The sequence below is a fragment of the Pseudomonas sp. Irchel 3A18 genome (assembly GCF_900187465.1).
Classification (GTDB): domain Bacteria; phylum Pseudomonadota; class Gammaproteobacteria; order Pseudomonadales; family Pseudomonadaceae; genus Aquipseudomonas; species Aquipseudomonas cichorii.
On sequence record NZ_FYDI01000015.1, the window covers coordinates 57,672 to 110,356 of the forward strand.

50 protein-coding genes (1 of these 50 only partly in view) are annotated in these 52,685 nt (G+C 59.2%); 25 read left to right on the forward strand and 25 right to left on the reverse strand.

All coding sequences use genetic code 11. From position 1 onward, the window contains the following. A protein-coding gene (locus CKW23_RS22005; protein WP_177434666.1) for a peptidylprolyl isomerase crosses the window boundary here: on the reverse strand, window positions 1-153 show its 5' portion. Its footprint begins 1,170 nt before the window's first position; the window shows 153 of its 1,323 coding nt (coding positions 1-153); the start codon lies at window positions 151-153; its stop codon lies off the left edge, out of view. Further along, complete coding sequence (locus CKW23_RS22010) at window positions 134-2,905, reverse strand: LPS-assembly protein LptD (RefSeq protein WP_095068339.1); 2,772 nt, start codon at window positions 2,903-2,905, stop codon at window positions 134-136. Before CKW23_RS22010 ends, CKW23_RS22005 begins: the two co-directional genes overlap by 20 nt. A 129-nt stretch (window positions 2,906-3,034) precedes the next feature. Between CKW23_RS22010 and CKW23_RS22015 the strand changes: the two genes are divergently transcribed. From CKW23_RS22015 to CKW23_RS22025, 3 genes are read left to right on the forward strand one after another with little or no spacing between them, the layout of a single operon-like run. After that, window positions 3,035-4,048 carry an aminoglycoside phosphotransferase family protein gene (locus CKW23_RS22015; RefSeq protein WP_025258346.1) on the forward strand — a complete coding sequence of 338 codons (1,014 nt, stop codon included), beginning with the start codon at window positions 3,035-3,037 and terminating at the stop codon, window positions 4,046-4,048. A gap of 46 nt (window positions 4,049-4,094) precedes the next feature. Continuing rightward, the gene (murU, locus tag CKW23_RS22020) at window positions 4,095-4,769 is read left to right on the forward strand and encodes an N-acetylmuramate alpha-1-phosphate uridylyltransferase MurU (protein ID WP_025258347.1); all 675 of its coding nucleotides are present in this window, start codon (window positions 4,095-4,097) and stop codon (window positions 4,767-4,769) included. Then, on the forward strand, window positions 4,770-5,537 hold the full coding sequence (locus CKW23_RS22025) for a TerB family tellurite resistance protein (RefSeq protein ID WP_025258348.1): 768 nt from the start codon (window positions 4,770-4,772) through the stop codon (window positions 5,535-5,537). It begins immediately after the preceding gene. 73 nt (window positions 5,538-5,610) lie between these two features. On the opposite strand, the gene CKW23_RS22030 is transcribed toward CKW23_RS22025, so the two are convergent. Beyond that, window positions 5,611-6,570, reverse strand: a complete 960-nt coding sequence (locus CKW23_RS22030; protein WP_177434667.1) for an alpha/beta hydrolase family protein — start codon at window positions 6,568-6,570, stop codon at window positions 5,611-5,613. Between the two features lie 106 nt (window positions 6,571-6,676). Here CKW23_RS22030 and CKW23_RS22035 point away from each other — a divergent pair, with 106 nt between their 5' ends. The 9 genes from CKW23_RS22035 (at window position 6,677) to trpE (ending at window position 17,173) form a co-directional block, all read left to right on the forward strand. Then, window positions 6,677-8,689, forward strand: a complete 2,013-nt coding sequence (locus CKW23_RS22035) for a transporter substrate-binding domain-containing protein (protein WP_095068341.1) — start codon at window positions 6,677-6,679, stop codon at window positions 8,687-8,689. Then, complete coding sequence (locus CKW23_RS22040) at window positions 8,686-9,315, forward strand: response regulator transcription factor (protein ID WP_025258351.1); 630 nt, start codon at window positions 8,686-8,688, stop codon at window positions 9,313-9,315. The genes CKW23_RS22035 and CKW23_RS22040 overlap by 4 nt, the downstream gene beginning before the upstream one ends. Window positions 9,316-9,587: 272 nt before the next feature. Next, window positions 9,588-10,712 (forward strand): ABC transporter ATP-binding protein, encoded by a 1,125-nt coding sequence (locus CKW23_RS22045; RefSeq protein ID WP_025258352.1) that lies wholly within the window; start codon window positions 9,588-9,590, stop codon window positions 10,710-10,712. 81 nt (window positions 10,713-10,793) lie between these two features. Further along, window positions 10,794-11,825 carry a polyamine ABC transporter substrate-binding protein gene (locus CKW23_RS22050; RefSeq protein WP_095068342.1) on the forward strand — a complete coding sequence of 344 codons (1,032 nt, stop codon included), beginning with the start codon at window positions 10,794-10,796 and terminating at the stop codon, window positions 11,823-11,825. Between the two features lie 79 nt (window positions 11,826-11,904). Continuing rightward, window positions 11,905-13,152, forward strand: a complete 1,248-nt coding sequence (locus tag CKW23_RS22055) for an ABC transporter permease (protein ID WP_095068343.1) — start codon at window positions 11,905-11,907, stop codon at window positions 13,150-13,152. Between the two features lie 11 nt (window positions 13,153-13,163). Further along, a complete protein-coding gene (locus CKW23_RS22060) occupies window positions 13,164-13,988 on the forward strand; it encodes an ABC transporter permease (protein ID WP_095068344.1) in 825 nt (274 codons plus the stop codon). Window positions 13,989-14,125: 137 nt separating this feature from the next. Continuing rightward, window positions 14,126-14,800, forward strand: coding sequence for a ribulose-phosphate 3-epimerase (rpe, locus tag CKW23_RS22065; RefSeq protein ID WP_095068345.1), 675 nt, complete (start codon window positions 14,126-14,128; stop codon window positions 14,798-14,800). Further along, a complete protein-coding gene (locus tag CKW23_RS22070; RefSeq protein WP_095068346.1) occupies window positions 14,797-15,615 on the forward strand; it encodes a phosphoglycolate phosphatase in 819 nt (272 codons plus the stop codon). The genes rpe and CKW23_RS22070 overlap by 4 nt, the downstream gene beginning before the upstream one ends. A 70-nt stretch (window positions 15,616-15,685) precedes the next feature. Then, window positions 15,686-17,173: an anthranilate synthase component I gene (gene trpE, locus CKW23_RS22075; protein ID WP_095068347.1), complete on the forward strand. Its 1,488-nt coding sequence runs from the start codon at window positions 15,686-15,688 to the stop codon at window positions 17,171-17,173. Window positions 17,174-17,261: 88 nt separating this feature from the next. On the opposite strand, the gene CKW23_RS22080 is transcribed toward trpE, so the two are convergent. Then, on the reverse strand, window positions 17,262-18,290 hold the full coding sequence (locus CKW23_RS22080; protein WP_025258359.1) for a bile acid:sodium symporter family protein: 1,029 nt from the start codon (window positions 18,288-18,290) through the stop codon (window positions 17,262-17,264). 85 nt (window positions 18,291-18,375) lie between these two features. Between CKW23_RS22080 and CKW23_RS22085 the strand changes: the two genes are divergently transcribed. Then, entirely contained in the window at window positions 18,376-19,179 is an 804-nt protein-coding gene (locus CKW23_RS22085; RefSeq protein WP_025258360.1) for a helix-turn-helix transcriptional regulator, read from the forward strand. Between the two features lie 234 nt (window positions 19,180-19,413). Continuing rightward, window positions 19,414-20,310, forward strand: a complete 897-nt coding sequence (locus tag CKW23_RS22090; RefSeq protein ID WP_025258361.1) for a PA4780 family RIO1-like protein kinase — start codon at window positions 19,414-19,416, stop codon at window positions 20,308-20,310. Between the two features lie 60 nt (window positions 20,311-20,370). On the opposite strand, the gene cueR is transcribed toward CKW23_RS22090, so the two are convergent. The 3 genes from cueR to CKW23_RS22105 all read right to left on the reverse strand — a co-directional run bounded on the left by cueR (window position 20,371) and on the right by CKW23_RS22105 (window position 23,417). Next, complete coding sequence (gene cueR, locus CKW23_RS22095) at window positions 20,371-20,772, reverse strand: Cu(I)-responsive transcriptional regulator (RefSeq protein WP_025258362.1); 402 nt, start codon at window positions 20,770-20,772, stop codon at window positions 20,371-20,373. Next, complete coding sequence (locus tag CKW23_RS22100) at window positions 20,769-22,967, reverse strand: cation-translocating P-type ATPase (RefSeq protein WP_095068348.1); 2,199 nt, start codon at window positions 22,965-22,967, stop codon at window positions 20,769-20,771. The genes cueR and CKW23_RS22100 overlap by 4 nt, the downstream gene beginning before the upstream one ends. A gap of 69 nt (window positions 22,968-23,036) precedes the next feature. Further along, window positions 23,037-23,417, reverse strand: a complete 381-nt coding sequence (locus CKW23_RS22105; RefSeq protein WP_025258364.1) for a hypothetical protein — start codon at window positions 23,415-23,417, stop codon at window positions 23,037-23,039. A gap of 146 nt (window positions 23,418-23,563) precedes the next feature. On the opposite strand from CKW23_RS22105, the gene CKW23_RS22110 reads away from it, so the two are divergent. Together CKW23_RS22110 and CKW23_RS22115 are read left to right on the forward strand one after the other, a co-directional pair. Next, window positions 23,564-23,764, forward strand: coding sequence for a heavy-metal-associated domain-containing protein (locus CKW23_RS22110; RefSeq protein WP_025258365.1), 201 nt, complete (start codon window positions 23,564-23,566; stop codon window positions 23,762-23,764). Window positions 23,765-23,855: 91 nt separating this feature from the next. Then, window positions 23,856-25,052, forward strand: a complete 1,197-nt coding sequence (locus tag CKW23_RS22115) for a multidrug effflux MFS transporter (protein WP_095068349.1) — start codon at window positions 23,856-23,858, stop codon at window positions 25,050-25,052. A 52-nt stretch (window positions 25,053-25,104) separates the two neighbouring features. On the opposite strand, the gene CKW23_RS22120 is transcribed toward CKW23_RS22115, so the two are convergent. Then, the gene (locus CKW23_RS22120) at window positions 25,105-26,118 is read right to left on the reverse strand and encodes a zinc-binding alcohol dehydrogenase family protein (protein WP_095068350.1); all 1,014 of its coding nucleotides are present in this window, start codon (window positions 26,116-26,118) and stop codon (window positions 25,105-25,107) included. Window positions 26,119-26,234: 116 nt separating this feature from the next. On the opposite strand from CKW23_RS22120, the gene CKW23_RS22125 reads away from it, so the two are divergent. Beyond that, window positions 26,235-27,146, forward strand: coding sequence for a LysR family transcriptional regulator (locus CKW23_RS22125; RefSeq protein WP_025258368.1), 912 nt, complete (start codon window positions 26,235-26,237; stop codon window positions 27,144-27,146). 447 nt (window positions 27,147-27,593) lie between these two features. Beyond that, window positions 27,594-28,286: a helix-turn-helix transcriptional regulator gene (locus tag CKW23_RS22130; protein ID WP_025258369.1), complete on the forward strand. Its 693-nt coding sequence runs from the start codon at window positions 27,594-27,596 to the stop codon at window positions 28,284-28,286. Between the two features lie 51 nt (window positions 28,287-28,337). On the opposite strand, the gene CKW23_RS22135 is transcribed toward CKW23_RS22130, so the two are convergent. The 7 genes from CKW23_RS22135 to CKW23_RS22165 form a co-directional block, all read right to left on the reverse strand. Then, window positions 28,338-29,291 carry an adenosine deaminase gene (locus CKW23_RS22135; RefSeq protein WP_025258370.1) on the reverse strand — a complete coding sequence of 318 codons (954 nt, stop codon included), beginning with the start codon at window positions 29,289-29,291 and terminating at the stop codon, window positions 28,338-28,340. Window positions 29,292-29,367: 76 nt separating this feature from the next. Then, complete coding sequence (locus CKW23_RS22140; RefSeq protein ID WP_095068351.1) at window positions 29,368-30,336, reverse strand: 2-oxoglutarate and iron-dependent oxygenase domain-containing protein; 969 nt, start codon at window positions 30,334-30,336, stop codon at window positions 29,368-29,370. Between the two features lie 77 nt (window positions 30,337-30,413). Then, complete coding sequence (locus CKW23_RS22145) at window positions 30,414-31,508, reverse strand: BMP family ABC transporter substrate-binding protein (RefSeq protein ID WP_095068352.1); 1,095 nt, start codon at window positions 31,506-31,508, stop codon at window positions 30,414-30,416. A 167-nt stretch (window positions 31,509-31,675) separates the two neighbouring features. After that, complete coding sequence (gene fecE, locus CKW23_RS22150; protein WP_095068353.1) at window positions 31,676-32,467, reverse strand: Fe(3+) dicitrate ABC transporter ATP-binding protein FecE; 792 nt, start codon at window positions 32,465-32,467, stop codon at window positions 31,676-31,678. Between the two features lie 4 nt (window positions 32,468-32,471). Next, the gene (locus tag CKW23_RS22155) at window positions 32,472-33,440 is read right to left on the reverse strand and encodes an iron chelate uptake ABC transporter family permease subunit (protein WP_095068354.1); all 969 of its coding nucleotides are present in this window, start codon (window positions 33,438-33,440) and stop codon (window positions 32,472-32,474) included. Beyond that, window positions 33,437-34,426, reverse strand: coding sequence for an iron-dicitrate ABC transporter permease FecC (gene fecC, locus CKW23_RS22160; protein WP_025258375.1), 990 nt, complete (start codon window positions 34,424-34,426; stop codon window positions 33,437-33,439). The genes CKW23_RS22155 and fecC overlap by 4 nt, the downstream gene beginning before the upstream one ends. Continuing rightward, on the reverse strand, window positions 34,427-35,347 hold the full coding sequence (locus tag CKW23_RS22165; protein ID WP_025258376.1) for a Fe(3+) dicitrate ABC transporter substrate-binding protein FecB: 921 nt from the start codon (window positions 35,345-35,347) through the stop codon (window positions 34,427-34,429). Window positions 35,348-35,575: 228 nt separating this feature from the next. On the opposite strand from CKW23_RS22165, the gene CKW23_RS22175 reads away from it, so the two are divergent. Beyond that, the gene (locus tag CKW23_RS22175; RefSeq protein ID WP_025258378.1) at window positions 35,576-36,667 is read left to right on the forward strand and encodes a calcium:proton antiporter; all 1,092 of its coding nucleotides are present in this window, start codon (window positions 35,576-35,578) and stop codon (window positions 36,665-36,667) included. Window positions 36,668-36,750: 83 nt separating this feature from the next. On the opposite strand, the gene CKW23_RS22180 is transcribed toward CKW23_RS22175, so the two are convergent. The 3 genes from CKW23_RS22180 to CKW23_RS22190 all read right to left on the reverse strand — a co-directional run bounded on the left by CKW23_RS22180 (window position 36,751) and on the right by CKW23_RS22190 (window position 39,349). Continuing rightward, window positions 36,751-38,109 (reverse strand): 8-oxoguanine deaminase, encoded by a 1,359-nt coding sequence (locus CKW23_RS22180; protein WP_025258379.1) that lies wholly within the window; start codon window positions 38,107-38,109, stop codon window positions 36,751-36,753. 169 nt (window positions 38,110-38,278) lie between these two features. Next, window positions 38,279-38,965, reverse strand: coding sequence for an SDR family oxidoreductase (locus CKW23_RS22185; RefSeq protein ID WP_025258380.1), 687 nt, complete (start codon window positions 38,963-38,965; stop codon window positions 38,279-38,281). 33 nt (window positions 38,966-38,998) lie between these two features. After that, the gene (locus CKW23_RS22190) at window positions 38,999-39,349 is read right to left on the reverse strand and encodes a MerR family transcriptional regulator (protein WP_025258381.1); all 351 of its coding nucleotides are present in this window, start codon (window positions 39,347-39,349) and stop codon (window positions 38,999-39,001) included. 82 nt (window positions 39,350-39,431) lie between these two features. Between CKW23_RS22190 and CKW23_RS22195 the strand changes: the two genes are divergently transcribed. Genes CKW23_RS22195 through CKW23_RS22210 form a run of 4 tightly spaced genes read left to right on the forward strand, consistent with a single transcriptional unit; the run spans window position 39,432 to window position 41,418 of the window. Then, window positions 39,432-39,845: a hypothetical protein gene (locus tag CKW23_RS22195; protein ID WP_025258382.1), complete on the forward strand. Its 414-nt coding sequence runs from the start codon at window positions 39,432-39,434 to the stop codon at window positions 39,843-39,845. Between the two features lie 55 nt (window positions 39,846-39,900). Beyond that, window positions 39,901-40,386 carry a hypothetical protein gene (locus CKW23_RS22200; protein WP_025258383.1) on the forward strand — a complete coding sequence of 162 codons (486 nt, stop codon included), beginning with the start codon at window positions 39,901-39,903 and terminating at the stop codon, window positions 40,384-40,386. Further along, window positions 40,383-40,829 carry a hypothetical protein gene (locus CKW23_RS22205; protein WP_025258384.1) on the forward strand — a complete coding sequence of 149 codons (447 nt, stop codon included), beginning with the start codon at window positions 40,383-40,385 and terminating at the stop codon, window positions 40,827-40,829. Before CKW23_RS22200 ends, CKW23_RS22205 begins: the two co-directional genes overlap by 4 nt. Further along, window positions 40,786-41,418, forward strand: a complete 633-nt coding sequence (locus CKW23_RS22210; RefSeq protein ID WP_025258385.1) for a BRCT domain-containing protein — start codon at window positions 40,786-40,788, stop codon at window positions 41,416-41,418. Before CKW23_RS22205 ends, CKW23_RS22210 begins: the two co-directional genes overlap by 44 nt. A gap of 76 nt (window positions 41,419-41,494) precedes the next feature. Here CKW23_RS22210 and CKW23_RS22215 read toward each other — a convergent pair whose 3' ends face one another. The 7 genes from CKW23_RS22215 to CKW23_RS22245 form a co-directional block, all read right to left on the reverse strand. After that, complete coding sequence (locus tag CKW23_RS22215; RefSeq protein ID WP_025258386.1) at window positions 41,495-42,421, reverse strand: ABC transporter permease; 927 nt, start codon at window positions 42,419-42,421, stop codon at window positions 41,495-41,497. Continuing rightward, window positions 42,421-43,521 carry an ABC transporter permease gene (locus tag CKW23_RS22220; protein ID WP_025258387.1) on the reverse strand — a complete coding sequence of 367 codons (1,101 nt, stop codon included), beginning with the start codon at window positions 43,519-43,521 and terminating at the stop codon, window positions 42,421-42,423. The genes CKW23_RS22215 and CKW23_RS22220 overlap by 1 nt, the downstream gene beginning before the upstream one ends. An 11-nt stretch (window positions 43,522-43,532) precedes the next feature. Then, complete coding sequence (locus tag CKW23_RS22225; protein WP_025258388.1) at window positions 43,533-45,086, reverse strand: ABC transporter ATP-binding protein; 1,554 nt, start codon at window positions 45,084-45,086, stop codon at window positions 43,533-43,535. Between the two features lie 524 nt (window positions 45,087-45,610). Continuing rightward, window positions 45,611-46,204 (reverse strand): YigZ family protein, encoded by a 594-nt coding sequence (locus CKW23_RS22230; protein ID WP_025258389.1) that lies wholly within the window; start codon window positions 46,202-46,204, stop codon window positions 45,611-45,613. 32 nt (window positions 46,205-46,236) lie between these two features. Further along, a complete protein-coding gene (locus tag CKW23_RS22235) occupies window positions 46,237-46,899 on the reverse strand; it encodes a TetR/AcrR family transcriptional regulator (protein WP_025258390.1) in 663 nt (220 codons plus the stop codon). 85 nt (window positions 46,900-46,984) lie between these two features. Further along, window positions 46,985-48,382: a uracil-xanthine permease family protein gene (locus CKW23_RS22240; protein WP_095068355.1), complete on the reverse strand. Its 1,398-nt coding sequence runs from the start codon at window positions 48,380-48,382 to the stop codon at window positions 46,985-46,987. Window positions 48,383-48,558: 176 nt separating this feature from the next. Beyond that, entirely contained in the window at window positions 48,559-49,479 is a 921-nt protein-coding gene (locus CKW23_RS22245) for a LysR family transcriptional regulator (protein ID WP_095068356.1), read from the reverse strand. Window positions 49,480-49,590: 111 nt separating this feature from the next. Here CKW23_RS22245 and CKW23_RS22250 point away from each other — a divergent pair, with 111 nt between their 5' ends. Next, on the forward strand, window positions 49,591-50,937 hold the full coding sequence (locus CKW23_RS22250) for an aspartate aminotransferase family protein (protein ID WP_025258393.1): 1,347 nt from the start codon (window positions 49,591-49,593) through the stop codon (window positions 50,935-50,937). 51 nt (window positions 50,938-50,988) lie between these two features. Then, complete coding sequence (locus CKW23_RS22255; protein ID WP_025258394.1) at window positions 50,989-52,482, forward strand: CoA-acylating methylmalonate-semialdehyde dehydrogenase; 1,494 nt, start codon at window positions 50,989-50,991, stop codon at window positions 52,480-52,482. The last annotated feature ends 203 nt before the right edge of the window (window positions 52,483-52,685 follow it).

A 52,685-nucleotide genomic window follows, 5' to 3' on the forward strand; every position in this document is an offset into this window, starting at 1 on the left:
AACACGCTGGTCCATCTGGCTTTTCATGATCACGTCGTTGTCGACGATGGCCACTACGCTGTCCAGAGGTTGAACCGCTGCATGAACAGCGCCGCTCAGGAGTAATGCGCCCAGCATCAGCGGGCGCAGACAATCAGAAAGCTTGGTCTTCACGTTCACGATAACCTTGAATGCCTTTGTCGAGGAAGCTCTCTACTTTGGCGCCGGTAACGCCGCCCAGTCCCTTCAACACAATTTGTAGGAATACGCCGCGGTCGCCTTTCTCGTTCTGAGGAGCAGCCTGGCTGTATTCGTCGTAGTCGACCCAGTAGCGATTGATCAGACGCAGTTTCCAACAGCAGTTGTCGTACTCGAAACCACCAAAGGCTTCAAGGGTACGGTCGCGGTTGTAGTCATACTGCCAGCGGCTGATAAGGCTCCATTGCGGCACGATTGGCCAGATGACCGAGAAATCGTGTTGCTGGATCTTGTAGTAGTCCTTCACGTAGCCCGGTTGACCTGGAGTGCCATAGTTACCACCGCCCACTGTCCAGCGACCGGTGTTCTCGTCGTAGCGGACCTGGTCGTTGCGATAGCGATAACCGGCGTTGATGATCTTGCCCGGGTTATCTTCAGGCTGGTAATGCAGCATGGTGCTGCCCGAACGCGTGCTGCGGCTGTCCGGATCCCAGTTGAAGTCGGAGTTGATACGGAAGTCGCGGTTGAAGCGATATTCGTGCTCCAGCGCATAAGGCGAAACATTGGCCTTGGCATCGTCGCGGTCGGCGAAGGTGATACCTGGCAGTTGAACCTTGCGATCGCTGAAGTACACCGCCTGACCGATGCTGAAGCGCTGACGCTCGAAACCGTTCTCTTCGATCCAGCGGTTGGTGACACCGAAGGAAAGCTTGTTCTCGTCACCGATACGGTCGTAACCGGTAAAGCGGTTGTCGCGGAACAGGGACGAGTAGTTGAACGTGCTTTCACTCGTGTCGAAAACCGGAATGTCTTCCTGGTTCTCTTCCGGCACGTAGAGATAGAACATGCGCGGTTCCAGCGTCTGGCGATAGTCCTTGCCGAACCACTGGGTATTGCGGTCGAAATACAGGCCGCTGTCGACACTCACGATAGGCAGACTGCGGGTCTGTTTGCTTTCGAAGTCGGTTACGGCGGCTCTGCCGCGGCTGTCCAGATCCAGGTCGTACTGGGTGTAGACATACTTCAGCTTGGGCGTCAGGAAACCATAGGTCCAGTTCATCGGCAGGCTGACCGACGGAGCCAGGTTCAGACGATCACCGTTGGCGCGAGCCAGACCGCCTACGTTGGTGTCCAGGCGAGCTTCCGGGTTGCCGTCCTTGTCGAAGTAGGTGCCGCTCTGCAGGTCGCGCTCGAAACGCACGGCTTCGGTTTCATAATCGAAACGCAGGCCGGCAGGGTTGTATGGCAGCGTGCCGTTGAGCGTGAGTTGTGGCACACGGTCATACGGTGTGATGTTGGCGATCGATGCCAGTTTGTAGGCATGGACGTTGAGCATTGCCCTGTAGCTGTCACCGCGATAGGTCAAGGACCCTTGCTGGTTGAGGAACTCAGGTGTGTTCACGCCGATCTGGTCGGTATCCAGATCCTGGAAGTAGTACGGGTCGCTGATGTCGGTGTAATCGACCTTGGTCAGCCAGCGGGAGTCAAGACCACCGGTATGCTGCCAGTTGAGCATCCAGCGTTTTTTCTCGTACTCGGACTGCAGTCTGCGCTCGTCATCTTCGTCGTTGAGGTAAGCGCCGCCGAACTGGCCTTCGCTGCTCTTGGTGAGATAGCGGAACTCACCTTCCATCAACATGCCGCGGTCGGCCATGTAGCGTGGATACAACGTGGCGTCGTAGTTGGGCGCCAGGTTGAAGTAGTAAGGCGTGACCAGGGTGAAGCCGTTGTCGCCACCTGCAGCAATGGTCGGCGGCAGGAAGCCGGACTGGCGACGGTCGTCGATCGGGAAGTAGATATACGGCGTGTAGAGTACCGGTATGTCCTTGACCCGCAGCGTGACGTTGGTCGCGGTGCCGAAACCGGTGGCCGGGTTCAGCGTGATGTTGTTGCCCTTGAGCGTCCAGGCGTTGCTGCCCGGTTCGCAGGAGGTATAGGTACCGTCCTTGAGGCGGATGATCGCGTTCTCTGCACGCTTTGCGTAGCGCGCGTTACCGCGAATGTTCGACTTGTGCAGGACGTATTCCGCGTTGTCGACCTGGGCTTCGCCGGTGTCGAGTTGCAGTTCGGCACGGTCGCCGACGATCAGGGCACCGTTGTCGCGCAAGCGGACATCGCCGTTGAGTTCGCCACGGTTCTCGGCCTGGTACAGAGCGGCTTCCTGAGCCTGGGCCTGCATGCTGCCCTGACGCAGGACGACATCGCCAGCCAGAGTCGCAATCTGCTTCTCCTGCTCGTAGCGCGATGCCTTGGCACCGACGAACAGGGGAGCGTCGCTCTTGGGGGTCTTGTCATCCATGCCTGGACGCATCGGCTCGACATAGGCTCCCGAGCAATAAGGACCGGTTTCGGCCAATTGCGCAGCCGTGAGCTTTTCACGGGGAACCCAGTCAAGGTGGCTGTAGTCAGCACTACGCGACGCCAGACCTTTACCCTTGGCTTCGCTGACCAGTTTGGTCGTGTCGACAGTCGTGCCGGCCGTGGTGCCTTGCGAAATCACTGTGCCGTTGGAGCTGACCTCGGTCGCGCTGTGCACGGGACGTGGAGGCAGCGCTACAGCAGCCGTATTCGATTTCGGCGCACAGTTCCAGGCACCCGAAGCAGAGACTGAGCAGTCATACTGTTCCGCGGCAACCACGAACTGAGTGGCCAGGGGTTGCATCGCCAGCAGACTGCCGGTTACGAGCAACGGAAATTTTTTACGAAACGCGGGGGATTTCAATGCCATCTTATTAGTCCGGGCTTCCTGCGCGCCATCTGCCCGCGGGGGGGCCGCACGCCTCTCGATGGGCTGAAAAAGATCCCGGATAATAAAGCATGACCCGCTTGACGGCTAGCGCCGTCGGAGACCCTTGTAATGTCAGACCAAGATATACGCCTTCAATCCCTGAAAGTTTGGCTCGATGAGCAGTTGCCAGCGCTCTTTGCCAGACAGAAATGGGGCGCCGTACCCCCGGCCACGTTGACTGCGGCCAGTAGCGACGCAAGTTTCCGTCGCTATTTCCGCTGGGAAGGCGGCGATAAAACTTTTATTGTCATGGATGCGCCTCCACCGCAGGAAAACTGCAAACCTTTCGTGGACATTGCTCATTTATTGGCCAGCTCGGGCATTAATGTTCCGAAAATTCATGCCGAAGACCTGACGCAGGGCTTTTTGCTGCTCAGCGATCTGGGGCGTCAGACGTATCTGGACGTCATCGATGCGGACAACGCCGATGCATTGTTTGCCGATGCCATCGAAGCGCTGCTGACTTATCAGCAACTGCCGATGGATGCACCGTTGCCCAGCTATGACGTGGCCTTGTTGCGTCGTGAACTGGAGCTTTTCCCCGAGTGGTATGTAAAGCGTCACCTGGGGATCGAAATGGACTCCGCGCAACTGGCCAGTTGGCAACATGTCAGCGACCTGTTGATCGAAAGTGCTCTGGCACAGCCCAAAGTGCTGGTTCATCGTGACTATATGCCGCGTAACCTGATGATCAGTGAACCGAATCCGGGCGTGCTGGATTTCCAGGATGCGGTATACGGGCCGGTCACTTATGACATTACCTGCCTGTTCAAGGATGCGTTCCTGAGCTGGCCTGAAGAGCGCGTTGCCGGTTGGCTGAACACTTACTGGAACAAGGCGCGAGCCCTGGGTATTGAGGTTCATGAAGACTTCGCCACGTTTTCGCGGGCCAGTGATCTGATGGGGGTGCAGCGTCACTTGAAGGTCATCGGGATTTTTGCCCGCATCTGCCATCGTGATGGCAAACCGCGCTATCTGGGTGATGTTCCGCGCTTCTTCTCATATATAGAGGCCGTTGTGTCGCGACGTCCGGAGCTGGCAGAACTGGGACAACTGCTCACCAGCCTGCGGCCATCGGCGTGAGGTGTGATTTTTTTGAAGAAGGATCGATTGTGTTGAAGAGGCTTGCATGAAAGCGATGATTCTCGCCGCCGGTAAAGGCGAGCGGATGCGACCGTTGACCTTGCACACACCAAAACCTCTGGTGCGTGCCGGTGGTGTTCCCTTGATCGAATACCATCTCAAGGCATTGAAGGAGGCCGGGTTTCACGACCTGGTCATCAACCATGCCTGGCTGGGGCAACAGATCGAAGACTATCTTGGGGATGGCCAGCGTTGGGGCGTGAACATTCGCTACTCCCCCGAAGGCGAGCCACTGGAAACCGGTGGCGGTATCTTTCGCGCACTGCCACTGCTGGGGGATGAGCCCTTTGTTGTGGTCAACGGCGATATCTGGACCGATTACACCTTTGCCGGGCTGCGCACGCCCCTGACCGGGCTTGCCCATCTGGTGATGATTGATAACCCCGCGCACCATCCGACTGGCGATTTCGCTCTTGTCGACGGCCTGCTGCAGGAGTCTTCTGCAGAAGACGTACCGCGCCTGACCTACAGCGGTATTGCTATCCTGCATCCGCGCCTGTTCGCTGGCTGCGAAGCCGGTGCCTTCAAGCTGGCTCCGTTGTTGCGTCAGGCGATGGCTCAGGGGCAGGTGACAGGTGAGCATTTCCGAGGGATCTGGATTGACGTCGGTACTCATGAGCGTCTTGGCGAAGTCGAGCGATTGCTGTCGGGGACCCGCTAGATGCTGTGGCCTGGCACGCTGCTCGGCGCCGGAGCCGGATATGCCATTGCCGATATTCCGGGCGCGATGTTAGGTGCGTTGCTGGGACAGGCTCTGGATCGTCGGCTGCAACTGCACACCTGGGCGCATCTGCGTGAGCGCCTGGGTGGCCGTTCGGCGGTACGTGACGAAGATCTGCTGTTCGTGCTGCTGGGGCGTCTGGCCAAAAGTGGCGGCCGTGTCATGGCCAGCCATATCCATCAGGCTCAGGCGGAAATGCGTCGCTTGAACATGGATGAGGCTGCACAGCGTCTTGCCATTGCCGCTTTCAATCGCGGTAAGGACGGCGCTGACGGATTGCGCGGTTATTTGCGTCGTCTGCGTGGCCAGCCAGGCATGGCTGAAGGCCTGTTGCGGGCTTGCTGGCGCATGGCCTGGGCCGACGGCAAGGTCACCCGTATCGAGCGTGAGCTGATCGGAGCCTGGGGAATGTGGCTGGGCTGGTCAGAGCTGAAAATCGAGGCGCTGGCTGCCGAGCACGACCCGATGAAAAGGCCGTCCGTCAGCAGTTCGGACGAATACAGCGGGGCGCTGTCACTGCTGGGAGTGCAGGCCGATACCGACCCGGCGAGCATCAAGCGCGCCTATCGTCGTCTGCTCAGTCGACATCATCCGGACAAGATCGCGGGAGGCGGTGCCAACACATTGCAAGTGCGTGTTGCCACCGAAAAGACCAGCGAATTGCACAGTGCCTATAGAGTGATCAAGGCGCGTCGCGGGTTTCGTTGAGTGTGAGTGGTTGTTCGCGAATGAATTCGCCCCCACGGTGATCGCGTAGGAGCGAATTCATTTGCGAAAGCCGTTATTCCGCTTCTACCCAACCCCGGATACGGCGAAAGATCTGTTCCTGCTCGGCCTCTTCATTCCCCACAATGTTGATCAGTGCAACCTGAGTAAAGCCCGCCCCCTTGGCGCGTTTGCTGACTTGCAGGCGAGAACTGGCCGCCTGTGGTGACTGGTTCTTGTAGATGAAATCTGCGGTTTTCATTTTCAGCGTCGGTACCAGCTCCAGCAGCGAAGGCTTGGTATTGACCGGCTCACGGGCCGCCACCATCGCGAACTTCTGCACCAGCGGAGATTGCCGCTCGTTCAGGAAGCGTGCTGCCCAATAGGCACCGCTGCTATGGCCGATCAGCACAATGCTGCGTGCCTTGTTCTGCTGGGCAAAATTGATCGCGCTTTCGATGCGGGCAAAGATGTGTTCGGCTTCAGCCTTGGCGCGTTCCTCGGCCTCTGCGGCTTTTGCAACCTCGTCACCTGCCTGCGCCGTGGTGTCGGCTGCCTTGGCGGTATCATCCTTTGACGCGTCCTTGGGCTTTTCTTCAGCGGCAGGCGCATCCGGTTCGCGTGGCATCAGGGCTTCGTCCTGCACATCCGGCAGGGTGATGCTCAGTGTGGCCCAGCCGGTGTCCGGAAACTTGCGACGCAACGGGCCGACGACATCCGGCCAGTCCGCCGACTCGCCCGCACCGGGCAGAAGAATGACCGCGCCTTTCGGGTCGGCACTGTTGGCGGGTTTCCAGAGTGCCAGGAAGCTTTCGTCACCGGCTTGCAGTTGCTGCAGGTCCTGAGGCGGCAGTTGACGCTCGAGGGCGATTGCATCTTCCTGAGCCCGGGTCAGCAGCGGGGCGCGTTCCACAGGGGCTTCGGCGGAGGCGGCATCCTTGGCCGGTGCAGGATCGGCAGCCACCACCGGCAGCGCACAAGGTAATATCAGCGACAGGAGCAATGCAGGAAGCGTTGTGCGAAAGGTATGGGACATCGAATATTCCAGGCCAGAAACTATTCTGGCAGCCTAATGCGTTGATCGGTATTTGTCAGGTCCCGGGACGGTGCATGGCCGCCAAACGAAAACACAAGAGAACGACATGAGTGCTCTTCTGCGCATTGGTTTTATCGGCTGCCTGGCCCTGCTCTTGATGGCTCGGGTGCCGGATGCATGGGCTGATGAATCAGAGCCTGTTGCGCAGGCATTGCTCAGCCAGGAGCAGCGCACCTGGCTGGACCAGCATGGTCCGTTGCGGGTCGGTCTGGTGATGCACGCGCCTTATGCACAGTTTGATCAGCGTCTGCAGCAGCTTTCCGGTGCCAACGTCGACTTGATGAATGCGCTGGCGGCGGCTCTGCGAGTTGAGTTGCTGTGGCGCAACTTTCCCGATCAGGCCGCACTGGAAAAGGCTGCGGCGGCGGGGCAGGTAGACCTTGCTCCCGGCCTGATGCAAACCCCTTCCGGGCTGCGCACCTGGATGTTTTCCGATCCTTACCTGCGGGTTTCGCAACTGGTGATCGGGGAGCGCGATGGCAGCTCGGCAGTGGATCTGGAAAAAGTCGATGAGCGTTCGCGAGTGGTCGTGCGCATGCCGAGTCCGACCGCCGATTACCTGCGCAGCAATTACCCCCATCTGAATCTGCAAGGTGTGCCTCTGGAGCGCCAGGCCCTGCAATTGTTGTTGAGTCAGCAGGCGCGCTATGCCGTGGTGGACGAGGCGCAACTCAGTCGCCTGTTCCGCGAGCCGGAGTTTGCCGGGCTGGCTGTGGTGGGCGATATCGGGTTGCCGCAACTGCTGCGGGTGGCGACACGCCGGGACACGCCGCAACTGGCCGCCATCGTCAGTGAAGCCTTGCATGCGATTCCAGCGAAAGAGCTGGATCAACTGCATACACGCTGGATGCCGCTCAAGTCGTCGCGTTTCAGCGAGTCGCCCGGACTGTGGCAGAACCTCTGCCTCTTGTTGCTGGTGATGTTGCTGGCCTGCTTCGCGATTGTGGTCTGGCAGCGCCGTCAGCAGCAGGCACTGGAGCAGGAGCTGGTCGAGGCGCGGGAAGACATTGCCCGACGTGTGGAAGGTGAGGAAGGGCTTCACCTCGCGCAGTTCTCCATCGATCAGAGCACGGTGGGTATTCTCTGGGTCAACTGGGACAGCCGGGTGCGCTATGCCAATCATGCGGCAGAATCCATGCTCGGTTATGCGTCGGGCGCAGTGGTGGACCGGCCGCTGATCGATTTCGAGCCCGGCCTGCACATGGATCGCTGGCTGAGCCTGTGGAAGAACGCCCGCTCCATGGAAGACAGTCCGCAAGTGTTCGAGACTAATTGCATTCGCGCCGATGGCAGTGTGTTGCCTGCGGGCGTGTCCCTGAGTTTTCTACGCTTTCGCGAGGCAGAATATCTGGTGGTGTTCCTCAGTGACGTCAGTGAGCGACGTCGCGCCCACGACCAGTTGCGCGAATTGTCGGCACATCTGGAAAGCGTGCGTGAAGAGGAAAAGGCCCGCATTGCTCGTGAAGTGCACGACGAACTGGGCCAGATGCTGACGGTGCTGAAGCTGGAAACCTCCATGTGCGAACTGGCCTATGCCGACCTTGACCCGGGTCTGAGCGAGCGGCTGAACAGCATGAAGCGTCTCATCGCTCAACTCTTTCAGTTGGTACGCGATGTCGCCACGGCGTTGCGCCCACCGATCCTCGATGCCGGCATTGCTTCGGCTATCGAATGGCAGGCCCGACGCTTCGAGGCTCGCACACAGATTCCGTGTCTGGTGCAGGTGCCGGACAACCTGCCGCCGCTCAGCGATGCCAGGGCCACCGGCATGTTTCGCATTCTTCAGGAGGCGCTGACCAATGTCATGCGCCACGCCCAGGCGCATACCGTGGAAGTCAGCCTGACGCTGGACGACGAGGTGATGTGCATGACCATTGCTGATGATGGCCAGGGCTTTGTGATGCAGTCTGACCGGCCTGTCTCGTTCGGTCTGGTGGGGATGCGCGAGCGTGTCCTGATGCTGGGTGGCAGACTGGAGCTGGACAGCGAGGTCGGTGAAGGCACAACCTTGCGTGCTTATATCCCGTTGGACCCCGTTGGGCAGGAGCGAGAACATTGATTCGTGTATTGGTCGCTGAAGACCACACCATCGTGCGTGAGGGCATCAAGCAGCTTATCGGCCTGGCGAAGGATCTGCTCGTCGTGGGCGAGGCCAGTAATGGCGAGCAGTTGCTGGAAACCCTGCGGCATGTGCCCTGCGAAGTGGTGCTGCTGGATATCTCCATGCCGGGCGTCAACGGGCTTGAGGCGATTCCCAGGATCCGGGCGTTGAATAACCCGCCGGTGATTCTGGTGCTGTCGATGCATGACGAAGCGCAGATGGCTGCCCGTGCATTGAAAGTCGGCGCGGCGGGATATGCGACCAAGGACAGCGATCCGGCCTTGTTGCTGACGGCCATTCGTCGGGTGGCGGCCGGAGGGCGTTATATCGATCCGGACCTGGCGGACCGCATGGTATTCGAGGTCGGCCTGACCGACAGTCGCCCGCTGCATTCGCTGTTGTCGGAGCGAGAGTTTTCGGTGTTCGAGCGTCTGGCTCAGGGCGCCAACGTCAATGACATTGCTCAGCAACTGGCCTTGAGCAGCAAGACGATCAGCACCCACAAGGCGCGCCTGATGCAGAAGATGAACCTGCACTCCCTGGCGGACCTTGTGAAATATGCTATGGAACACAAGCTGCTCTGATCCTGAAAGCGACACCGTGGGGGCGAACTCATTCGCGAAAGAAGGCTGCACTGTAGTGTCAGGTAGGGCGCTTTCCCGAATGAATTCGGTCCCAAGGCTGCAAGTCTTCAAAAAGTGCCGAATGTTCACTTATCCAATACCGTCATCCTTGTAGGGCAATCCCTACAGCGGAGCTTCCAGCCTGCCTAGGCTAATCTCTCCTTGCTCCCGATTTGCGCGTCATCCGGGCTGTTCTAGTCTTGAAACACGCAGACAAAACAAAGGTGTGGGTAATGAGCGACGTCGATTCAAGCGCTGGGGCAAATGATGTTCTGGTCAGCTTTCGTGGTGTGCAGAAGAGCTACGACGGCGAAGCACTCATCGTCAAAGACCTGAACCTGGATATTCGCAAAGGCGAATTCCTCACCCTGCTCGGGCCATCGGGCTCCGGCAAGACCACCAGTCTGATGATGCTGGCCGGTTTCGAGACGCCGACCGCGGGCGAAATCCTGCTGGGTGGCCGCGCCATTAACAACGTGCCGCCCCACAAGCGCGACATTGGCATGGTGTTCCAGAACTACGCACTGTTCCCGCACATGACGGTCGCCGAGAACCTGGCGTTCCCGCTGTCGGTGCGCGGCATGAGCAAGAGCGAGATCGGCGACAAGGTCAAGCGCGCACTGGGCATGGTTCAACTGGATGCCTTCGCGCATCGCTACCCGGCGCAGTTGTCCGGTGGTCAGCAGCAGCGTGTGGCCCTGGCCCGCGCGCTGGTTTTCGAGCCGCAACTGGTGCTGATGGACGAACCCCTCGGCGCACTCGACAAGCAACTGCGCGAACACATGCAGATGGAGATCAAACATCTGCACCAGCGTCTGGGCGTGACCGTGGTCTACGTGACCCACGACCAGGGCGAAGCCCTGACCATGTCCGATCGCGTTGCCGTGTTCCATCAGGGCGAGATCCAGCAGATCGCCCCGCCGCGTACCCTTTATGAAGAACCCAAGAACACCTTCGTCGCCAACTTCATTGGCGAGAACAACCGTCTCAACGGGCGCTTGGTCAGCCAGACCGGTGACCGCTGCGTCGTCGAGCTGGAACGGGGAGAGAAGGTCGAGGCACTGGCAATCAATGTCGGCCAGGCCGGCGAGCCGGTCACCCTCTCGATCCGTCCGGAACGCATCAGCCTCAATGGCCGTAGCGAAAGTTGTGTAAACCGTTTCTCGGGCCGTGTTGCCGAGTTCATCTATCTGGGCGACCACGTTCGTGTGCGTCTGGAGGTGGCAGGCAAGACCGACTTTTTCGTCAAGCAGCCTATCGCCGAACTGGATGCGGCCTTGAGCGTTGGCGATGTCGTGCCCCTTGGATGGCAAGTCGAGCACGCTCGCGCGCTCGATCCCTTGCAGCAAGTGCATTGATCTATCGATAAAAGCAACAACAGAGGCGAACGATCGCCCGTCCCAATCGCTTACCAACACTGCTCGTGGAGAAAAGAATAAATGCTGAAATCATTGAAGTTCACCGCTATCACGTTGGGCATGATGTGCGCGTCCCAAGCCATGGCCGCTGATCTGACCGTTATCTCTTTCGGCGGCGCCAACAAGGCTGCTCAGGAAAAGGCTTTCTATGCCCCTTGGGAGAAAGCAGGCAACGGCAAGATCATCGCTGGCGAGTACAACGGTGAAATGGCCAAGATCAAGACCATGGTCGACACCAAGAGCGTTTCCTGGGATCTGGTAGAAGTCGAATCGCCTGAGCTGTCCCGCGGTTGTGACGAAGACATGTTTGAAGAGCTGGACCCTGCGCTGTTCGGCAAGGCCGAAAACTTCGTACCGGGCGCGCTGACCACCTGCGGTGCAGGCTTCTTCGTATGGTCCACCGTGTTGGCTTACAACGCCGACAAGGTCAGCACTGCTCCGACCAGTTGGGTCGACTTCTGGGACACCAAGAAATTCCCGGGCAAGCGTGGCCTGCGCAAAGGCGCCAAGTACACCCTGGAATTCGCTCTGATGGCTGATGGCGTTGCGCCGAAGGACGTCTACAAGGTACTGGCCAGCAAGGACGGTCAGGACCGCGCCTTCAAGAAGCTCGATGAGCTCAAGCCAAACATTCAATGGTGGGAAGCAGGCGCTCAGCCTCCTCAGTACCTTGCTTCCGGCGACGTGGTCATGAGTTCGGCCTACAACGGTCGTATCGCTGCCGTGCAGAAGGAAAGCAACCTGAAAGTGGTCTGGACCGGCGGCGTTTATGACTTCGACGCATGGGCCATTCCAAAGGGCTCGAAAAACGTTGAAGCGGCGAAGAAGTTCATCGCTTACATCCTGAGCCCGGAGCAGCAGAAGACCTATTCGCAGAACATTGCCTACGGCCCGGCCAACACCCAGGCGGTTGCTCTGCTGGACAAGGAAACCCTGCAGAACATGCCGACCACTCCTGAAAACATCAAGGATCAGGTGCAGATGGACGTGACGTTCTGGACTGACAACGGCGAGTCGCTGGAACAGCGCTTCACCGCTTGGGCAGCCAAGTAATCGCGTCAACCTGAGTTAGATCCAGGAGCGTTTCCGGTTCAGGAAACGCTCCCCTCGTTCAAAGATTTCGGAGTTCGCTATGGCCACCGCCGTGCCCCTGACTGAAGGCGCCAGCCCCAACTTGAAGCAACGCCTGGCTCGTGCCGAGCGGGTCAACCGCTGGAAAGCCCAGGCGCTGATTGCTCCGTTGGTCATCTTTCTGCTGCTGGTCTTTCTGGTGCCCATTGCTGCGTTGCTTTACAAGAGCGTCAGCAACCCGGAAGTCGTTGCCGCACTGCCGAGCACCGTGATTGAAGTCGAGAAGTGGGACGGTAAAGGGCTTCCGCCCGAGTCGACCTACAAGGCATTGAGCCTGGATCTGGCTGAAACCCGCAAGAATTCGACCCTGGGCGAGTTGTCCAAGCGCCTGAACATGGAACTGGCCGGTTATCGCAGCCTGCTGAGCAAGACCGCTCGCGCGCTGCCCTTCAAGACCGAGCCTGCCTCTTATAAAGATGCACTGGAAGCGCTGGACGAGCGTTGGGGCGACCCTGCCTATTGGCAGGCGATTCGTCGCAACACCAGCAGCCTTACCCCTTATTACCTGCTGGCCGCTGTCGACCACCGCATCGACGATGTCGGTGAAGTGGCCGCTGCGACCCCGGACCAGGCCATTTACCTGGATATCTTCACCCGCACATTCTGGATGGGCCTGGTAATCACCACCATCTGTCTGGTGCTGGCGTATCCACTTGCCTATCTGTTGGCCAGCCTGCCTGCACGGCAGAGCAACCTCTTGATGATTCTGGTCCTGCTACCGTTCTGGACCTCGATTCTGGTCCGGGTAGCAGCCTGGATCGTGTTGCTGCAATCGAGTGGTCTGATCAATGGTGCGCTGATCGCCATGGGCATCATCGACAAGCCTATCGAACTGGTCTTCAACCGGGTCGGCGTCTACATCTCGATGGTGCATATCATGCTGCCGTTCATGATCCTGCCGATCTACAGCGTGATGAAAAACATCTCGCCAACTTACATGCGTGCTGCCATTTCCCTGGGCTGCCATCCGTTCACCAGCTTCTGGCGCGTGTACTTCCCGCAGACCTATGCCGGGATCGGGGCTGGCTGCCTGTTGGTCTTCATCCTGTCGATCGGCTACTACATCACCCCGGCATTGCTGGGTAGCCCGAACGACCAGATGGTCAGCTATTTCGTGGCCTTCTACACCAACACCAGCATCAACTGGGGCATGGCGACGGCACTGGGCGGCCTGCTGCTGTTGGCAACCGTCGTGCTGTATCTGATCTATAGCTGGCTGGTCGGCGCGAGCCGCCTGCGTTTGAGCTGAGGGGAATCATCATGCTGAATTCGTATTCGTCGCCCATCGAGCGCATCTGGTATTACGCACTGCGCATCATCTGCGCACTGGTGCTGCTGTTTCTGGTGTTGCCGGTGCTGGTCATCGTCCCGTTGTCGTTCAACTCGGGCAGTTTTCTGGTTTACCCGCTGCAAGGCTTTTCATTGCAGTGGTATCAGGACTTCTTCGGTTCCGCCGAGTGGATGCGCTCGCTGAAGAACAGCATGATCGTTGCACCGGCTTCCACGCTGCTGGCAATGATTTTCGGCACACTGGCCGCTATCGGCCTGACCCGTGGCGACTTCCCCGGCAAGCCGCTGGTCATGGCGCTGGTGATCTCGCCGATGGTGGTGCCGATGGTGATTGTCGGTGTCGCCAGCTACCTGTTCTTCGCACCGCTGGGGCTGGGCAACAGCTACACCTCGCTAATCCTGGTGCATGCGGTATTGGGCGTGCCGTTCGTGATCATCACCGTGTCGGCCACCTTGCAGGGCTTCAACCACAACCTGGTACGCGCCGCCGCTAACCTCGGCGCTTCGCCGCTGACGGCGTTCCGTCGGGTGACCCTGCCGTTGATCGCACCCGGTGTCATCTCCGGTGCGCTGTTCGCCTTTGCGACCTCGTTCGATGAAGTGGTGGTCACCCTGTTCCTCGCCGGCCCCGAACAAGCGACCCTGCCGCGCCAGATGTTCAGCGGCATCCGCGAAAACCTCAGCCCGACCATCGCCGCCGCCGCGACCTTGCTGATCGCCTTCTCGGTGGCGTTGCTGCTGGTGCTGGAGTGGCTGCGTGGACGCAGCGAAAAGCTGCGTACGCAGGTGGAGTAGCCTCTTCGCGAATGAATTCGCTCCTACGGTGGGAGCGAATTCATTCGCGAAAAACCAGATGTTTCATCCCTCAAGCCATATCCCGATCTCTTGGAGTACAATGCGCGCCACCGTGATTCTGCTCAAACAGGTGCGCCATGCAGCCCTTCGTTATTGCCCCATCGATCCTTTCCGCTGACTTCGCCCGTCTGGGTGAGGACGTCGACTCTGTACTGGCCGCGGGTGCCGACTTCGTTCACTTCGATGTCATGGACAATCACTATGTCCCTAACCTGACCATCGGTCCGATGGTGTGCAGCGCGCTGCGCAAATATGGCGTCACTGCGCCCATCGATGTGCACCTGATGGTCAGCCCGGTGGATCGCATTATCGGTGATTTCATCGAGGCCGGTGCCACCTACATCACCTTTCACCCCGAAGCGACCCAACATATCGATCGTTCTCTGCAACTGATCCGCGAGGGTGGCTGCAAGGCGGGTCTGGTATTCAACCCGGCGACGCCCCTGAACCTGCTGGAATACGTCATGGACAAGGTCGACATGATCCTGCTCATGAGCGTCAACCCGGGCTTCGGCGGTCAGAAGTTCATTCCCGGTACGCTGAACAAGCTGCGCGAAGCGCGGGCCTTGATCGATGCTTCGGGACGAGACATCCGTCTGGAAATCGATGGTGGCGTCAACGTCGCGAACATTCGTGAAATCGCGGCTGCGGGTGCTGACACCTTTGTCGCTGGCTCGGCTATTTTCAATGCTCCCGATTACAAGGAAGTGATCGAGAAAATGCGCAACGAACTGGCGGCAGCCCGCGCATGAGCGGCTTCGAGCATTTGTTTGCGGGCAAGTTGCCCAGGCTGATCATGTTCGATCTGGACGGGACCCTCGTGGATTCCGGGCCTGATCTGGCCGTGGCCGTCGACAAGATGCTGCTCGAACTCGGTCGCCCGCCGGCTGGCCTTGAGTCGGTTCGGCAATGGATCGGCAATGGCGCACCGGTACTGGTGCGTCGGGCGCTGGCCAATGATATTGATCACAGCCGTGTCGATGACGCCCTGGCCGCACAGGCGCTGGAAATCTTCATGCAGGCTTATGCCGAAAAACACGAATTCACCGTGGTCTACCCCGGCGTTCGTGAAACCCTGAAATGGTTGCAGAAGATGGGCGTCGAAATGGCCCTCATCACCAACAAGCCGGAGCGCTTTGTCGCTCCGCTGCTGGATGAAATGAAACTGGGACGTTTCTTTCGCTGGATCATCGGCGGCGACACCATGCCACAGAAGAAACCGGACCCTGCGGCTTTGTTCTTCGTCATGAAAATGACCGGCATTCCGGCTTCCCAGTCACTGTTCGTCGGCGACTCACGTTCCGATGTGCAGGCGGCCAAGGCGGCTGGCGTGGCCTGTGTCGGGCTGACCTATGGCTACAACCATGGCCGGCCCATCGCTGAAGAATCCCCGTCGCTGGTGATTGATGATCTGCGCAAGCTGATTCCCGGTTGCCTGGATCAGGACGCTGAGATACTGTTGCCCGATATTCAACGTCCCTCCCTTAGAGATTCCATCGTGGTGGTCACCCGCAAACTCTGGATGAAAGTCATCAAGGCCCTGGCCCGTTGGCGTTGGCGCGCCTGACTTGATCCCGGCCGCCTGCGCGGCACGTTTGCCTACCTGACCGTTTTACCCTCAAACCACGAGGCTGCTCATGAACCGTGAAGAATTCCTGCGTTTGGCTGCTGCTGGCTATAACCGCATCCCGCTTGCCCACGAAACCCTGGCTGACTTCGACACCCCACTGTCGATCTACCTGAAACTGGCCGACCAGCCGAATTCCTACCTGCTGGAGTCGGTACAGGGCGGCGAGAAGTGGGGGCGTTACTCCATCATCGGCCTGCCATGCAGCACCGTGATGCGCGTCCATGGTCATCATGTGAGCGTGACCCACGAAGATGTGGAAGTCGAAAGCCATGACGTCGAAGATCCGCTGGCCTTCGTCGAAGAGTTCAAGGCGCGTTACAACGTCCCGACCATTGCCGGTCTGCCACGCTTCAACGGTGGTCTGGTGGGTTACTTCGGCTATGACTGTGTGCGTTATGTCGAAAAGCGTCTGGCCAACTGCCCGAATCCGGACCCGCTGGGTGTGCCGGATATCCTGCTGATGGTTTCCGATGCGGTCGTGGTATTCGATAACCTGGCGGGCAAGATGCACGCCATCGTATTGATCGATCCGGCCCAACAGGACGCATATGAAAGCGGACGTGCGCGCCTTGATGAACTGATGGAAAAGCTCCGTCAGCCCATCACGCCACGCCGTGGCCTGGAACTGGACAGACCGCCTGCTGCAGAGCCTGTGTTCCGTTCCAGCTTCACCCAGAACGATTACGAAAAGGCGGTCGACACCATCAAGCAATACATCCTCGCCGGGGATGTGATGCAGGTCGTGCCGTCGCAGCGCATGTCCATCGACTTCAAGGCTGCGCCTATCGACCTGTATCGGGCGTTGCGCTGCTTCAACCCGACGCCCTACATGTACTTCTTCAACTTCGGCGACTTCCATGTGGTCGGCAGCTCGCCGGAAGTACTGGTGCGGGTCGAGGACAATCTGGTCACCGTTCGCCCGATTGCCGGTACACGTCCGCGTGGTGCCACCGAAGAGGCCGACCGTGCCCTGGAAGAAGACCTGCTGTCCGACGACAAGGAAATCGCCGAGCACCTGATGCTCATCGATCTCGGTCGTAACGACACGGGCCGTGTTTCGGAAATCGGTTCGGTCAAGCTGACCGAGAAGATGGTCATCGAGCGTTACTCCAACGTGATGCACATCGTTTCCAACGTCACCGGCCAGCTGAAAAGCGGGCTGACGGCCATGGACGCCCTGCGCGCCATTCTGCCGGCAGGCACCTTGTCCGGTGCGCCGAAGATCCGCGCCATGGAAATCATCGACGAGCTGGAGCCCGTGAAGCGTGGCGTCTATGGCGGTGCGGTGGGTTACATGGCCTGGAACGGCAATATGGACACTGCGATTGCCATCCGTACCGCCGTCATCAAAGGCGGCGAACTGCATGTGCAGGCGGGCGGCGGTATCGTTGCCGACTCGGTGCCGGCCCTTGAGTGGGAGGAGACCATCAACAAGCGACGTGCGATGTTCCGGGCTGTGGCGTTGGCTGAGCAGACGACGGGCGAGAAGGCGTGAGCTTCAAGCGGTAAGCGGCAAGCTTTAAGGAGTGAGCTTCATGTGAAACGCGGTGTCGGCTTTGGCCGACGCCGCGTTTTTGTTTGGGTCAGGCTGCCCGTGCTTCTTCCAGGGCTTCGGCGGACAGTTGCTGGTTGTGGCGGTTGGCGTAGTTCTCGGCCATGACCGAGCAGACGATCAACTGCATGGGGTGGTAGATCATGATCGGCAGCAGGATCAGGCCCAGGCCCGGGTTGGCGCCGAAGATCAGTGCTGCCATGGGCGCTCCGGCGGCCAGGGATTTCTTGGTGGCGCAGAACACGGCTGCGACGCGGTCGCCATGATCGAACTTAAGGGCGCGTGCGGTGCGGGTCGTCATGAACAGGATCACGGCCAACAGCACGGCGGTGCCGATAAAGGCGGTCAGAATCACGCTGCTGCCCTGGGCTTGCCACATGCCTGAAATCATCGAATTGCAGAACGCGGCGTAAACCAGTAACAGAATCACGATCTTGTCGATCAGGTTGGTGTACTTCTTGTGCCGGGCAAAGAACTTGCCTGCCAGCGGGCGAATCAATTGGCCGAGAACCAGCGGCAGCAACAACATGCCGCACAGGTCCAGCAAGGTCGAACCCAGGTCGATCCCGCCCGCACCTGTGCCCACCACCAGGCTGACCAGCCATGGGGTGATGAAAATCCCCAGTACGCTGGACAGGCTGGCGTTGAGAATCGCCGCAGGCACGTTGCCTTTTGCGCTGCCGGTCAGGGCAACCGACGAAGAAATGGTGGAGGGCAGTGCGCAAAGGTAGAAGAAACCCAGCATCAGCAGGGCAGGGACATAGGCGCTCAACAGCGTGTTGCTGATCAGCCAGAGAGCCGGGAACACCACAAAGGTGAAGGCCTGGATCATGGTGTGCAGGCGCCAGTTCTTGAGGCCGTTCCTGATCTGCTCGCTGGACAGATTGACGCCATGCAGGAAGAACACCACGAACACGCCGATATTGATGACGTATTCGGCATGCATGCCGCCGCCTGTGGCGCCGAAGTGCGGGAAGAAATAGGCCAGAACCGTCGCCAGGACCATTCCACAGAGGAACCAGTCGGTCACGACGCGCTTGAGGTGTTTGAGTGCTTGCATAAGAGGCTCGTGCATTCTTTGTAAAAGTGAATGTCCGCAGGCTACTCTGTTGTCCTGTAGCCGTCTTGCGACATAAGGCCATTAGATGCCGAGTAACGGACAAAACACGTCACATCCTCCTACGGGCGAGCGGCACATACCGGTCTTGCAGGATTTGCCGCGCCCGCTTTATGCCCGTGCCGAAAGCCTGAGCGCCGGGTCCTGGACGCCGCCTCATCGCCATGACTGGGTGCAGTTTTCCTACGCCATCAGTGGCGTCCTGGGTGTACACACTGCAGAAGGCAGTTTCTTCGCGCCGCCGCAGTGGGGTGTGTGGGTTCCTGCGGGGCTGGAGCATCAGGTGGTGACGTCCATGCAGGCCGAGATGCGCAGCCTGTATGTGCGAACCCAGGATTCCGGTTGGGCACCGGAGCGTTGCCGGGTGCTGGAAGTGACCCCGCTGGCCCGAGAGCTGATAAAGACTTTCTGCCTGCTGCCCGTGGCTTACCCGGAAGATGACAGCCCTGAGGCGCGTCTGGTGCAGGTGCTGCTGGATCAGCTGTCGCAACTGCCGGAGGTGGGGTTTTCCCTGCCGTTGCCCCGGCACCCTAGGTTACTGGGCTTGTGCAATGAACTGATTGAGAACCCTGCCCGGTTGATCACGCTGCATGACTGGGCTGCACGCCTCGGGATGTCGGAGAAAACCCTGATGCGCCTGTTTCAGCGGGAAACCGGCCTGAGCTTTCGAGGTTGGCGTCAGCGGGCGAGGTTACTGTCATCGCTCAGCGCGCTGGAGGAGGGTGACAGCGTGACCAGCGCTGCCCTGGCATGTGGTTATGACTCCACTTCAGCCTTCATTGCGGCTTTCAAGGGGCTGTTCGGTTACACGCCTGGGGAACTGTTCAAGTAGATTTCGGCGTGAAAGTGCGGCTGATTGCTGCTTTTTCCTACAGCAAGAGTTTTTGAATTCGTAATATCTTTCACCGCTCATTCGGCACGAAAGGTGCTTGAATCAAGGAGTTGAGGCCGTTTTCCACGAAAACTATTCAATCCCGACGGCCATTACCCCTACTCGCTGGCGGAGGATTGCCGTATAACGGCAACAATCGCGTATCTGGCAACAAAGGACCCACAATAAAAGCTGATGAAAACTCCTAAACGCATTGAACCCCTGATCGAAGACGGTCTGGTCGACGAGGTGCTGCGCCCTCTCATGAGTGGGAAAGAGGCAGCTGTTTATGTGGTGCGCTGTGGCAAGGAGCTGCGGTGTGCCAAGGTTTACAAGGAGGCAAACAAACGCAGTTTCCGTCAGGCGGCCGAGTATCAGGAAGGCCGCAAGGTACGCAACAGCCGACAGGCCCGGGCCATGGCCAAGGGGTCCAAGTTCGGTCGCAAGGAAACCGAAGACGCATGGCAGAACGCCGAAGTGGCAGCCTTGTTCCGTCTGGCCAGTGCCGGCGTCAGGGTTCCCAAGCCTTTCGACTTTCTGGAAGGCGTGCTGCTCATGGAGCTGGTTGCCGACGAGTACGGCGATGCAGCGCCACGTCTGAACGATGTGGTGCTGGAGCCGGATCAGGCGCGGGAATACCACGCTTTCCTGATCGAGCAGATCGTGCTGATGCTGTGTGCCGGTCTGGTGCACGGTGACCTGTCCGAGTTCAACGTGCTGCTGGGGCCAAGCGGGCCGGTTATCATCGACTTGCCTCAGGCGGTGGATGCGGCTGGCAACAACCACGCCTTCAGCATGCTGGAGCGGGATGTGGGCAACATGGCTTCCTACTTTGGCCGCTTTGCGCCTGAGCTCAAGGCGACTCGTTACGCCAAGGAAATGTGGTCGTATTACGAAGCCGGTACGCTGTCACCGTCTACGGTGCTCACAGGCCAGTTCGAGGATGAGGAGGAGGCGGCTGACGTCAGGGGTGTGCTGCGCGAGATCGAAGCGGCGCGTCTGGATGAAGCCCGTCGTCAGGCCGCCCGTGCCGCTGACGATGCGCCACCGGGCAAACCCAACGAAGAACCGCCTCCGCCCTGGATGCAGTAGTTTGATTTCGCTCCTGCGGCGCCGTGCAGGAGCGAATTCATTCGCGAAGGGTTGTATCGTTCAGGTGCAGCAACCCCCCGAAGCCAGGTCCCTGAGGATCGGGCAATCGGGGCGGTCGTCGCCGTGGCAGTGTTCCACCAGCTCCTGCAGAGTATCGCGCAGGCTCGCCAGTTCTTCGATCTTCTGATTCAGGTCGGCGATGTGTTTATGAGCCAGCGCCTTCACATCGCTACTTGCACGCTGACGGTCCTGCCAGAGCGTCAGCAACTTGCCGACCTCTTCCAGTGAAAAGCCCAGATCCCGCGAGCGCTTGATGAACGCCAGTGTGTGCAAGTCTTCGGAGCGATACAGCCGGTAGCCGCTGTCGCTGCGACTGGCAGCCTGCAGCAGCCCGATGGACTCGTAGTAGCGAATCATCTTTGCGCTCAAGCCGCTTTTGCTGGCCGCCTGACCGATGTTCATTGCGCGTCTCCCACGTCATCCGGTTTCCAGGTCTTCAACAGCAGCGCGTTGCTCACCACGCTGACACTGGACAAGGCCATGGCGGCTCCTGCCAGCACCGGGTTGAGATAACCCAGGGCCGCGAGCGGAATACCGATCAGGTTGTAGACAAAGGCCCAGAACAGGTTCTGGCGGATCTTGGCGTAGGTCTTGCGGCTGATCTCCAGTGCTGCGGGCACCAGGCGCGGATCGCCGCGCATCAGGGTGATCCCGGCGGCATGCATCGCCACATCAGTGCCGCCGCCCATGGCGATACCAATATCGGCAGCCGCCAGGGCAGGTGCATCGTTGATGCCGTCACCGACCATGGCCACTACATGGTCCCTTTTCAGGACTTCAACGATCGAGGCTTTTTCGTCGGGCAGCACTTCAGCGTGTACATTGCGGATACCCAGCGCCTCTGCAACCGCTCTGGCGCTGCCGGGATTGTCGCCGGTCAACAAGTGGCAACTGATGCCTCGTGCGCTCAGTTGCTGCATGGCCTGTTCCGCGTCGGGCTTGAGGGTGTCGCCAAACGCGAACATGCCCAGCACTACCGGTTGAGGTCCCAGTTCGATCAGCCAGGACAGGGTTCTGCCTTCGGCCTCCCAGGTTCTGGCGGACTCGGCCAGTTCGCCCATCTGCAAGTTGTTTTCTTCCAGCAGACGCCGGTTGCCCAGGGCCAGTTGATGCCCTTCGACGTCTCCGGCGATGCCGCGCCCGGTGAGGGCCTGGCTGTGTTCGGTGCTGTCCAGCTTCAGTTGCCACTCACGACACACATCCAGCACCGCCTTGGCCAGCGGATGCTCACTGCCGCGTTGCAGGGCGCCTGCCCTTTCCAGCAACTGTTCTTCGTTGCCTTTCACGGCAATCATGTTGGTGATACGGGGTGTGCCGCAGGTCAGTGTGCCGGTCTTGTCGAACACCACGACGTCCACTTCATGGGCGCGCTCCAGTGCTTCGGCGTCCTTGATCAGAATGCCGTAGCGCGCCGCCACGCCCGTTCCGGCCATGATCGCGGCGGGTGTTGCCAGGCCAAGGGCGCAAGGGCAGGCGATGACCAGCACCGCCACTGCATTGATCAAGGCGACTTCCAGCGAGGCACCGGTCAGCATCCAGCCTGTCAGGGTAAAAAGCGCGATGACCAGCACGGCAGGCACGAACACCTGGCTGACTTTATCCACCAGCCTCTGGATCGGCGCCTTGCCTGCCTGAGCGTCCTCGACCAGCTTGATGATGCGCGCCAGTACCGTCTGGGTGCCCAGGGCTGTGGTCCTGATCAGTAACCTGCCTTCGCCGTTGATGGCGCCGCCGGTGACGTTGTCGCCGGGCTGTTTGGCCACCGGCAGGCTCTCACCACTGATCAGGGCTTCATCGGCATGACTGCGACCTTCCACGACCTGCCCGTCCACCGGGAAGCGCTCACCGGGTTTGACCAGCACCAGATCATCGAGGCGCAAGGCGCTGATGGCGACATCGTGCTCCTGCCCGTCGATCACTTGCAGTGCGCGCTCCGGACGCAATGCTTCCAGGGCGCGGATAGCGCTGGCGGTCTGGCGCTTGGCGCGGCTTTCCAGGTATTTGCCCAGCAGCACCAGCGCGATGACCACGGCCGAGGCCTCGAAATACAGATGCGGCATCTTGCCGGGCGTGGCGGTGATCCATTGATAGAGGCTCAGGCCGTATCCTGCACTGGTGCCGATGGCAACCAGCAGGTCCATGTTTCCGGCGCCTGCCCGCACCGCTTTCCAGGCTGCGACGTAAAAGCGTGCGCCGAGGATGAATTGCACCGGCGTGGCCAGCGCGACTTGCACCCAGGCGGGCAACATCCACTGCACGCCAAAAGGGCCCAGCAACATGGGCATGACCAGCGGCAAGGCCAGGGCCAGCGCCAGTACCAAGGCCCAGCGTTCGCGGTTCAGTTGGCGGATCCTGCTGGCGGCATCGGCCTGCTCGTTCTGCAGCAGTGTCGCGCCATAGCCTGCCTGGCTCACGGCGTCGATCAACGTCTGCGGGTCGGTTCCGTTCCCGGTTTGTACATGGGCGCGTTCACTGGCCAGGTTGACCGTGACACTGGTAACCCCGGGCACTTTGGCCAGGGCACGCTCGACCCGACCTGCGCAGCTTGCGCAAGTCATGCCGGTGATCGGCAGGTCGAAGGTGGTGGGTTCTTGCATCTTTTCACTCCCTGAAGGCTTGATGCCTGCAAGGGTCAACCTTGCCACATGGGCAAGGTCAAGCGCGAATCAATAGTTCAGGTCGGCTTTCTTCAGGTACATGCCGTTCAGGTCGGTGGCGATGCGGTACTTGAGAATATCCCCGGCGCGCAGCCTGATCTTGGTGCTGCTCTGGGCCTCCATTCCGGCTGCGCAGCCGACCACGTTGCCTGGCAGCCTGCGCAGGCGCACCGAAACCTCGCCCGGTGGCAGGTTGAAGGACACGGAGTCTTCCTGGAACAGACGGCCGGCCAGTTGGTCCTGAATATAGATGCCGATTTCGCAGGAAGTCGCGACTTCCAGGCGCTCTCGGGAAATAATCAGGATGCCGTAGTCCTGAGCGGCTTGAACGCCGGGGGAAGCGGCCAAGAGACCGAGAATGCCGAAGAGGCTCAATACTGACCAGCGCATGGCTGATACTCCTGCTGTAGACGTCGATGACGAAGCTTGGCCCAGCCCTGCAACTAATACCAGCCCGGCAGGAAAAACAGAAACTTGACCTTGCCACGATGACAAGGTTGAAGATGCCTCGCATCCATCACTCAAGGAGCATCGGCATGCAGTTATTGAAGGTACAAGGCATGACGTGCGGGCATTGTGTCCGTGCAGTGACTCTGGTCATCAAGAACGATGATCCGTCCGCCGAGGTACAGGTCGACCTGGCCAGTTCGCAAGTGCGTGTGCAAAGTGCGTTATCCACAGAGCGGCTCATCGAACTGATCGGCGAAGAGGGGTATCAGGCACAGCCTGATGGTTGAAAAGTCCTGAATTAATTTTTCCCTGTCCGGCGTTATGGGCAAGGCAAGCCGGTTAGACTAACCAGCTGCCTTGCACACGTCTGGACCCCCAATGAATTTCAAGACCATTCTCATTCTTGGTGCCTTGAGCGCCTTTGGCCCGTTGGCCATCGACTTCTATCTTCCCGGTTTCCCCGCCATGGCGGCGTATTTCGGAACCGACGAAAAGCACGTGCAGTTGACCCTGGCAGCCTATTTCCTGGGCCTGTCTATCGGGCAACTGGCCTATGGACCTGTGGCAGACCGTTTTGGTCGGCGGATTCCGTTGCTGGTCGGTGTCACGCTCTTCACGCTGGCTTCGCTGGCCTGCACCTTCGCGCCGAACCTGGACTGGCTGATCGGAGCGCGTTTCGTTCAGGCCCTCGGTGGTTGTGCCGGTATGGTGCTGGCGCGGGCCATTGTCAGTGACAAATGCAATGCCGTGGAGTCGGCCAAGGTCTTCTCGCAGTTGATGCTGGTCATGGGGCTTGCGCCGATTCTGGCGCCGATGCTGGGGGGCGTGCTGGTCAATGTCGCTGGCTGGCAATCGATCTTCCTGTGCCTGACGATCTTCAGTGCGCTGTGCCTTGCGGCCGTGGCCATGGGTTTGCCGGAAAGCATGCCAGCCAGTGTTCCGCGTCAGCCGCTGCGTGGCGCGTTGAAGCAGTACGGCAACTTGCTCAAGGACCGGGTCTTCATCGGCCATGCCCTGACCGGCGGTATTGTCATGGCCGGGATGTTCTCCTACATCGCCGGTTCGCCTTTCGTGTTCATCAAGTTGTATGGCGTCCCAGCCGAGCATTACGGCTGGCTGTTCGGCATGAATGCGGCGGCGTTCATTCTGGTGGCTCAGGTCAATGCACGTCTGTTGCGCAAGCGCAGCCCGGCTTTCCTGTTGCTGCGTACCATCTGGGTCTATCTGGCGGCAGCCCTGACACTGCTGGGCATTGCCAGCCTGCGCACCGAACAGCTCTGGCCGTTGCTGGTCCCGCTGTTCATCTGCATTGCCAGCCTGGGCTGCATCATCCCCAATGCTTCGGCTTGCGCCATGAATGGTCAGTGGGCGCGGGCCGGTAGTGCGTCGGCGCTGATGGGATGCTTGCAATTCAGTGTCGCAGCGGGCGCGGCGAGTCTGGTGGGTGTACTGCATGACGGCACGGCAACGCCTATGGCGGTCGTGATCAGCTTGTGTGGTGTGCTTGCAACGGTGGTTGCGCTGTATACCCGACGCGTGCAGGCGCGCCGTGATTCGCAGGCCCTGTCTGGCTAATTCTGCATCCAGGCAGGAGCGAATTCATTCGCGAATGAATTCGCTCCTGTTATCAGAACCCTTCAAGCACGATCTTGCCCTTGGCCTTGCCGCTTTCCAGCAGCTCATGGGCGCGACGCAGGTTTTCGGCGTTGATGGTGCCGAAGTGTTCCCCGAACGTGGTTTTCAGGGTTCCGGCGTCGATCAGTTCGGCGACCCGGTTGAGCAGGTTGTGCTGTTCGATCATGTCCGGTGTCTCGAACATCGAGCGGGTGTACATGAACTCCCAGTGCAGCGACAGGCTCTTGCGCTTGAGCTTGGAAATATCCAGCGCCTTGGGATCATCGATCAAGCCCAGTTTGCCTTGCGGCTGGAGCGACTCCACCAACTGGTCCAGATGCAGATCGGTCTGGGTCAGGCTGGCGACGTGAGTCACCTGATTCTGGCCGATGCGCTTGAGTTCTTCGCTTAGCGGCTTGCTGTGATCGATAACTTCATGAGCGCCCAGGTCGCGCACCCATGCGTTGGTTTCCGGGCGCGAAGCGGTGCCGATGACTTTCAGTGAAGTCAGTTGGCGAGCCAGTTGCGTCAGGATCGAGCCGACACCGCCCGCTGCGCCGACGATCAACAGGCTCTGCTCTTTATCAGCCTGGCCCTCTGCGATCTGCAAACGTTCAAACAGCAATTCCCAGGCAGTAATCGCCGTCAGGGGCAGAGCCGCCGCGTGGGCAAAGCTCAGGGACTTGGGCATGTGTCCGACGATTCGCTCATCCACCACATGCAATTCGCTGTTGGCGCCGGGCCGTGTCAGCGAGCCGGCGTAGAACACCTTGTCGCCTGGCTGGAACAGCGTCACTTCGCTGCCGACCGCTTTCACCACGCCCGCCACATCCCAACCCAGAACCTTGGCAGCGCCGGCTTCGGGCTGGACGTTCTGCCGAACCTTGGTATCCACGGGGTTCACGGAAATCGCTTTGACCTCCACCAATACATCGCGAGCACCCGCAACCGGCTCTGGCAGCTCGATGTCCTGTAACGCATTGAGGTCGCTGATGGGCAGTGACTGGTAATAGGCGATGGCTTTCATGCAAGGCTCCTTGAGACGGGAAAGTTGATGAGCAGATGATTCGCCATTTCCATTAAAGATAAAAGCCGCTAAAACGGTACTCTCTTTCAATATTATTTTGATAATCCGGGGCTGGAATGCTGCGTTTCGATGATTTGCAGTTGTTTGTGCGGGCGGCTGATCTGGGCAGTCTGTCTGCGGCGGCACGGAGCATGGACATGTCGGCGGCAGTGGCCAGTGCGGCACTCAAGCGCATCGAGCAGCAGCTTGGCGTGCGCCTGTTGGCACGTTCCACGCGCAGTTTGCGCCTGACCGCCGACGGTGAAGGCTTTCTGGAATATGCCCGTGCAGCCCTTGGCAGCCTGGAAGACGGTCGACGCCTGCTGGCCAGCAATCAGGAAAGCTGCAATGGCGTCCTGCAACTCTCGGCACCTTCGGATTTCGGTCGCAATGTCCTGCTGCCCTGGCTCGATGAGTTTCAGCAGCAACACCCGCAATTGTCCGTACGCCTGCTGGTGGGCGACCGGGTCGACGATCTGTTTCGCCAACCTGTGGATGTGGCCCTGCGTTATGGCGAACCTGGGGATTCGAGTCTGGTGGCTCGGCCTGTGGCGCCTGACAATCGTCGGGTGTTGTGTGCGTCTCCCGATTACCTGGCTCGCCATGGCGAACCGCAGCATGTGGGCGAGCTAGCGCAGCATAATTGCCTGTTGCTCATGCTCGGTGACCGGATTCACGATCACTGGACCTTTCACGATGGCAGGCGAGAAGTGAGCCTGACCGTGGGCGGCAACCGCTTCAGCCCCGATGGTGACGTTGTGCGTCGCTGGGCCTTGGCGGGGGCGGGAGTGGCTTACCGCTCATGGCTGGATATCGCCGCCGATGTCCATGCCGGACGCCTTAAAGTATTGATGCCGCATTTGCGCGGCGAAGCCGTGCCGCTGAATCTGTTATGTGCTCATCGAGTACAACTGAACAAGCCGGTAAATCTGTTGCTCGAAATGCTTCGTACTCGATGTACGCGACATTCTGCACTCGCAAGTCGTTAGTTGTTTGAAAGACTAAAGAATTTTAGGAAAAGACTGACGGATACTTCGGAAAATATAAGAGGTAAATACAGTTTTCAATTTCAAAGTGCCAACATAAGGACAGGCATTGCAAACGACTGCGATGGAGTGTTTCCGTTGCCTTGGTACCAAGGGCTTGCGGTTTTTTGCGATGTGCTCTGGAGGCCGGAGAACGGAAGGCTTTGAATTGCGACGTCTCCACGGAAATATTAGGGTTTTCATCTTCGGGAAGGTCCTGCAAACTTCGGGCGTTGCGTTACAAATATGTCTGGTGTTGATCGGGTTAATGTAACTTTTACCTGATCGGGTTGCAGGTCATAGAGTTTATACTTGTCATTTCAGGTTGGATCCACGTTTCAACTTTACGGGAGCGGGATTGTTATCAATATGCCATCGCTATAGACGAATGTTTCAACAGGGAGTGAATACATGGAATATGCACCTTGCATCAGTCAGATTGCGACACTGCTGGCCGACCCCAAGCGTAGCGCAATGATTTGGGCATTGATGGATGGTACCGCTCGTCCTGCCAACGAGTTGGCATTAATGGCGGGGCTCTCGACGTCTTCGGCAGGTGCGCATCTGGCGCGACTGGCCAGTGGCGGACTGTTGAAACAGGAGGCACGTGGGCGCACACGTTTCTTCCGGTTGGCAGCGCCTGAAATCGGGGCCGCCGTGGAGGCGCTGGCCAATGCCTCGATGGTCAGTGCCGACCAGATCAGCCGCAATGTGGCGCAACCCATGCCGCCGTTGCCCATACGTCGCGCACGTATCTGTTCCGATCACCTGGGAGGGGAAATGGCCGCCGAGCTTTACCAGCGTTTGCTGGGGGCCGGCTGGATCGAGCAGATGGAGCAGCGGGTCGAGGTGACCAGCAAGGGAATGGCCAAGTTCGCCGAGCGAGGCATCTATGTTCCGGCGCTGGCATTGCGACAACGGGAGACGGTCTGTGTCTGCCCGGACTGGAGCGAGCGCAGCCCGCATCTTGGCGGCGCGCTGGGTGCAGGGCTTTTGCAGTTGTTCATTCAGATGGGATGGTTGCGCCCCACCGAGGAGTCCAGCACGTTGCAGGTTTCGTCCAACGGGCAGCGTGAAATCGGCAAGATAGCCTCGGCGGCCTGATGCTGCGCAATGGCGGGCAGCGCCTTGCGCGCCTGCCCGCGATGCCGTTGATTACGGTTTGACCAGACGCGCATCCAGACTGTTTTGCGCCAGACGTTTTGCTTGATCCTGAGTCATGCCCAGATGGGTGTGCAGCGCGTGGAAGTTTTCGGTGACATAACCGCCGAAGTAGGCCGGGTCATCGGAGTTCACGGTGACCTTCACGCCACGCTCCAGCATGTCGAGAATGTTGTGTTGGGACATATGGTCGAACACGCACAGCTTGGTGTTGGACAACGGGCAGACGGTCAGCGGAATCTGTTCGTCGATGATCCGCTGCATCAGGCGCTCGTCTTCGATGGCGCGTACACCATGATCGATTCGCTGGATCTTCAGCAGATCCAGTGCTTCCCAGATGTACTCGGGCGGACCTTCTTCACCGGCATGGGCCACGGTCAGGAAGCCTTCGTTGCGGGCGCGGTCGAAAACACGCTTGAATTTGCTGGGCGGGTGGCCCATTTCCGAGCTGTCCAGGCCCACGGCCACGAATGCATCACGGAACGGCAGTGCCTGATCCAGGGTTTTCTCGGCTTCTTCTTCGCTCAGGTGACGCAGGAAGCTCAGGATCAGGCCGCTGCTGACGCCCAGTTGCGACTGGCCATCCTTGAGGGCTCCGGTGATGCCTGCCAGTACCACTTCAAACGGGATGCCCCGGTCGGTGTGGGTCTGTGGATCGAAGAAGGGTTCGGTATGGATGACGTTCTGCGCCTTGCAGCGTTGCAGGTAAGCCCAGGTCAGGTCGTAGAAATCCTGCTCGGTGCGCAGCACGTCCGCGCCCTGATAGTAGAGGTCCAGAAACTCTTGCAGATTGTTGAAGGCATAAGCCCCGCGCAAGGCCTCGACGTCGTTCCAGGGCAGTGCGATTTTGTTGCGCTCGGCCAGAGCGAACAGCAACTCAGGCTCCAGGGAGCCTTCCAGATGCAGGTGCAATTCTGCCTTGGGCAGGGCGTTCAACCAGTCGTACATGTTCTTTTCTCATCAGGTGCAGATGGCGGCATTCTACAGATGCAGCGCACCGGCAGGGTAAAACCTGACCGCTAGTTCAGGTAATGGCCTCCTGCTCGCGCCGATACGCATAGGTGTCGGCAAAGCGTGACAGCAGAAACTCCGCGCAGGTGGTGACAGGGTAGCGTGCGGGGCTGGCTTCGCTCTGGCAACCTGGCAGGCATTCGATACGGGTGTCCGGATGCGGTTCCGCGAAGAAGGGCATGGAGTAGCGGTCGACACCCAGCGGGCTGATGACCCGGTGTGGGGTGGACACATAACGGTCGTTGCTCCAGCGCGCCATCATGTCGCCGATGTTGACCACAAACGTGCCTTCAAGGGGCGGTGCGTCGATCCATTGGCCGCGCACGTCACGGACCTGCAGCCCACCGGCGGCATCCTGATACAACAGCGTGATGCAGCCGTAATCGGTATGGGCTCCGGCACCCTGCTGTTCGGTGGAGGTTGCGGTATGGCGTGGCGGGTAATGGATCATGCGAAAGACACTGACCGGATCCTTGAAGCGCTGATCGAAAAAGTCAGGTTCGATACCCAGGGCCAGGGTCATGGCCCGCAGCAGCGTCTGGGCCAGGGCCTGCATATCCAGATAATGTTGCTCCATCAGGCTTTCCCAGCCCGGTATGTCCGGGTGGCGATTCGGTCCGCGCAAGGGTTTGCCGGCCAGCACATCGGGATGGGCTGCATCCATGTGCAGGCCCATGTCGAAGGTTTCCTTGAGGTCGCTGGGCAGGGTCGGATCCAGTTGCTCGGTGGCAATGGCGCCATAGCCGCGGTGATGCGAGCTTTGGGTGATATCGATCTTGAGTTTTTCAGCCTGGGGCAGAGCAAAGAGTTGCTTACCGGTGCTCAGTACCTGTTCGATACGCTGGGCCGTGATCGGGTGGCCCTTGATGTAGAAAAAGCCCCACTCGCGGCAGGCCTGATCGATCTGGCTGGCAACGGCTTGCCAGGCGTGTTCGTCAGGCGTGTAGAGCGGAGCGATGTCGATGATGGGAAGCGGGTTCATGAACCATTCCTGAGTGTTCGTGGTGCAACATGAAGGAGGCGAGCAGGCGGACGTATGCCGGCCTGCTCGCATGCAGATTACTTGGGCAGTTCTGCCGTAATGCCTTCAACGTAGTAGTTCATCGAGGCCAGCTCGGCATTGGTGGCGACCTTGCCTTCTGGGATCTTCACTGCGCCTGTCTGGTCCTTGATCGGGCCGGTAAATGGATGGAATTCGCCGCTCTCGATGCTGGCGATGATCTTCTGGGCTTCGGCTTTCACGTCAGCCGGAACGATATCGCTGATCGGCAGTTCAACCGTGCCTTCCTTCAGGCCGCCCCAGTAGTCCTGAGGTTTCCAGGTGCCGGCAATCACGCCTTCGGTAGCCTGGATGTAATGTGGGCCCCAGTTGTTGACGATGGACGTCAGGACCGCCTTCGGCCCGAAGTGCGCCATGTCCGAAGCATAGCCAACCGCGTAGACACCACGGCGCTCGGCGGTCTGGATCGGTGCCGGGCTGTCGGTGTGCTGGAACACCACGTCCACGCCCTGATCGATCAGCGCGTTGGCGGCATCCGCTTCCTTGCCCGGATCGAACCAGGAGTTGACCCACACCACCTTGATTTCAGTACCGGGGTTGTACTTGTTCAGTGCCAGTTGGATGGCGTCGATATCGCGCAGGACTTCCGGGATCGGGAACGAGGCGACATAACCGATCTTCTTGGTCTTGGTCATCTTCGCCGCGAGGAAGCCGCCGACATAACGACCTTCATAGGTGCGGGCCAGATAAGTGCCCATGTTCTTGTCCTGCTTGTAGCCGGTGGCATGCTCGAACTTCACGTTCGGGAACTGCTTGGCAACCTTCAGCGTCGGGTTCATGTAGCCGAAAGAGGTGCTGAAAATCAGGTCGAAGCCACCTTTGGCCATATTGCGAATCACGCGCTCGGCGTCTGCACCTTCCGGCACGTTCTCGACGTAACTGCTACTGACCTTGTTGCCCAGCGCCGCGACCATCGCCTTGCGGCCCTGCTCGTGTTGATAGGTCCAGCCGTGGTCGCCGATGGGGCCGATGTAGACGAAGCCGACTTTCAGGGGATCGGCAGCCGAAGCGAGCAGACTGGAACCCAGGCCGACAACGGCAGCCATGGCACACAGCAGTTTTTTTAGAGGACGACGTGGGTTGGAGAGGTGCATCGGGTCTAGCTCCTTGCAATCTTGTTGGCATGACCGACTAAGCGGGGTATGCCTCCAGCCAATGCAAAAAACTGACCACAAAGACAACTTGTGACGGGCTGCCGTTTCCCGGCCTCAAGGCCTGTCAAGGCATGCAGCCCGAAGGTGCAGAAGCGCTTGCCGCGCTTCTAACTGGTGCAGCGCGTGCTGCGCTCGACAATGCACATCGGCGTGCCTGCCACCGGTTCACGCATGATCTGCACCTGCACATCGAAAACCCGGCTCACCAGCTCGGCATCCAGCACTTCGTCGGGCGTTCCACTGGCCACCAGACGTCCCGCCTGCATCACCGCCAGATGGTCGGCATAGCGGCAGGCCTGGTTGATGTCGTGCAACACGGTGATGACCGTCTTGCCCTCGGCGCTGAGCTGGCGCATCAGGTCCAGCAGCTCGACCTGATGGCTGATGTCCAGATAAGTGGTGGGTTCATCCAGCAGAACGATGGCGGCATCCTGCGCCAGGACCATCGCCAGCCAGGCCCGCTGGCGCTGCCCGCCGGACAGGTCGGAAAGAGGTCGCTCGGCCAGTGCTTCCAGCTCCATGCGTTGCAGGGCCTGATCGACACTGCTGCGGTCGGCACCGCTCAAACGTCCCCACAGGCTGTTATGGGGGCTGCGCCCGTAAGCCACGAGTTGCCGCACGCTGACGCCTTCGGGAATTGGCAGCACCTGCGGCAGAAAGGCAATCTTGCGCGCTAGCTCGCGTGGCGAAAGCTGCGCATAGGCCTGACCGTCAAGGCTCAGCGTGCCCGATTGCGGGGTAAGAATCCTGGCGAACGCCTTGAGCAAGGTGGACTTGCCGCAGCCGTTGGGGCCGATCAATGCCGTGACCTTGCCCGGCGGCGGACTGAACGACAGCGCCTGCACGATACGGGTATCGCCGTAGCCGATGTCGAGTTGCTGTGCCTGGAGAATGCTCATGGAATCAACCTTTGAATCGTGCCAGCAGCCAGAGGAAATACGGGGCACCGATCACCGCCGTGAGGATACCGGCAGGAATCTCGCTGGGTGCGATCAGCGTGCGTCCCAGGGTGTCGGCCAGCACCAGCAACAGCGAGCCCAGCAGCATCGAAGCAGGTAACAGGTATTGATGATGACCGCCCACCAGACGCCGGGCCATGTGCGGTGCGACCAGACCGACAAAACCCACCGGCCCGATGATGCCCACGCCCGCGCTGGTCAGCAGCACTGCGCCACCCATGGTCAGCCAGCGGATGCGCTTCAAACCGGTGCCGAGGCTTTGTGCGGCTTCGTCACCCAGGCCGATCAGGTTCAAGGGCTTGGCCAGCAATAGACAGGCCGGGATCAATATCAGAAACGGCAGTGTCAGCCAGACATGATGCCAGTTGCGACTCCACAAACTGCCGGTCAGGGCCAGCAGCGCGGTGTTGATATCCAGCGGATTGGACAGGATCAGAAACTCGGTGATGCTCGACAACGTGACCGCAATCGCCACCCCGGACAGCGCGAAACGGACACCGGAAAACTGCACGCCAGTGTTGTACAGCGCCAACAGTAATGCACCGGCCGCACCGCCGAGGCACGCCACCAAAGGCAGCCAGACCACCGGCAACTGCGGTAAGCCGATGATCGCGATGGTCAGTGCCAGCCCGGCACCCTGAGTGACGCCGAGGATTTCCGGCGAGGCCAGCGGGTTGCGGATCACACCTTGCACGATGGCACCGGCCAGCCCGAAGGCGCTGCCGGTCAGAGTCGCGATCAGGCCGCGTGGCAGGCGATGGTTCCAGACCTCGAAGTCTTTGCTGTCGTGGGCGATCAGGTGATCGAGCACCGCTCCGGGTGTCAGCCAGACCGTGCCGGCACTCAGGCTGAGCAGCAGCGCCAGCAGTAACAGCACGAACAGAATCAGTAATCTCGAACGTGGCTGATTCATAGCGTGCGCCTTGCCAGAAACAGAAAGAACGGAGCGCCAATCAGCGCAGTGACGACACCGGCTGGCGTCTCCACCGGAAAAGCCACGGCGCGGCTGATCAGGTCGGAGGCCAGCACAATCGCTGCACCCAGACCGGCGCTGATGGGGATCAGCCAGCGGTAGTCATTACCCAGCCATTGGCGGGCGATGTTGGGCGCAATCAGGCCGACAAAAGCAATCGGTCCCACGGCACAGACACTGGCGCCGACCAGCAACAGGCTGACAACGAACACCAGAAAACGCAGCGCGCCGATCCGTACGCCCAGGGAGCGTGCGGCATCTTCGCCCAGGTTGATGAGGTTCAGGCGTGGCGCACAGGCAACTGCCAGTACCAGGCCGATCAAAGTGCAAGGCCAGAGCAACTGCAATTGTTCTGCGCCCACATTGGCCAGTGAGCCGGCCAGCCAGTTGAGGACACTTTGCGCCTGGGCTTCCACCAGAATCACGGTCAGACGGGTCAGTGCCGCACACAGTGCAGCCACTGCCACGCCGGCCAGTACCAGTCGGCCCTGAGCCGTGGCAGGCGACCAGGCGCCGCCAAGGCTGAAGACTGTGATCCACGCCAGCGCGCCGCCAATGGCCGTCATCAACAAGGCACCACCGGGGAAGGGCGGTGTGACAAGACCTGTGGAAAACAACGCCAGCCCCAGAGCCGCGCCCGCCGTCACACCAAACAGAGACGGCGAAGCCAGCCGGTTACGGGTGATGCCCTGCATCAAGGCTCCGGCCACACCAAGGCAGGCACCGACCAGTGCTGCACACACCGCTCGGGGCACCCGCAATTGCGCCACGATGTAAGCGATGTTGCCGCCTTCGCGCCCGAGAGTGAACAGGCCGTTCCACGCATCGATCTGTCGGATGCTGAAGGGCGACAGCGCGAACAGCGACACCCAGAACAGGCCCAGGCACGTCACGGCGATCACTGCCGCCATCAGCCAGCGGCGCATTTATGGATTCAGTACGGCCTTGCCGCCCTTGAGGATGGCAAGAGCGTCATCGGCGATCTGCTCGGAAGCCATGATGCCGCGATTACGCGCCCAACTGTCGCCATCGACTTCTGCGACCTGCTTGTTGCGCACTGCACCCAGCACCTGCCAGAGCGGCTGCTTGCTCCAGGTGTCGACAAGGCTGGGGCGACGGTAATGGCCGACCAGCAGCCAGCCCGGATCCAGTGCCAGCAACTGCTCAAGGCTGACGAACTCGGTCGGGGCCGCATTCTTGCGCACTTCAGGGACTTGCAGACCGATGGCCTGCAACACGCTGCCCGCGTAGGAGTGCGGGCCATGGACCGAGAAGCTGTCTTCACGGGCAACCCCGAACAGCGCCTTAGTGTTGGCCGGGATCTGCGCCGCGACTTCTTTGAGGTGTTTCTGGTTTTCTGCGATCCGCGCCTGCATCTGCGGGCCTTTGCCCAGCGCGACGCCAATCAGTTCGGCGGATTTCAGGCTGCCCTGATAATCCTCGCCACGCGACGGCAGCATCAATGTCGGCGCCAGGCTGGCCAGGTCGTTGTACAGCGCCTGATGGCGACCCAGGTCGGCAATGATCAGGTCCGGCTTGAGGCGGGCAATCACTTCGATATTGGGTTGCGAGCGCAGGCCGACCGATTGCCATTCACCTACGGCTTTACGCACCTTGGGCAACACGCGGTTGGCATCGCCATCATCGGCCGCGCCGACCGGCGTTACGCCCACGGAGGCCAGCCCGTCGAGAAAGGAAAACTCCAGCACTACCACACGCTTGGGCGCGTCCGGCAGATGGACCTTGTGTTGGCCGTCATCGATATCGATGGGCGCGGCCTGAGCGACGCTGGCCGAGAGAGCCAACAGGCCGCAAGCCAGCAGACGGGAAAGGGGGGAAGTACGCATGGGCAATACCTTTGTAGCGGAGACAGTCGTGTCAGAGCGGCACGAAGAAAACGGCGGGCACTATTTCATATCGAGACGGCGGGATCAAAAGTCATTTGCGCATGAGGCTGTTTCTCAGCCATGGCACTTTTTGAAACCTTTTGTCACAGACCGCACTCTCAACCACTTCATCAATGCTGATCTTCAAGGATGTCGCGCGACAATGTGTCGCAAGGGCATGGACATGTAATGGGCTCCTTACTCAGGCAAGAAAAGTTTCTGTTGCTGGCGATCATCGCCACTTTTATCGCCTATCCCCTGGAGCATGTGCTGCTGGGCAATGGCCAGACGGTCGCGCTGATTGCCGGGCTGGCGCTGGTGGGTTTCATCGTCTGTGCCTCGTTGCGGGTGGCGCATCATGCCGAGCAACTGGCTGAAAAAGTCGGTGACCCTTACGGCACCATGATCCTGACCCTTTCGGCGGTGCTGGTCGAAGTGGTGATCCTGGCAATCATGATGAGCAACGAGCCGTCTCCGACGCTGGTGCGTGACACGATCTATGCCGCCGTGATGCTGGATATCAACGGCATCCTCGGGCTGGCGGCCCTGATGGGCGGCCTCAAGCATGGCGAACAGGCCTACAACGATAATTCGGCGCGCACCTACAGCGTGATGATCCTGACGGCCATGGGCGTGTCGATGGTGGTGCCAGAGTTCATTCCCAAGGCGGACTGGAAGCTGTATTCGGCGTTCACCATTGGCGCGATGATTGTGCTGTACACCTTGTTCCTGCGTATGCAGGTCGGGCCGCACAGTTACTTTTTCAGCTACAGCTACCCCGAGAAAAACAGGCGCAAGGATCAGCCTGAAGAACAGGGCGAGTCGATCAACCTGACACGTTCCATCGTGACACTGGTGCTGGGCGTGGTGGTGATCGGGGCGTTGGCTGAAGTGATGTCCAAGACCATCGACCTTGGGCTGGAGGGCAGCGGTGCGCCGCCCGTGCTGACGGCGATTCTGGTGGCGGCGATTTCTGCTGCGCCGGAGATCCTGACCGCCTTGCGCGCCGCCCTGGCCAACCGCATGCAGTCGGTGGTCAACATTGCACTGGGCGCTTCGCTCTCCACCGTGATCCTGACGGTTCCTGCGATGGAAGCGATGGCGCTTTACAGCGGCCAGCCGTTCCAGATGGCCATGACGCCCGTGCAGACCGTGATGGTCTTCATCACGCTTCTGGTCTGCGCCATCAACCTCAATGACGGAGAAACCAACGCCATCGAGGGCATGACGCATTTCGTGCTGTTCGCGACCTTCATCATGCTTTCCTGCCTGGGACTGTAGGACCGGATTTATCCGGGAAGAGGCCTGTGCATTCAGCTACATTTCCATCGTTTGAAATACCGGCTTCCCGAATGAATTCGGTCCTACAAAGCTTGCAACAACTGGTGTGCGGCCTGGCGGTGATCGGCGATCAGTTTCTTCAGATCCAGGCCTTCGACCTGTCCATCTATCACTCGCCAACGGCCCGCGATCATTACCCGGTCAGCCCTGTCAGCGCCGCACAGCAACAGCGCCGACAGCGGGTCATGGCTGCCGGAGAAGCGCAGTTCATCGAGCTTGAACAAGGCCAGATCCGCCTGTTTGCCCACGGCCAGTTCGCCAATATCGGTACGTCCCAATAGTTGCGCCGAGCCCTTGGTTGCCCAGCCCAGTACAAGCTCCGGGGTAATGTCCTGCGCGCCGTAGCGCAGGCGTTGCAGATAGAGCGCCTGTCGCGCTTCGAGGATCATGTTGGAAGCATCGTTGGAGGCCGAGCCGTCGACACCAAGACCCAGTGGCGCACCGGCGGCGATGAGGTCCAGCGTCGGACAGATGCCCGACGCCAGGCGCATGTTCGAGCTGGGGCAATGACAGATCCCGGTACCTGCCGCGCCAAGACGTGCGATTTCATCAGGGTTGAAATGAATGCCGTGTGCCAGCCAGGTGCGAGGTCCGAGCCAGCCGACGCTGTCCAGATAATCCACCGTGCGCAGCCCGAAGCGTTGCAGGCAGAAGTCTTCTTCATCCAGGGTTTCGGCCAGGTGGGTATGCAGGCGCACGTCGAGTTTTTCGGCCAGCGCGGCGCTCTCGGCCATGATCTGCGGCGTCACCGAAAATGGCGAGCAGGGCGCCAGGGCAATCTGGACTTGTGCGCCGTCGCCGCGTTCGTGGTAAGTCTCGATCAGGCGCTGACTGTCGGCCAGGATCGTTTCGCCCTGTTGCACCGTCTGTTGCGGTGGCAACCCACCTTCGGCCTCGCCCAGGCTCATGGAACCTCGGGTCAGCATGGCGCGCATGCCCAGTTCGCGAACGCTCTGCACCTGAATATCGATGGCCTGTTCCAACCCATCGGGAAACAGATAGTGATGATCCGCCGCAGTGGTACAGCCCGATAGCAGCAATTCCACCAGCGCAACCTGACTGGCCAGAGCGAGTTTTTCCGGTGTCAGGCGCGCCCACACCGGGTACAGCGTCTTGAGCCACGGAAAAAGAGGCTGATTCACCACCGGTGCCCAGGCGCGAGTCAGGGTTTGATAGAAGTGATGATGCGTGTTTATCAACCCCGGCAGCAGCACATGCTCCCGGGCATCGAACACTTGATCGCAGGGGCGGGAAGGGGGCTGACCGGCAGCCAGCAGCTCAACGATCACGCCCTCTTCGACCACCAGACCGCCACGGGCGTCCAGGTCATTGGCAGTGAAAACGGCAAGGGGATTTTTCAACCAGATACGGATCGCGGGCATGGGCCGGCTCCTCTGAAAGTGGGTTCAGGTTAGCCAGCTCAGTTTTGCCCTGTCTGCTGATCCAGGGTTGCCTAATGGCAGGGGTCGAGATTCTAGTGCTTTGATCGTTTTTTAATCAACCCCTGTCGCGAGCAAGCTCCCTCCCATTCAGTTCTTGCCAGAGGGTCGATTACCAGACAATCGTCTCGCCCTTGTAGTTGATGAAGTAATGCCCGCCCTTGCCGGCGTAGTCATTGAGTTGCTTGACCAGGCCGGTGGTGCTGGTCAGGACGTCGATTTCGGCGCTTTCGCCGCCCATTTCGGTTTTCACCCAGCCCGGATGCAGGGAGAGGACGGTGGGGCGGTTTTCGCCCAGTTTGCTGACGAAGGAGTTGGTCATGGAGTTGAGTGCCGCCTTGCTCGCCTTGTAGAGGGCGATTTCGCCTCCGTCCGGGCAGGCGACGCTGCCGAGCACCGAACTCATGAAGGCCAGGACGCCGGTCTGCGGACGAATCTGGTCGACCAGACGTTCTGCCAGACGAATCGGTGCAACGGCGTTGGTCAGGAACAGTTGTCCCAGTTCGGCGGCGGTGGATTGGGCTGCGCTTTGATGCTTGGGCCCGATCACGCCAGCATTGACGAACAGCACATCGAACACTTCGCCCTTGAGCTTCTGGACCAGCACTTCCAGTGACGCGACTTCATCGATATCCAGTGTCTCGATGCGAACCCCGGGGATGTCCTTGAGGCTATCGACCTTCTGCGGATCACGAACGGTGGCGATCACATTCCAGCCTTGTTCGCTCAGGCGCTGGACCAACCCGAGTCCCAGGCCACGGGATGCACCGATGATCAGAGCGGTTTTGGTAGCGTTCATGAAAAACTCCTTGGCAGTTGAAAAGAAAATATCTCAGGGGCTCAGCGGGCAGCTTTGGCGCAGGCGCTCTTGCAGCTCGCTGCGCAGCTCGCCCAGTTCCGCAATACGCTTGTCGATCAGCGTCAGCTTCTCCCCAAGCAGTTGAGCAATCGCGATATCCGGCGCGGGGGCCTTCCACAGTTCGGCCACGTTATTGCCTATTTCGTTCAGGCTGAATCCCAAGCGCTGCGCAACTTTGATGAATTGCACCAGTTGCACTGTCTCCACAGGGTAATGACGATAGCCGTTGCCGGTGCGCTGTGCGGAAATCAGGCCGCGCTGCTCGTAAAAGCGCAGCGTGTCGCGACTGACGGCGGTGGCGTGAGCCAGTTCACCAATGCGCATGCAATTCCATCCTTGAGAGCTTGACCCTGGAGCGTACTCCACCCTTTAGCCTGTTGGTATCTCAATCGACAGGACCTGTTTTATGTGGAAAACCCGACAATACCGCCAAGTAGTCCGTGCCAGCGCCTGGTACGACCTGATCGTCACCGCAGCTTTCGCCACACCCTGGAGTTTTGCTGTGCTGCATGGCGCTTTATCAGCCCTGAGCCTGCACTGGAACCTCCCCGGCGATTTACCGGCATTCGAGCCCATGCACATGCTGATGGCGAATTTGCTGGGCTCGATTGTCTGCGTGTGGGCCGTACTGCGAATCCGTGATCCGCAGCCGGTATTCGGACGCTATGACGCGGCGGGACGATTACTGTTTGCAGCGTGGCAGGGCTACGCGCTTATGCAGGGAGCCAGCAGCCTGCTGATCGGGATTCTGGTGATGGAGCTGGTTTGGGCTGTTTTGCAGTTATGGCCGGTGCAGAACGGTCAAGAGCAATCATCTTGACATCATTTTTTGCTGCCAGTAAAAAGCATGGATATCCTTGGCCATGGAGAGGCCGATGTCGATACCAGCCCCAGAAAACCCGCTAAAAACACGCCCCACCAAACCCAAGCGTGATTGGGTTGCCCACGATGACTTTTACGACGGCGATTTCCTCCGCGGATGGCTATTCGCAGTCCATCGTGTGCATACAGCCGCTCTTGGTTATAGCCTTTTACCCGAGAACAAGTCAGGGGTTAAGGGTTACAAACGCCTGTTCAACGAAAAGAGTTTTTCCTTATCCAGCCGCTCACTCATTTTCAATACGCCGCTTGCATCCAATGATTGGGACGCGGCCTTGAAAACAGAGTTAAGGGCCATCCAGATTTCTCGTGCTTCCAGAGGTAAGGACGGTTACGCGCAAGTGGCTTTGTATAGCCTCAATGACACGAAAACCGGTCTGAAAAATGAACGAATTCTGGAGACGACCCAAAGTGCAGTTATCGCATATCTGCGTCACGGAACAGAGTTTCCGCCCTCTGAAAACGGTAATGAGCCAGTATGACGACTCATGTCTATCGCAAGATTATTGAGCCAATCAGAGCTGGACTCACCCGTGCCCAAATATGGGACAGCGACGATAAAGGGCTGATTCAGTGCTGGGAAACCGGACGTGAGCGTGTCGAAGTACTGGCTGAGCTGGCAGCCCAATGTCAGGCAAACCAATTGCCAATCCTGGGGTGGAAAGGCGGTGTTTCGCACACCTTGAAAAAACGCGAAAAATTCGGGTCGCTGAAGTACTTGGCTCAATGGCAGGGGTTGAGAGGAGAAGACCTCGATATTGATCTCTCCAAGGAGTACAGGCTGACATGTTCGGCAACCGGCATGATTGTCACCTTTACACCGGAACAGTCGAAGTACCTCAGTAAGACCACTGCAACAGTCAACGATGGAGAAATGGTCGATGGTCGACTTGCATCAGGAGTTTCAGAACAGTCGCTTTTTTAACGCAGCCCGGATGGATCAACGATCTGTAGATGCCTTGATCGGCATCAGCGCTGGGTTGTGTGCTGATGGCAAGATCAATCAGATGGAGGCGCTTTTTCTCAAGGAGTGGATTGAGGCCAATCTCGCTCACCTTGACGATCCAGTGGTTAACATTCTTTATCGTCGACTGGAAAATATGTTGAGCGATGGAATTCTTGATGAGGACGAGTCCCAGGAACTCTTTAGTCTGCTTAAACAATTTGGCGGTGGGCAAAAGACCTCGTCGGTGAAGTTTTCGACGCCGAGCACTTTGCCGCTCAACAATCCACTTCCTGCTTTCAATTGGGAAAATAACGTTTTCATGTTTACCGGCACGATGGCGTACGGTCCAAGGAAACACTGCGAGGCACTGGTCGTTGAGCGCGGTGGCCTGATTGGAGGCACTCTCAGCAAGAAGATTAACTTTCTTGTCATTGGCAGCATTGGCAATGACCAATGGCTTCATAGCAGTTACGGGCTCAAGATCAAGAAAGCTGTAGAGCTCCGAGAGACAGGTGTACCTATTGCCATTGTCAGTGAAGAGCATTGGCAGCAGGCTTTGTTTGGATAATCTGTCAGACGTCTTCGTAACTAAAGTTGATCCGGTTTGGCGCAGGCGCGAATTCATTCGCGAAATTGGGGCACCCTCAATGCCCCGCCTGCCAAGGCTGCCCCAATGAAACCGGCGCATACAGTTTGGTCCTCAGTGCATCACGCGACAGCAGCACCAGCACGATGATGGTCGCGACATACGGCAGCATTGCCAGCAGGTTGGAGGGGATCGCCAGGCCGATGCCTTGTGCAACCAGATGCAGGATGCTGGCGAGGCCGAAGAGGTAGGCGCCCAGCAGCAGACGCCAGACTCGCCAACTGGCGAACACCACCAGTGCCAGTGCGATCCAGCCGCGGCCGGCGCTCATGTTTTCGGCCCACATCGGTGTGTAGGCCAGCGACAGATAAGCGCCGGCCAGCCCTGCCATTGCTCCGCCGAACAGCACGGCCAGAGTTCGCACCCGCAAGACCGGCAAGCCCATGGCGCTGGCGGCATCGGGGTTTTCGCCGACGGCCTGGATGATCAGGCCGATACGGCTTTTGAGCAGTGCCCAGGCCACCAAGGCAAACAGCGCGAAGGACAGATACACCAGCAGATCCTGGGCAAACAGCATGCGGCCGATCAGAGGGATATCGCTGAGGAAAGGAATCGCCACTGGCTCGAAACCATGCAGCGGTTTACCCACCCAGGCCGCGCCGACAAAGCTCGAAAGGCCCACGCCAAAAATGGTCAGCGCCAGCCCCGTGGCAACCTGATTGGCATTGAATACCAGAGCCACAATGGCAAACAACGCCGACAGCAGCATGCCCGCCAGCATAGCCAGCAGCACGCCGAGCCAAAGGTTGCCGGTGCTCAGGGCGATGATGAAACCAATCACCGCGCCGAACAGCATCATGCCTTCCTGCCCCAGATTGATGACGCCGCTTTTTTCGCAGATCAATTCGCCCAGGGCCACCAGTAACAGCGGCGTGCCGCAGCGGATCATGGCGTAGAAAATATTGCTCAGCAGGTCGATATCCATCATGCGGCTCCCGCGACAGGCGCCGTCTGGCGTTTGGCCCAGCGCAGTTTCAGGCGCGGGCGATAAAGGATCAGCACATCACAGGCCAGCAGGAAGAACAGCATCATCCCCTGGAACAGTTGCGTAATGGCCAGTGGCAGGTTGAGGGTCATTTGAGCTTGCTCTCCGCCCAGGTACAGCAGGGCAATCAGCAGGCTGGAAAACAGAATGCCGATGGGGTTCAGGCGTCCGAGAAAGGCCACTGTGATTGCGGCATAGCCATAACCGGGCGATACCTGCGGAACCAGTTGGCCGATGGGGCCAGTCACTTCACTGACGCCCGCCAGGCCAGCCAGTGCGCCACTGATCAACAGGGCCAGCCAGACCAGATGTTTTTCGCGAAAGCCCACGAATCCCGCCGCCCGTTTGTCCAGTCCGAGCACTTTTATCTGGAAGCCGACAAAGCTGCGTTGCAGCAGGACCCAGACCGCCACCAGCGCCAGCAGGGCAAAATACACACCGACATGGGCGCGGCCATCCTCCATCAGCAGCGGCAAGCGGCTGGCATCCCCAAAGGTGGCCGACTCCGGGAAGTTCATGCCCGCCGGGTCCTTGAGTGGCCCGTGAACAAAGAACAGAAGCAGGTTCAGGGCGATGTAGTTGAGCATGATGCTGGTGAGAATTTCATTGGCATTGAAGCGGGTGCGCAGCCAGGCCGTCACGCCAGCCCATGTAGCGCCAGCCAGCGTGCCGGCGATCAGAATCATCACCAGCGCCCAGCGGCTTTGCATATCGATCACGTTGACTGCCACTGCGCTGCCGGCCAGTGCGCCCAGCAGCAATTGGCCTTCTGCGCCGATGTTCCAGATACGGGCCTGATAGGCGACCGCCAGCCCGAGGGCGCAGAGCAGGATCGGCAAGGTCTTGACCATCAGTTCCGACACGCCATACCCGTCACTGACCGGCGCGATCAGCAGGGTATGCAGCGTCACCCACGGATCGAGCTTCAGGCCGATGAACAGCAGCGAGCCGCAGACAAGCGTCAGGGCGGCAGCCAGCAAGGGCGAACACCACAACATGGCGCGCGATTGCTGGCCGCGCGGTTCCAGGGAAAGCAGCATGTTTGGCTCCGTTAACCCAGCGCGACGGCTTGGGGGTGAGAATGATCGAACTGTCCCGCCATCCAGCCGCCGATCTGCACGGCGTCGGTCTGTCCGGTGGGGACCAGTTGCGAAAGCTTGCCGCTGCTCAGGGCCGCGAGTCGGTCGCTGATCTGGAACAGTTCGTCCAGGTCTTCTGAAATCACCAGAATCGCGGCACCTGCATCACGAAGGGCGATCAGGGCACGATGAATTGCCGCCGCTGCGCCGACATCGACGCCCCATGTCGGGTGAGCGGCCACCAGCAGTTTCGGGTTTTGCAGAATCTCGCGGCCCAGAATGAATTTCTGCAGATTGCCGCCCGACAGGCTGCGCGCAGCAGTCTGGGCATCGGGTGTCTTGACCGCAAAGCGACGAATGATTTCGTCGGCCAGCGCCCGCACCTTGCTGCGCTGGATCAGCCCGTTGCTGACCAGACCTTGTTGAAAGGCTGTCAGCAGGGCGTTGTCGGTCAGGCTCAGTTCCGGTACCGCGCCATGGCCCAGGCGTTCGGCGGGCACAAAGGCCAGGCCGAGTTTGCGACGGGCATCCGGGCGCAGGTTGCCGACCTTGTCATCGGCAAAGCAGATAGTCGCGGCCTGTGTGCTGGTCAGTGTGTGCTCACCGCTGAGCAAGGCAAGCAGTTCGTCCTGGCCGTTGCCCGCGACGCCGGCAATCCCTACGATTTCGCCGCTGCGCACTTCAAGGTACAGGTCCTGCAGCGAACAGCCGAAGGGATCGGGGTTATGCCAGGAGAGCTTTTCGACCCGCAGGAAAGGCGCAGATCCACGCGCCTTCTGGTATTGCGCGGTCAGCCCTTGGGCATCGCCGACCATCAGGCGCGCGAGTTCCAGATCGGTGCATTGCGCAGGAATGCAGTGCCCGGAAACCTTGCCGCCACGCAGCACCGTTGCGCTGTGGCACAAGGCTCGCACTTCGCCCAGTTTGTGGCTGATGAAGAGAATGCTGCAGCCTTCCCCGGCCAGTCGCCGCAGGGTGACAAAAAGTTCATCGGCTTCTTGAGGTGTGAGCACCGAAGTGGGCTCGTCCAGAATCAGCAGGCGGATGTCCTGCATCAGGCAGCGGATGATTTCGACTTTCTGGCGTTCACCAATGGACAGGCTGTGGACAAGTCGTTGTGGCTCAAGCGCCATGCCGTAGCGTTGCGACACCTCGCGAATGCGCGGCTCCAGTTGCTTGGGCGTGCCTGCCGAGCGGCCCATGGCCAAGGCAATGTTCTGCGCGACGGTCAGGGTTTCGAACAGGGAGAAATGCTGAAACACCATGCCGATCCCCAGGCCTCTGGCCTGCGCCGGGTTGCGCATGCTCAGCGTCTCGCCCTGCCAGATGATCGAGCCTGAATCCGGCTGGGTCACGCCGTAGATAATCTTCATCAGCGTGCTTTTGCCAGCACCGTTTTCACCCAGCAAGGCGTGGATTTCGCCGGGCTGGATACTCAGGTCGATAGCATCGTTGGCCAGACAGCCGGGGTATTGCTTGGTGATATGGCGCAGTTGCAGGCGCGGGGGCGGCGCGTGGTTTGGCATGACAGGCTCGGATCATGGAGTGGGTCGCCGGGGGATAAAGCAAAATCCTGGCCAGTGAGTCAGGTTTGTGGCGAATGTTGTCAGGCGGGCGTGTGCAGCGTGTTTCCAGACCTCTGGCGAATATACCGAAAGCGCTTTGGCACCAGTTCGGGGCGTCCCTGGGCAGGACAGGTGCCATTATGGATCATCGGGTTTGTGCAAAAAATGTACAGCAGGCCTGGAGGGCGATACCCCAAGCGATTGCGCGACTCTTGCACCTGTTATCCACAGGTTGTTCCACAGTAACTGTGTGAAAGCCGAAACCTGGGTAATAAAGGACTCTGCGCTAGTTTCCAATGGTGCTAAAAAGCGTCAAGACACTGTTTTAGCACTGTTTTTATCCAGCAGGATCACGATTGTTCAAAAAATGATCACTTGCCTGCACCTTACGTCTGCCAAGGCGTGCAGGCTGATGTGCTCAGCTTATCCACAGCCGGATGCACAGTAGATGTGGGCAAGTTTGCCTAACATCCGGGAACGTCGGTTTACTGATCGTGTGTTGGGTGCAGCATGATTCTGCCACGGCTCAGATCCGCCAGTTGCCGTTGCAGCGAAGTGAGGTGTTCCGGACCGATGGCAATCGACATTTCCACGCCATTGGCGGTGAAGTTTTCTGCTTCTACCAGACCGTTGCATTCGGCCAGGCGTACTTTGACCAGCGCCAGTTCGCTGAAAGTGCACTCCAGATTGAAGTGCTCGCGATTGATCAGCGGCAGACGCTCTGCCTGTTGCAGGCATTTGTTGGCGCCGCCGCCATAAGCCCGGGCCAGTCCTCCGGTGCCCAACTGGATGCCGCCATACCAGCGAATCACCAGCACCACGACCTGATCGAATTCCTGAGCTTCGATGGCTGCCAGTATCGGTCTGCCAGCCGTACCACCGGGCTCGCCGTCGTCGCTGCTGCGGTATTGAGCACCCAGTTTCCAGGCCCAGCAATTGTGTGTCGCATTCAGGTCGCTGTTTTGCTCGATGAATGCCTGTGCTTCGGCCGGGCTGGCAATGGGCGCCGCGAGGGTGATGAAGCGGCTTTTGCGAATTTCTTCCCGATATTCGCAAGGACCGGTGAGGGTAAAAGGCATGGAGGTTTCCAGCAGACGACAAGGCCCGAATATTACAAGACCGGCGGCGTAAGCCCACACCCTTTGAGAATGATCTGGATCAGATTGGCGCTGGCATCATCCATATCCTGTCTGGTTTGCCGGGTACGACCGGTTACCCGACAGATCTGGGTGGCAAAGTCGGCGTAATGCTGAGTGCTGCCCCAGAGCAGGAAAATCAGGTTGACCGGATCCACCGGGTCCATTTTTCCGGCATCGATCCAGGCCTGGAAAACGGCGGCGCGACCCTGAAACCAGAGGCGGTAGTCCTGGCTGAAATACTCGCTCATGCACTCGCCGCCGCTGATGATTTCCATGGCGAAAATCCGCGAGGCCTGCGGGTTGCGGCGGGAGAACTCCATCTTGGCGCGAATGTAGCGGGCCAGCGCTTCTGCCGGATCGTCTTCCACCGTCAGGTTGTTGAAGGTGCTGTCCCACTGCTCGATGATGTTGCTCAATACGGCGGCGTACAGCCCCAGCTTGTTGGTGAAGTAATAATGCAGGTTGGCTTTCGGCAGTCCGGCCTTGAGCGCGATGGTGTTCATGCTGGTGCCCTTGAAACCATGACGGGCAAATTCGTCTTCGGCGGCCTTGATGATGGCTTCTTCGTTTTTCTGGCGAATACGGCTTGCAGGCTTGGTGCCGTGAGAGCTGTGGGCTGGGACTTCAAGGGTCATGTGCAGGTCCGGACAGGGTCATGGGGTGCAACGGGTGAACAGATAACGCACCCGCGTGAATCCGACAAGCGCTCATGCAGGAAAATTATTCCTGCGGTTCAAGGGTTTTGGCTGGCTGTTCGTTGTTTTCCCTGATGGCGATAGCCTTTTCCTCCGGAATCAGCAGGCACATGACGATGGCCGTGATACCACCGCTGGTGATTGCCGAGTCGAACAGGTTCTGCACCAGTTGTGGCATGTGGTGCAGCAGCAAAGGTTGCGCTGCGATGCCCAGGCCGACGCCGAACGAGGTGGCAATGATCAGCATGCTGCGCCGGTCCAGCGGTGCCTGGGCAAGAATGCGCACACCCGCTGCCGCGACGCTGCCGAACATCACCAGGGTCGCGCCGCCAAGCACGGGCTTGGGAATCTGTTGCACCACTGCGCCAATAGTCGGGAACAGGCCAAGCATGAACAGCACCACACCTATATAGAGGCCGACATAGCGGCTGGCGACACCGGTCAACTGGATCACGCCGTTGTTCTGGGCAAAGGTGGTGTTGGGGAAGGCACTGAACGTGGCGGCAATCATGCAGCTGACACCGTCGCCCAGTACGCCGCCCTTTAGCCGTGACACATAGCTCGGGCCGCTGATGGGCTGGCGGGCCAGCATGCAATTGGCGGTCAGGTCGCCGACGGTTTCGATGCTGCTGATCAGATAAATCAGCGCGACGGGCAGGAAAGCTGTCCAGTCGAAGCTGAATCCGAACTTGAACGGGACCGGTACGCTGATCAGTGGCAAGTCATGAATGGGTTGCGGGACCAGCTTGCCGCTCATCCACGCGGCGACACTGCCCACGGCCAGCCCGATGATGATCGCGGACAAACGAATCCAGGGTGTGCGGGAGCGGTTGAGCGCAATGATGATCGTGAGTACGAATACACCCAACGCCAGGTTGAGAGGGGCTCCGAAGTCCGGTGCGTTGAAACCGCCTCCCAGATCCGTGACGCCGACCTTGATAAGGCTGATGCCGATCAGGGTGATGACAATGCCGGTAACCAGCGGCGTGATGACGCGACGCAACTGGCCAATGAAACGACTGAGCACGATCTGCACCAGCGCACCGAAGAAGCAGACGCCGAAGATCATCGCCATGATGTCTTCCGGGCTGCCGCCGCGCTGCTTGACGATAAAGCCGGCGGACAGCACCGCGCCGAGAAAGGCGAAGCTGGTGCCTTGCAGGCAGATCATGCCAGCGCCGATGCCGAACGGGCGACGGGCCTGAATAAACGTCCCGACACCGGAAACCATCAGGGCCATGCTGATCAGGTACGGCATGTAAGCGCCCAGTCCCAGTGCCGAACCGATAATCAGGGGCGGGGTAATGATGCCGACGAAACTGGCGAGCACATGCTGCAGAGCCGCGAGTATGGCCGTTACCGGCTTGGGGCGATCATTGAGGCCGTAGAGCAGGTCATTGTTCTCGGAGGTATCAGGCTGCATGTCGAGCGCTCGGAATGAGGTGTGGTCACGTCTTAGCCAAGCACATTGCAAAAACCTGTCCACTTGCTCAGTTTATTTTTTGTTCTCTTGCTAAATGCATATCCATTTCAAGGGGATAAGCTGTTCCACGGTTTTTTTGACCAGCCCCATTCAAACTTTTTTTCATCCTCGGTGCGTTATCGCGTAGCAGCCAGGCTCTCCAGAAAGCTCTCCAGCACCAAATGAGGGCGACGGCCTTTGCGGGTGACGGAGACCAGGCTCAGATCGTAAAACCGTGAGTCCGGTTTCAAGGTGCGCAGCCTGCCTTGCTGGAGCCAGACATCGGCGTAGTGATCCGGCAGATAGCCTATATAACGACCGGTCAGGATCAGAAAGGCCATGCCTTCGCGATCTGAAGCGCTGGCAGTACACCTGAGTGCCTGATAGTGAGCCTGAATATCGACCGGCAAGCGAAAGGTGGGGGCGATGGCCTCCTGAAGTGCAATGCACTTATCTCCGAGTTCTGCATCTTTCACGTTAAACAAAGGGTGGCCGACCGCGCAGTACAGCAGGGAGCGTTCGCTATATAAAGGCTGGTACTCGAGGCCGGGCAGGGCATTGGTCTGCGGAACGACGCCGACATGCAGGCTGCCATCGAGCACGCCTTGCTCCACTTCCGAGGGGGAGAGCATGCGAATGTTGATATGCACGTCCGGGCCGCGTTCCTTCAATTGCGACAGGGCATTGGTGATGCGCATGTGCGGTAGCGTCACCAGGTTATCTGTCACGCCGATATTCAGCTCTCCGCGCAGGTGCTGGTGCAGGCCGTTGACCTCGGTGCGAAAACTCTCAAGTGCGCTGAGCAACTGCAATGACGACTGATAGACCTCGCGGCCCTCATCCGTCACCGAGAAACCGGCTCGTCCTCGCTGGCACAGGCGTAAACCAAGTCGCTGTTCCAGGTCGCTCATTTGCTGGCTTATGGCCGAACGGCCAATGCCGAGCACGCTTTCTGCTGCCGAGAAACCACCGGCTTCGACTACGCTTTTGAAAATGCGTAGCAGACGGATATCGAAGTCACTGACTTGTGCCAAGGGATCGGGGCGGCGAATGCTCATTGTTTAGTAATCGCTTAACTAAAGATCGTAAAAGTTGGGTTTTTTAAACCTTATGGTCATGTCACCTTGACTGTAATTGCTCCAATAACACACCTTGTGAGGCTCGTTGCAATGAATGCGTTCGAAGTGTCTGATGTGCCTTCAGTCACCCAATTGAAGCTAGATGCTCATTGGATGCCTTATACCGCCAACCGCAATTTTCAGCGTGACCCGCGAATGATCGTTGCGGCACATGGCAGCCATCTCACTGACGACAAGGGACGCACGATCTACGACGGGCTTTCCGGGCTTTGGACCTGTGGCGCCGGACACACCCGCAAGGAAATCCAGGAAGCGGTTTCCAGGCAATTGGGTGTTCTGGATTACTCACCAGGGTTTCAGTTCGGCCATCCGCTGTCGTTCCAGCTCGCGGAAAAAATCACCGACCTGACGCCGGGCAATCTGAACCACGTTTTTTATACCAACTCCGGTTCCGAGTGCGCCGATACCGCCGTGAAAATGGTCCGCGCCTACTGGCGCCTCAAAGGCCAGTCGACCAAGACCAAAATGATCGGTCGTGCTCGTGGCTATCATGGCGTGAATATCGCGGGTACCAGCCTCGGGGGTGTGAACGGTAACCGCAAGATGTTTGGCCAGTTGATGGATGTGGATCACCTGCCGCACACCTTGCTGGCCAGCAATGCATTTTCCAAAGGGATGCCCGAGGCCGGAGGCATCGTACTGGCCGATGAAATGCTCAAACTGATCGAATTGCATGATGCCTCGAATATTGCCGCCGTCATCGTTGAGCCGATGGCCGGTTCGGCCGGTGTGATCGTACCTCCTCAGGGGTATCTCAAGCGCCTGCGTGAAATCTGCGATCAGCACAACATCCTGCTGATCTTCGATGAAGTCATCACTGGTTTCGGTCGCACGGGTTCCATGTTCGGTGCCGACAGTTTTGGCGTCACGCCAGACCTGATGTGCATTGCCAAGCAGGTCACCAACGGTGCCATTCCCATGGGCGCGGTGATTGCAAGCAGCGAAATCTATCAAACCTTCATGAATCAGGCCACGCCGGAATATGCCGTGGAATTTCCCCATGGTTACACCTATTCCGCTCACCCGGTTGCCTGTGCCGCAGGTCTGGCAGCGCTGGAGTTGTTGCAGCGTGAAAATCTGGTCCAGCAGGTCGCTGAAACCGCGCCGCACTTTGAAAGCCTTTTGCATGGCATCAAAGGCACGAAGAACGTCATCGATATCCGTAACTACGGTCTGGCTGGCGCCATTCAGATCGCGCCACGGGATGGCGATGCCATCGTTCGTCCGTTCGAGGCAGCGATGAAGCTGTGGCAGGCCGGATTCTATGTACGCTTTGGCGGCGACACCCTGCAGTTCGGGCCAACTTTCAACTGCAAGACGCAAGACCTGGATCGACTGTTCGATGCCGTAGGTGAAGCGCTTAACCTGATTGACTGATTGCCGGGGCTTTATACCGGTGATGGACGAGAGTTTTCTGGAGCCATTTGCATGAGCAGTATTCAACACTTGATCCACGGTGAGCTGACTTCCGATAACGGACGTACTGCCGATGTGTTCAATCCGTCGACAGGTCAGGCGATTCACCAGGTCGCGCTGGCCAGTCGCGAAACCGTGCAACAAGCCATCGACTCGGCCAAGGCCGCTTTTCCGGCCTGGCGCAACACGCCACCAGCCAAGCGTGCCCAGGTCATGTTCCGCTTCAAGCAATTGCTGGAGCAGAACGAGGCCCGTATCGCCCTGCTCATCAGCGAAGAGCATGGCAAGACCCTTGAAGACGCGGCAGGCGAACTGAAGCGCGGGATCGAAAACGTCGAGTACGCCTGTGCCGCGCCGGAAATCCTCAAGGGTGAATACAGCCGCAATGTCGGCCCGAACATTGATGCCTGGTCGGACTTCCAGCCGTTGGGGATTGTTGCCGGCATCACGCCGTTCAACTTCCCGGCCATGGTGCCGCTGTGGATGTATCCGTTGGCGATTGCCTGCGGCAACTGCTTCATCCTCAAGCCTTCGGAGCGTGATCCGAGTTCTACCTTGTTGATTGCCCAGTTGCTGCACGAAGCCGGTTTGCCCAATGGCGTGCTCAACGTTGTGCATGGCGACAAGGTGGCCGTTGATGCACTGATCGAGGCACCGGAGGTAAAGGCGCTGAGTTTTGTGGGCTCCACGCCGATTGCCGAGTACATCTATAAGGAAGGCGCTGCACGAGGCAAGCGTGTCCAGGCGTTGGGTGGAGCAAAGAACCACGCGGTACTGATGCCTGATGCCGATCTGGATAACGCCGTCAGTGCTCTGATGGGCGCGGCCTATGGTTCATGCGGCGAGCGCTGCATGGCGATTTCGGTGGCGGTCTGTGTGGGCGATCAGATTGCCGATGCGCTGGTGGCCAAGCTGGTTCCGCAGATCAAGAGCCTGAAGATCGGTGCTGGCACCAGTTGTGGTCTGGACATGGGACCACTGGTGACCGGGCAGCATCGCGATAAAGTCAGTGGCTATATAGACGACGGTGTTCAGTCCGGTGCAACGCTGGTTGTCGATGGGCGTGATATCCGCGTTGCGGGCAATGAAGAAGGCTTCTTCATGGGTGGTTGCCTGTTTGATCGCGTGACACCGCAGATGCGCATCTATAAAGAAGAGATCTTCGGCCCGGTGCTGTGCATCGTGCGCGTCGACAGTCTTGAGCAGGCGATGCAACTGATAAACGAGCATGAATACGGCAACGGCACCTGCATCTTCACCCGCGACGGTGAAGCGGCACGCTTGTTCTGCGATGAAATCGAAGTCGGGATGGTCGGGGTCAACGTTCCGCTGCCGGTGCCGGTTGCCTATCACAGCTTTGGCGGCTGGAAGCGTTCACTCTTTGGCGACCTGCATGCCTATGGCCCGGATGGCGTACGTTTCTATACTCGCCGCAAGGCCATTACCCAGCGCTGGCCGCAGCGTGCAAGTCATGAGGCATCGCAGTTTGCTTTCCCGAGTCTTTAAATAATCAATGCCGGGGATCGTCTTGTTAAGACAGTCCCCGTGTTTATTGGGGGAGCAGAGTTTTATGACAGTATTCTGAAATTAAGTGTTGACGGGCGATTTAATGTCTCTATAATTCGCCCCACTTCCGGCGCAGACGGAACTGAAAAAGCCTTGTAAATCAATAGTTTGCAAGTGTTTAGCGGTTCTGGAGTCGAGCTGGA

Bases quoted from the DNA above. Each gene is read 5' to 3' on its own strand.
- CKW23_RS22010 (WP_095068339.1), bottom strand. From the start codon at position 2,905: ATGGCATTGAAATCCCCCGCGTTTCGTAAAAAATTTCCGTTGCTCGTA.
- CKW23_RS22015 (WP_025258346.1), top strand. From the start codon at position 3,035: ATGTCAGACCAAGATATACGCCTTCAATCCCTGAAAGTTTGGCTCGAT.
- murU (WP_025258347.1), top strand. From the start codon at position 4,095: ATGAAAGCGATGATTCTCGCCGCCGGTAAAGGCGAGCGGATGCGACCG.
- CKW23_RS22025 (WP_025258348.1), top strand. From the start codon at position 4,770: ATGCTGTGGCCTGGCACGCTGCTCGGCGCCGGAGCCGGATATGCCATT.
- CKW23_RS22030 (WP_177434667.1), bottom strand. From the start codon at position 6,570: ATGTCCCATACCTTTCGCACAACGCTTCCTGCATTGCTCCTGTCGCTG.
- CKW23_RS22035 (WP_095068341.1), top strand. From the start codon at position 6,677: ATGAGTGCTCTTCTGCGCATTGGTTTTATCGGCTGCCTGGCCCTGCTC.
- CKW23_RS22045 (WP_025258352.1), top strand. From the start codon at position 9,588: ATGAGCGACGTCGATTCAAGCGCTGGGGCAAATGATGTTCTGGTCAGC.
- CKW23_RS22050 (WP_095068342.1), top strand. From the start codon at position 10,794: ATGCTGAAATCATTGAAGTTCACCGCTATCACGTTGGGCATGATGTGC.
- CKW23_RS22055 (WP_095068343.1), top strand. From the start codon at position 11,905: ATGGCCACCGCCGTGCCCCTGACTGAAGGCGCCAGCCCCAACTTGAAG.
- CKW23_RS22060 (WP_095068344.1), top strand. From the start codon at position 13,164: ATGCTGAATTCGTATTCGTCGCCCATCGAGCGCATCTGGTATTACGCA.
- rpe (WP_095068345.1), top strand. From the start codon at position 14,126: ATGCAGCCCTTCGTTATTGCCCCATCGATCCTTTCCGCTGACTTCGCC.
- CKW23_RS22070 (WP_095068346.1), top strand. From the start codon at position 14,797: ATGAGCGGCTTCGAGCATTTGTTTGCGGGCAAGTTGCCCAGGCTGATC.
- trpE (WP_095068347.1), top strand. From the start codon at position 15,686: ATGAACCGTGAAGAATTCCTGCGTTTGGCTGCTGCTGGCTATAACCGC.
- CKW23_RS22080 (WP_025258359.1), bottom strand. From the start codon at position 18,290: ATGCAAGCACTCAAACACCTCAAGCGCGTCGTGACCGACTGGTTCCTC.
- CKW23_RS22085 (WP_025258360.1), top strand. From the start codon at position 18,376: ATGCCGAGTAACGGACAAAACACGTCACATCCTCCTACGGGCGAGCGG.
- CKW23_RS22090 (WP_025258361.1), top strand. From the start codon at position 19,414: ATGAAAACTCCTAAACGCATTGAACCCCTGATCGAAGACGGTCTGGTC.
- cueR (WP_025258362.1), bottom strand. From the start codon at position 20,772: ATGAACATCGGTCAGGCGGCCAGCAAAAGCGGCTTGAGCGCAAAGATG.
- CKW23_RS22100 (WP_095068348.1), bottom strand. From the start codon at position 22,967: ATGCAAGAACCCACCACCTTCGACCTGCCGATCACCGGCATGACTTGC.
- CKW23_RS22105 (WP_025258364.1), bottom strand. From the start codon at position 23,417: ATGCGCTGGTCAGTATTGAGCCTCTTCGGCATTCTCGGTCTCTTGGCC.
- CKW23_RS22110 (WP_025258365.1), top strand. From the start codon at position 23,564: ATGCAGTTATTGAAGGTACAAGGCATGACGTGCGGGCATTGTGTCCGT.
- CKW23_RS22115 (WP_095068349.1), top strand. From the start codon at position 23,856: ATGAATTTCAAGACCATTCTCATTCTTGGTGCCTTGAGCGCCTTTGGC.
- CKW23_RS22120 (WP_095068350.1), bottom strand. From the start codon at position 26,118: ATGAAAGCCATCGCCTATTACCAGTCACTGCCCATCAGCGACCTCAAT.
- CKW23_RS22125 (WP_025258368.1), top strand. From the start codon at position 26,235: ATGCTGCGTTTCGATGATTTGCAGTTGTTTGTGCGGGCGGCTGATCTG.
- CKW23_RS22130 (WP_025258369.1), top strand. From the start codon at position 27,594: ATGGAATATGCACCTTGCATCAGTCAGATTGCGACACTGCTGGCCGAC.
- CKW23_RS22135 (WP_025258370.1), bottom strand. From the start codon at position 29,291: ATGTACGACTGGTTGAACGCCCTGCCCAAGGCAGAATTGCACCTGCAT.
- CKW23_RS22140 (WP_095068351.1), bottom strand. From the start codon at position 30,336: ATGAACCCGCTTCCCATCATCGACATCGCTCCGCTCTACACGCCTGAC.
- CKW23_RS22145 (WP_095068352.1), bottom strand. From the start codon at position 31,508: ATGCACCTCTCCAACCCACGTCGTCCTCTAAAAAAACTGCTGTGTGCC.
- fecE (WP_095068353.1), bottom strand. From the start codon at position 32,467: ATGAGCATTCTCCAGGCACAGCAACTCGACATCGGCTACGGCGATACC.
- CKW23_RS22155 (WP_095068354.1), bottom strand. From the start codon at position 33,440: ATGAATCAGCCACGTTCGAGATTACTGATTCTGTTCGTGCTGTTACTG.
- fecC (WP_025258375.1), bottom strand. From the start codon at position 34,426: ATGCGCCGCTGGCTGATGGCGGCAGTGATCGCCGTGACGTGCCTGGGC.
- CKW23_RS22165 (WP_025258376.1), bottom strand. From the start codon at position 35,347: ATGCGTACTTCCCCCCTTTCCCGTCTGCTGGCTTGCGGCCTGTTGGCT.
- CKW23_RS22175 (WP_025258378.1), top strand. From the start codon at position 35,576: ATGGGCTCCTTACTCAGGCAAGAAAAGTTTCTGTTGCTGGCGATCATC.
- CKW23_RS22180 (WP_025258379.1), bottom strand. From the start codon at position 38,109: ATGCCCGCGATCCGTATCTGGTTGAAAAATCCCCTTGCCGTTTTCACT.
- CKW23_RS22185 (WP_025258380.1), bottom strand. From the start codon at position 38,965: ATGAACGCTACCAAAACCGCTCTGATCATCGGTGCATCCCGTGGCCTG.
- CKW23_RS22190 (WP_025258381.1), bottom strand. From the start codon at position 39,349: ATGCGCATTGGTGAACTGGCTCACGCCACCGCCGTCAGTCGCGACACG.
- CKW23_RS22195 (WP_025258382.1), top strand. From the start codon at position 39,432: ATGTGGAAAACCCGACAATACCGCCAAGTAGTCCGTGCCAGCGCCTGG.
- CKW23_RS22200 (WP_025258383.1), top strand. From the start codon at position 39,901: ATGTCGATACCAGCCCCAGAAAACCCGCTAAAAACACGCCCCACCAAA.
- CKW23_RS22205 (WP_025258384.1), top strand. From the start codon at position 40,383: ATGACGACTCATGTCTATCGCAAGATTATTGAGCCAATCAGAGCTGGA.
- CKW23_RS22210 (WP_025258385.1), top strand. From the start codon at position 40,786: ATGGTCGACTTGCATCAGGAGTTTCAGAACAGTCGCTTTTTTAACGCA.
- CKW23_RS22215 (WP_025258386.1), bottom strand. From the start codon at position 42,421: ATGGATATCGACCTGCTGAGCAATATTTTCTACGCCATGATCCGCTGC.
- CKW23_RS22220 (WP_025258387.1), bottom strand. From the start codon at position 43,521: ATGCTGCTTTCCCTGGAACCGCGCGGCCAGCAATCGCGCGCCATGTTG.
- CKW23_RS22225 (WP_025258388.1), bottom strand. From the start codon at position 45,086: ATGCCAAACCACGCGCCGCCCCCGCGCCTGCAACTGCGCCATATCACC.
- CKW23_RS22230 (WP_025258389.1), bottom strand. From the start codon at position 46,204: ATGCCTTTTACCCTCACCGGTCCTTGCGAATATCGGGAAGAAATTCGC.
- CKW23_RS22235 (WP_025258390.1), bottom strand. From the start codon at position 46,899: ATGACCCTTGAAGTCCCAGCCCACAGCTCTCACGGCACCAAGCCTGCA.
- CKW23_RS22240 (WP_095068355.1), bottom strand. From the start codon at position 48,382: ATGCAGCCTGATACCTCCGAGAACAATGACCTGCTCTACGGCCTCAAT.
- CKW23_RS22245 (WP_095068356.1), bottom strand. From the start codon at position 49,479: ATGAGCATTCGCCGCCCCGATCCCTTGGCACAAGTCAGTGACTTCGAT.
- CKW23_RS22250 (WP_025258393.1), top strand. From the start codon at position 49,591: ATGAATGCGTTCGAAGTGTCTGATGTGCCTTCAGTCACCCAATTGAAG.
- CKW23_RS22255 (WP_025258394.1), top strand. From the start codon at position 50,989: ATGAGCAGTATTCAACACTTGATCCACGGTGAGCTGACTTCCGATAAC.